Origin of the sequence: Flavobacterium sp. RSP49 (assembly GCF_003968735.1) — a bacterium.
GTDB lineage: Bacteria > Bacteroidota > Bacteroidia > Flavobacteriales > Flavobacteriaceae > Flavobacterium.
This window is the reverse complement of the sequence record NZ_RYDN01000009.1, coordinates 57,672-113,993: the sequence shown is the minus strand read 5'-3', so window position 1 is coordinate 113,993 and position 56,322 is coordinate 57,672. Positions and strand designations below refer to the sequence as shown.

The 56,322-nt window shown below is 35.6% G+C and carries 50 protein-coding genes, 1 tRNA gene and 1 pseudogene (1 of these 52 cut by a window edge); 28 read left to right on the top strand and 24 right to left on the bottom strand.

Annotated features, from left to right (window positions below):
• Positions 1 to 47: 47 nt before the first annotated feature.
• Positions 48 to 122 (bottom strand) — tRNA-Pro (locus EKM02_RS07110).
• Between the two features lie 339 nt (positions 123 to 461).
• Here EKM02_RS07110 and EKM02_RS07105 point away from each other — a divergent pair.
• From EKM02_RS07105 to EKM02_RS07080, 6 genes are all read left to right on the top strand, one after another.
• On the top strand, positions 462 to 1,229 hold the full coding sequence (locus EKM02_RS07105) for a ParA family protein (RefSeq protein WP_126453649.1): 768 nt from the start codon (positions 462 to 464) through the stop codon (positions 1,227 to 1,229).
• Between the two features lie 4 nt (positions 1,230 to 1,233).
• A complete protein-coding gene (locus EKM02_RS07100) occupies positions 1,234 to 2,133 on the top strand; it encodes a ParB/RepB/Spo0J family partition protein (RefSeq protein ID WP_126453647.1) in 900 nt (299 codons plus the stop codon).
• The gene (locus EKM02_RS07095; protein ID WP_126453645.1) at positions 2,133 to 2,693 is read left to right on the top strand and encodes a DUF5683 domain-containing protein; all 561 of its coding nucleotides are present in this window, start codon (positions 2,133 to 2,135) and stop codon (positions 2,691 to 2,693) included. Before EKM02_RS07100 ends, EKM02_RS07095 begins: the two co-directional genes overlap by 1 nt.
• Before the next feature lie 245 nt (positions 2,694 to 2,938).
• On the top strand, positions 2,939 to 3,667 hold the full coding sequence (gene dapB / locus EKM02_RS07090) for a 4-hydroxy-tetrahydrodipicolinate reductase (RefSeq protein WP_126453644.1): 729 nt from the start codon (positions 2,939 to 2,941) through the stop codon (positions 3,665 to 3,667).
• Between the two features lie 68 nt (positions 3,668 to 3,735).
• Entirely contained in the window at positions 3,736 to 5,520 is a 1,785-nt protein-coding gene (gene lepB, locus EKM02_RS07085) for a signal peptidase I (RefSeq protein WP_126453641.1), read from the top strand.
• Positions 5,521 to 5,610: 90 nt separating this feature from the next.
• Positions 5,611 to 6,237, top strand: a complete 627-nt coding sequence (locus tag EKM02_RS07080) for a WbqC family protein (RefSeq protein ID WP_126453639.1) — start codon at positions 5,611 to 5,613, stop codon at positions 6,235 to 6,237.
• Between the two features lie 16 nt (positions 6,238 to 6,253).
• On the opposite strand, the gene EKM02_RS07075 is transcribed toward EKM02_RS07080, so the two are convergent.
• The 6 genes from EKM02_RS07075 to EKM02_RS07050 form a co-directional block, all read right to left on the bottom strand.
• On the bottom strand, positions 6,254 to 7,300 hold the full coding sequence (locus EKM02_RS07075) for an endonuclease/exonuclease/phosphatase family protein (protein ID WP_126453637.1): 1,047 nt from the start codon (positions 7,298 to 7,300) through the stop codon (positions 6,254 to 6,256).
• Between the two features lie 51 nt (positions 7,301 to 7,351).
• Positions 7,352 to 8,221, bottom strand: coding sequence for a rhomboid family protein (locus EKM02_RS07070; protein WP_126453635.1), 870 nt, complete (start codon positions 8,219 to 8,221; stop codon positions 7,352 to 7,354).
• A 63-nt stretch (positions 8,222 to 8,284) separates the two neighbouring features.
• Positions 8,285 to 9,031 (bottom strand): rhomboid family intramembrane serine protease, encoded by a 747-nt coding sequence (locus tag EKM02_RS07065; RefSeq protein ID WP_126453633.1) that lies wholly within the window; start codon positions 9,029 to 9,031, stop codon positions 8,285 to 8,287.
• The gene (mutL, locus tag EKM02_RS07060) at positions 9,028 to 10,869 is read right to left on the bottom strand and encodes a DNA mismatch repair endonuclease MutL (RefSeq protein ID WP_126453631.1); all 1,842 of its coding nucleotides are present in this window, start codon (positions 10,867 to 10,869) and stop codon (positions 9,028 to 9,030) included. Before mutL ends, EKM02_RS07065 begins: the two co-directional genes overlap by 4 nt.
• A 212-nt stretch (positions 10,870 to 11,081) precedes the next feature.
• Positions 11,082 to 11,654, bottom strand: coding sequence for a 6,7-dimethyl-8-ribityllumazine synthase (gene ribH / locus EKM02_RS07055; RefSeq protein WP_126453629.1), 573 nt, complete (start codon positions 11,652 to 11,654; stop codon positions 11,082 to 11,084).
• A 73-nt stretch (positions 11,655 to 11,727) separates the two neighbouring features.
• Positions 11,728 to 12,501, bottom strand: coding sequence for a tetratricopeptide repeat protein (locus EKM02_RS07050; RefSeq protein WP_126453627.1), 774 nt, complete (start codon positions 12,499 to 12,501; stop codon positions 11,728 to 11,730).
• 232 nt (positions 12,502 to 12,733) lie between these two features.
• Between EKM02_RS07050 and recF the strand changes: the two genes are divergently transcribed.
• The 9 genes from recF to EKM02_RS07005 all read left to right on the top strand — a co-directional run bounded on the left by recF (position 12,734) and on the right by EKM02_RS07005 (position 21,416).
• Positions 12,734 to 13,813: a DNA replication/repair protein RecF gene (gene recF / locus EKM02_RS07045; protein WP_126453625.1), complete on the top strand. Its 1,080-nt coding sequence runs from the start codon at positions 12,734 to 12,736 to the stop codon at positions 13,811 to 13,813.
• A 78-nt stretch (positions 13,814 to 13,891) separates the two neighbouring features.
• Positions 13,892 to 14,590, top strand: coding sequence for a thioredoxin domain-containing protein (locus tag EKM02_RS07040; protein ID WP_126453623.1), 699 nt, complete (start codon positions 13,892 to 13,894; stop codon positions 14,588 to 14,590).
• Between the two features lie 6 nt (positions 14,591 to 14,596).
• On the top strand, positions 14,597 to 15,268 hold the full coding sequence (locus EKM02_RS07035) for a DUF2461 domain-containing protein (RefSeq protein ID WP_126453621.1): 672 nt from the start codon (positions 14,597 to 14,599) through the stop codon (positions 15,266 to 15,268).
• A 5-nt stretch (positions 15,269 to 15,273) separates the two neighbouring features.
• Entirely contained in the window at positions 15,274 to 16,350 is a 1,077-nt protein-coding gene (locus EKM02_RS07030; protein ID WP_126453619.1) for a glycosyltransferase, read from the top strand.
• Between the two features lie 2 nt (positions 16,351 to 16,352).
• Positions 16,353 to 18,200 (top strand): asparagine synthase (glutamine-hydrolyzing), encoded by a 1,848-nt coding sequence (gene asnB / locus EKM02_RS07025; RefSeq protein WP_126453617.1) that lies wholly within the window; start codon positions 16,353 to 16,355, stop codon positions 18,198 to 18,200.
• 48 nt (positions 18,201 to 18,248) lie between these two features.
• On the top strand, positions 18,249 to 19,262 hold the full coding sequence (gene murB / locus EKM02_RS07020) for a UDP-N-acetylmuramate dehydrogenase (RefSeq protein ID WP_126453615.1): 1,014 nt from the start codon (positions 18,249 to 18,251) through the stop codon (positions 19,260 to 19,262).
• A 214-nt stretch (positions 19,263 to 19,476) separates the two neighbouring features.
• Positions 19,477 to 19,761 carry a hypothetical protein gene (locus EKM02_RS07015; protein ID WP_126453613.1) on the top strand — a complete coding sequence of 95 codons (285 nt, stop codon included), beginning with the start codon at positions 19,477 to 19,479 and terminating at the stop codon, positions 19,759 to 19,761.
• 6 nt (positions 19,762 to 19,767) lie between these two features.
• Positions 19,768 to 20,874 carry a glycosyltransferase gene (locus EKM02_RS07010; RefSeq protein ID WP_126453611.1) on the top strand — a complete coding sequence of 369 codons (1,107 nt, stop codon included), beginning with the start codon at positions 19,768 to 19,770 and terminating at the stop codon, positions 20,872 to 20,874.
• On the top strand, positions 20,865 to 21,416 hold the full coding sequence (locus tag EKM02_RS07005) for an RNA polymerase sigma factor (protein ID WP_126453609.1): 552 nt from the start codon (positions 20,865 to 20,867) through the stop codon (positions 21,414 to 21,416). Before EKM02_RS07010 ends, EKM02_RS07005 begins: the two co-directional genes overlap by 10 nt.
• Positions 21,417 to 21,514: 98 nt before the next feature.
• Here the strand turns inward: EKM02_RS07005 and EKM02_RS07000 are convergent, their stop codons facing one another.
• Positions 21,515 to 22,267: a glycerophosphodiester phosphodiesterase gene (locus EKM02_RS07000; protein WP_199878468.1), complete on the bottom strand. Its 753-nt coding sequence runs from the start codon at positions 22,265 to 22,267 to the stop codon at positions 21,515 to 21,517.
• 264 nt (positions 22,268 to 22,531) lie between these two features.
• Between EKM02_RS07000 and EKM02_RS06995 the strand changes: the two genes are divergently transcribed.
• From EKM02_RS06995 to EKM02_RS06970, 6 genes are all read left to right on the top strand, one after another.
• Positions 22,532 to 25,708, top strand: coding sequence for a TonB-dependent receptor (locus EKM02_RS06995; protein ID WP_126453607.1), 3,177 nt, complete (start codon positions 22,532 to 22,534; stop codon positions 25,706 to 25,708).
• Positions 25,709 to 25,968: 260 nt separating this feature from the next.
• On the top strand, positions 25,969 to 26,451 hold the full coding sequence (locus tag EKM02_RS06990) for a hypothetical protein (protein ID WP_126453605.1): 483 nt from the start codon (positions 25,969 to 25,971) through the stop codon (positions 26,449 to 26,451).
• Positions 26,452 to 26,728: 277 nt separating this feature from the next.
• On the top strand, positions 26,729 to 27,598 hold the full coding sequence (gene lipA / locus EKM02_RS06985) for a lipoyl synthase (protein ID WP_126453603.1): 870 nt from the start codon (positions 26,729 to 26,731) through the stop codon (positions 27,596 to 27,598).
• Between the two features lie 75 nt (positions 27,599 to 27,673).
• Entirely contained in the window at positions 27,674 to 28,684 is a 1,011-nt protein-coding gene (gene gap / locus EKM02_RS06980) for a type I glyceraldehyde-3-phosphate dehydrogenase (protein ID WP_126453601.1), read from the top strand.
• Positions 28,685 to 29,150: 466 nt separating this feature from the next.
• Complete coding sequence (locus tag EKM02_RS06975; RefSeq protein ID WP_126453661.1) at positions 29,151 to 29,447, top strand: ATP-binding protein; 297 nt, start codon at positions 29,151 to 29,153, stop codon at positions 29,445 to 29,447.
• A 20-nt stretch (positions 29,448 to 29,467) separates the two neighbouring features.
• Positions 29,468 to 29,779 carry a response regulator gene (locus EKM02_RS06970; RefSeq protein WP_126453599.1) on the top strand — a complete coding sequence of 104 codons (312 nt, stop codon included), beginning with the start codon at positions 29,468 to 29,470 and terminating at the stop codon, positions 29,777 to 29,779.
• Between the two features lie 3 nt (positions 29,780 to 29,782).
• On the opposite strand, the gene EKM02_RS06965 is transcribed toward EKM02_RS06970, so the two are convergent.
• Both EKM02_RS06965 and lpxK read right to left on the bottom strand, forming a co-directional pair.
• Positions 29,783 to 30,595, bottom strand: a complete 813-nt coding sequence (locus EKM02_RS06965; RefSeq protein WP_126453597.1) for a purine-nucleoside phosphorylase — start codon at positions 30,593 to 30,595, stop codon at positions 29,783 to 29,785.
• Complete coding sequence (gene lpxK / locus EKM02_RS06960; RefSeq protein WP_126453595.1) at positions 30,567 to 31,592, bottom strand: tetraacyldisaccharide 4'-kinase; 1,026 nt, start codon at positions 31,590 to 31,592, stop codon at positions 30,567 to 30,569. The genes EKM02_RS06965 and lpxK overlap by 29 nt, the downstream gene beginning before the upstream one ends.
• 126 nt (positions 31,593 to 31,718) lie before the next feature.
• Between lpxK and EKM02_RS06955 the strand changes: the two genes are divergently transcribed.
• The 4 genes from EKM02_RS06955 to rluF all read left to right on the top strand — a co-directional run bounded on the left by EKM02_RS06955 (position 31,719) and on the right by rluF (position 35,407).
• Complete coding sequence (locus EKM02_RS06955; protein ID WP_126453593.1) at positions 31,719 to 32,813, top strand: Nif3-like dinuclear metal center hexameric protein; 1,095 nt, start codon at positions 31,719 to 31,721, stop codon at positions 32,811 to 32,813.
• A 3-nt stretch (positions 32,814 to 32,816) separates the two neighbouring features.
• Positions 32,817 to 33,596 (top strand): zinc ribbon domain-containing protein, encoded by a 780-nt coding sequence (locus tag EKM02_RS06950; RefSeq protein WP_126453591.1) that lies wholly within the window; start codon positions 32,817 to 32,819, stop codon positions 33,594 to 33,596.
• A gap of 40 nt (positions 33,597 to 33,636) precedes the next feature.
• Positions 33,637 to 34,485 (top strand): alpha/beta fold hydrolase, encoded by an 849-nt coding sequence (locus tag EKM02_RS06945; RefSeq protein WP_126453589.1) that lies wholly within the window; start codon positions 33,637 to 33,639, stop codon positions 34,483 to 34,485.
• A gap of 109 nt (positions 34,486 to 34,594) precedes the next feature.
• Positions 34,595 to 35,407 carry a 23S rRNA pseudouridine(2604) synthase RluF gene (gene rluF / locus EKM02_RS06940; protein WP_126453659.1) on the top strand — a complete coding sequence of 271 codons (813 nt, stop codon included), beginning with the start codon at positions 34,595 to 34,597 and terminating at the stop codon, positions 35,405 to 35,407.
• Between the two features lie 40 nt (positions 35,408 to 35,447).
• On the opposite strand, the gene EKM02_RS06935 is transcribed toward rluF, so the two are convergent.
• The 11 genes from EKM02_RS06935 to argS all read right to left on the bottom strand — a co-directional run bounded on the left by EKM02_RS06935 (position 35,448) and on the right by argS (position 48,140).
• Complete coding sequence (locus tag EKM02_RS06935) at positions 35,448 to 36,833, bottom strand: DUF4173 domain-containing protein (protein ID WP_126453587.1); 1,386 nt, start codon at positions 36,831 to 36,833, stop codon at positions 35,448 to 35,450.
• Positions 36,834 to 36,885: 52 nt separating this feature from the next.
• Positions 36,886 to 37,179, bottom strand: a complete 294-nt coding sequence (locus EKM02_RS06930) for a winged helix-turn-helix domain-containing protein (protein WP_126453586.1) — start codon at positions 37,177 to 37,179, stop codon at positions 36,886 to 36,888.
• Between the two features lie 2 nt (positions 37,180 to 37,181).
• Positions 37,182 to 37,796 (bottom strand): hypothetical protein, encoded by a 615-nt coding sequence (locus EKM02_RS06925; RefSeq protein ID WP_126453584.1) that lies wholly within the window; start codon positions 37,794 to 37,796, stop codon positions 37,182 to 37,184.
• A gap of 159 nt (positions 37,797 to 37,955) precedes the next feature.
• Positions 37,956 to 38,087 carry a hypothetical protein gene (locus EKM02_RS15160; RefSeq protein WP_255416280.1) on the bottom strand — a complete coding sequence of 44 codons (132 nt, stop codon included), beginning with the start codon at positions 38,085 to 38,087 and terminating at the stop codon, positions 37,956 to 37,958.
• A gap of 185 nt (positions 38,088 to 38,272) precedes the next feature.
• Entirely contained in the window at positions 38,273 to 40,027 is a 1,755-nt protein-coding gene (locus EKM02_RS06920) for a M14 family metallopeptidase (protein WP_126453582.1), read from the bottom strand.
• Between the two features lie 60 nt (positions 40,028 to 40,087).
• A complete protein-coding gene (locus EKM02_RS06915) occupies positions 40,088 to 41,731 on the bottom strand; it encodes a M14 family metallopeptidase (RefSeq protein ID WP_126453580.1) in 1,644 nt (547 codons plus the stop codon).
• Between the two features lie 273 nt (positions 41,732 to 42,004).
• The gene (locus tag EKM02_RS06910) at positions 42,005 to 42,931 is read right to left on the bottom strand and encodes a magnesium transporter CorA family protein (protein ID WP_126453578.1); all 927 of its coding nucleotides are present in this window, start codon (positions 42,929 to 42,931) and stop codon (positions 42,005 to 42,007) included.
• A 225-nt stretch (positions 42,932 to 43,156) separates the two neighbouring features.
• The gene (locus EKM02_RS06905) at positions 43,157 to 44,038 is read right to left on the bottom strand and encodes a bifunctional 5,10-methylenetetrahydrofolate dehydrogenase/5,10-methenyltetrahydrofolate cyclohydrolase (protein WP_126453576.1); all 882 of its coding nucleotides are present in this window, start codon (positions 44,036 to 44,038) and stop codon (positions 43,157 to 43,159) included.
• Positions 44,039 to 44,115: 77 nt separating this feature from the next.
• Positions 44,116 to 45,465: a signal recognition particle protein gene (gene ffh / locus EKM02_RS06900; RefSeq protein WP_126453574.1), complete on the bottom strand. Its 1,350-nt coding sequence runs from the start codon at positions 45,463 to 45,465 to the stop codon at positions 44,116 to 44,118.
• A gap of 127 nt (positions 45,466 to 45,592) precedes the next feature.
• Positions 45,593 to 46,309, bottom strand: a complete 717-nt coding sequence (locus EKM02_RS06895) for a hypothetical protein (protein WP_126453572.1) — start codon at positions 46,307 to 46,309, stop codon at positions 45,593 to 45,595.
• A 52-nt stretch (positions 46,310 to 46,361) separates the two neighbouring features.
• Positions 46,362 to 48,140 (bottom strand): arginine--tRNA ligase, encoded by a 1,779-nt coding sequence (argS, locus tag EKM02_RS06890; RefSeq protein WP_126453570.1) that lies wholly within the window; start codon positions 48,138 to 48,140, stop codon positions 46,362 to 46,364.
• A 202-nt stretch (positions 48,141 to 48,342) separates the two neighbouring features.
• On the opposite strand from argS, the gene EKM02_RS06885 reads away from it, so the two are divergent.
• Positions 48,343 to 49,431: a choice-of-anchor L domain-containing protein gene (locus tag EKM02_RS06885; RefSeq protein WP_126453568.1), complete on the top strand. Its 1,089-nt coding sequence runs from the start codon at positions 48,343 to 48,345 to the stop codon at positions 49,429 to 49,431.
• A gap of 45 nt (positions 49,432 to 49,476) precedes the next feature.
• Positions 49,477 to 52,629, top strand: a complete 3,153-nt coding sequence (locus EKM02_RS06880) for a T9SS type B sorting domain-containing protein (protein WP_126453566.1) — start codon at positions 49,477 to 49,479, stop codon at positions 52,627 to 52,629.
• A 417-nt stretch (positions 52,630 to 53,046) separates the two neighbouring features.
• Here EKM02_RS06880 and EKM02_RS06875 read toward each other — a convergent pair whose 3' ends face one another.
• The 3 genes and pseudogenes from EKM02_RS06875 to EKM02_RS06865 all read right to left on the bottom strand — a co-directional run bounded on the left by EKM02_RS06875 (position 53,047) and on the right by EKM02_RS06865 (position 55,882).
• On the bottom strand, positions 53,047 to 53,727 hold the full coding sequence (locus tag EKM02_RS06875; protein ID WP_126453564.1) for a copper homeostasis protein CutC: 681 nt from the start codon (positions 53,725 to 53,727) through the stop codon (positions 53,047 to 53,049).
• Positions 53,728 to 54,723 (bottom strand): annotated as a pseudogene (locus EKM02_RS06870) (isoaspartyl peptidase/L-asparaginase family protein).
• A 151-nt stretch (positions 54,724 to 54,874) separates the two neighbouring features.
• Positions 54,875 to 55,882, bottom strand: coding sequence for a 3-oxoacyl-ACP synthase III family protein (locus EKM02_RS06865; protein ID WP_126453562.1), 1,008 nt, complete (start codon positions 55,880 to 55,882; stop codon positions 54,875 to 54,877).
• A gap of 291 nt (positions 55,883 to 56,173) precedes the next feature.
• Between EKM02_RS06865 and EKM02_RS06860 the strand changes: the two genes are divergently transcribed.
• Positions 56,174 to 56,322 carry the start of an alpha/beta hydrolase family protein gene (locus tag EKM02_RS06860; RefSeq protein ID WP_126453559.1) on the top strand. 2,263 nt of this gene lie beyond the right edge of the window, so 149 of the gene's 2,412 nt are visible here — the first part of the coding sequence; the start codon lies at positions 56,174 to 56,176; the stop codon falls past the right edge of the window.

Below are 56,322 nucleotides of genomic sequence, written 5' to 3'. Positions count from 1 at the left end.
ACATATTTATAAAATAAAAAAAGCCGAACACACTTGTTCGGCTTTTGTCGGGGTGGCAGGATTCGAACCTGCGGCCTCCTGCTCCCAAAGCAGGCGCGATAACCGAGCTACGCTACACCCCGTAAGCGGGTGCAAAGATAGCATTATTTTTTGCTTTAGCAAAACTATTACTGAAATTAAGAACTAAAATTATTTAGTTGGAAAATCAATATAAAAATCTAAATAAAAATATTTTTTCAAAGCAGAATGAATGCACAACTTCCCCTAGCCCACATTGCAACTCAAGTCCCGAACAATCGGGATTGTAGTGCACAGCTGAAATAGCTCCCATAAAATGAAATTCGTTTTCAAAACAAGAATGGTCAAATAGCGACTAATCAAGCATTAACAAATGTTAACAAAATAGATTTTTAGAAACCATAAATAATTGTATTTTTACGGTTCAAAATTTAGAAAAATAAATGGGCAAAATCATCGCGATTGCTAATCAAAAAGGAGGAGTTGGCAAAACTACTACGTCAGTTAATCTTGCTGCTTCATTGGGTGTTTTAGAAAAAAAAGTATTGCTTATTGATGCTGATCCTCAGGCCAATGCGTCCTCAGGATTGGGTATTGACGTGGAATCCGTAGAAATAGGTACGTATCAAATTTTAGAACACAGTCACACACCAAAAGAGGCCATCATAAAATGTTCTGCTATAAACGTGGATGTGATTCCATCGCATATTGATCTTGTTGCTATTGAAATTGAATTAGTCGATAAGGAGAATAGAGAATATATGCTTAAACTAGCATTAGAAAGTATCAAAGACGATTACGACTATATCATCATAGATTGTGCGCCATCATTGGGATTACTTACCTTAAATGCGTTGACGGCTGCTGACTCCGTAATTATTCCTATTCAGTGTGAATATTTTGCATTAGAAGGACTAGGGAAATTACTGAATACCATAAAAAGTATCCAAAAAATTCACAATCCGGATTTAGATATCGAAGGATTATTATTGACCATGTTTGACTCCCGTTTGCGTTTGTCAAACCAAGTGGTTGAAGAGGTTCAGAAACATTTTAACGACATGGTTTTTGATACTATTATTCAAAGAAATGTCAAATTGAGTGAAGCGCCTAGTTTTGGCGAAAGCATTATAAACTACGATGCAACAAGCAAAGGAGCTACCAATTACCTGCATCTAGCTCAAGAAGTTATAAAGAAAAACAGCAAATAGTTTTATGGCAAAAGCACTAAAAAAACAAGCCCTGGGAAGAGGATTATCTGCGTTATTGAAAGATCCGGAAAACGATATAAAATCCGTAAATGATAAAAATGCCGATAAAGTTGTAGGAAACATTATTGAGCTTGATATTGAAGCTATTGAAATAAATCCGTTCCAGCCCAGAAGCAATTTCAATGAGGAATCATTGCGGGAATTAGCAACTTCTATCAAGGAATTAGGTGTTATTCAACCAATCACTGTTAGAAAACTAGATTTCAATAAATACCAATTGATTTCAGGAGAACGCCGTCTTCGTGCCTCTACCCTTGTGGGATTGACTACTGTTCCTGCGTACATTCGGATTGCAAATGACAACGAATCGCTGGTGATGGCCTTAGTCGAAAATATTCAGCGCCACGATTTAGATCCTATTGAGATTGCCTTATCCTACCAACGTTTGATCGATGAGATTCAACTGACTCAGGAACAAATGAGTGAGCGAGTAGGGAAAAAACGCTCTACTATTGCTAATTATTTGAGGCTTTTGAAACTGGATCCTATAATCCAAACCGGAATTCGAGATGGTTTTATCAGTATGGGTCACGGTCGTGCGATAATCAATATTGAAGACCAGGATATTCAAACTGATATTTATCAAAAAATTGTCAGTCAAAATCTATCGGTTCGTGATACGGAAGCTTTGGTAAAAAACTATCAGGAAAGTTTAAAACCTAAAGTCGCCGGAAAACCAAAAACTGCATCCTTTGAAATTGCAGATACTCAAAAGAGCGTTTTTACAAATTATTTTGGAACTAAAGTCGATGTGAAAGTAGCCGGAAATGGTAAAGGAAAAATCACAATTCCATTTCACTCTGAAGAAGACTTCAAAAGAATCATTAAACTAATAAACGAATAGTGCATAAAATCATTTTCATAAGTCTGCTCCTTTTCACTTTAGGAAATCACACTGTTTTTTCCCAAACGGGAACAGAGGCGGTTTTGGTAGCAAAAGACACTTTGAAATCAAATGATATTGATCCGTTGACCCCAGCAAAAGCTGCTTTTTTCTCTGCAATTTTACCCGGATTAGGCCAGGCTTACAATAAAAAATACTGGAAAATACCGCTGGTTTATGGCGCCATAGGAACCAGTCTGTACTTTTACATCGACAGTAATAAAAAGTACCACCAATACAGAGACGCCTATAAAAGTCGCCTAGAAGGCTACACCACTGACGATTTAGCATTCTTAGACAACAATCGATTAATTGCCGGCCAAAAATTTTACCAGCGAAATCGTGATTTGTCCGCTTTGATAACAATTGCCTTTTACGCCCTGAATATTCTTGATGCGAATGTAGATGCAGCTTTATTACAATTTAATGTTGATGAAAACTTATCCGTAAGACCCGCTCTTTATCCAGATAATGTAACATTTAAGACGAATGTAGGACTAACATTTAATTATCAGTTTTAGACACAAAACCGGAAAGCTTAAATACAAAAAAAAGAACCGCTGCTTATGTTATTAGGTACTAAAATAGGAAAGAAATATTTTTTTATCCTCACTACCGTTTTACTGCTGCTCACCTTAGTGAATTATTCAGAAATTAAAGCGTTTGATTCGATCCGAATGAATGATTTCTTTTCTGGTTTTATCGCCGGTCTTTTAATAGGATTACTACTAATAGGAATTGTACACTATTCAAAAAAAAATAAAAAATGAAAATTGCGCTTTTAGGATACGGAAAAATGGGTCAGGTAATTGAACGGATTGCACTGGAAAGAGGGCATGAAATCGTTTTGAAAAAAGAGGAAAAGAACACTTTTGATGGACTTTCAGCAGCTGATGTGGCAATTGATTTCAGTGTTCCAACTGCTGCAGTGAGCAATATTTCCAGTTGTTTCCAGGCCAATGTGCCCGTTATTTCAGGAACCACAGGATGGCTGGAACAGTATGAGGAGATGGTGGCACTTTGTAATCAAAAAAAAGGCGCTTTTATTTCCAGTTCTAACTTTAGTTTAGGAGTAAATATTTTCTTTGAACTCAATGAATATCTGGCTAAAATCATGTCGAAATTTGACACGTACAAAGTAGCGATTGAAGAAATTCATCATACCCAAAAACTGGATGCACCTAGCGGAACTGCTATTTCATTGGCCAACGGAATACTTGCAAATAGTTCCTACACCAACTGGACCTTAGAAAAACCGGAAGCAAATCACTTGAGCCCAAACGAACTGGAAAAACAAATTCCTATAAAAGCAAAAAGAATTGGTACAATACCTGGCACGCATACCGTTAATTACAATTCTGCTGTGGATGCAATCGAAATGAAGCACACCGCGCACAATCGTGAAGGATTTGCGCTTGGGGCAGTCATTGCCGCTGAATGGATTGTAGGAAAGCAAGGCGTTTTCACAATGAAAGATGTATTAGAATTAAAATAAAATTATTCACCTGTTTGAGTACATTTCTAGCGAAACAATCTTAAATCTCAAACTTTAAACAAAAAACTATGTCAGTATACCAATGGTTTGTATTTTTTCTGCTAGTCCAGATTGTTCACTTTTTAGGAACTTGGAAACTATATGTGAGCGCCGGCAGAAAACGTTGGGAAGCCGCTATTCCTGTTTACAATGCAATTGTTTTAATGAAAATAATAGGACGTCCCACTTGGTGGACTGTATTGCTATTTATTCCAATCATCAATCTCATTGTATTTCCGGTAATCTGGGTAGAAACGCTACGCAGTTTTGGAAAACGATCCGGATTAGATACTTTTCTGGGAATAATTACTTTTGGATTATATATATACTACATTAATTATACCCAAAAATTAAATTATAATGCTGACAGAAACCTTAGTCCTGAAAACAAAACGGCAGACACTATTAGCTCCTTGCTTTTTGCTGTAATTGTAGCCACAGTTGTTCATACCTATTTCATTCAACCGTATACCATCCCTACCTCCTCCTTAGAAAAATCCTTATTAGTCGGTGATTTTCTATTTGTAAGCAAAATGAATTATGGCGCAAGAGTTCCCATGACCACAGTAGCATTCCCAATGGTACACGACTCTATTCCTTTGACAAAAAACAAATCATACTTGACTTGGCCACAATTGCCTTATATGAGATTGCCTGGAATTCAGAATATTGATCGTACGGATATTGTTGTGTTCAACTGGCCAGTAGATACTGTTCATTACTTTTTTGAACCAAAAGGAATCCCGGGTGTAATTAAACCGATCGATAAAGAATCAAATTATGTCAAACGTTGTGTTGGCGTTCCTGGAGATAATCTATATATTAAAAATGGAATTGTTTATATTGATGGAAAAGAATTGAAATTGTCTGAAAGAGCCAAACCTCAATTTTCGTATACTGCTAAGATTCGTGCTTCAGAAAATATAGATTATCAATCTTTATTTTCAGAATTAAACGATTATAATAGGGATACGGGCGGCTTTACAGACAAAAACAGCTTGTCATTTCCTGCACTTACGGATGAGATGGCTTTAAAATTAAAAAGTATTTCAGGAGTTTATGATGTACAAAAAATCGTTGATTCAACAAATACTCGTTTCTCTTATGAATTTACATACAGTGAAAAAATTGAGGATGAAGAGTTTCTAAACATGATTTCCAGACTTAAAGAATCGAAACAATTTTATATAAGGGAAATAGCTGGAAATAAAATTCTTATTGCAAATCTGACAAAAGATATTGTTGAAATACTAAAAAAACAAAAATCTGTCATTAATATTAAGGAGACTTATGATATTTTCCCTCACAGTGGCGATGATCAAAAGAATTGGACAAGAGATAATTTTGGTCCAATTTATATTCCCGGAGAGGGAAAAACAGTTGCTTTAAACTTGAAATCACTTCCTTTTTACGAAAGAATTATTACAACATATGAAAAAGACGAGAATGGCAATGCTAATAAACTTACAATAACTGGAAACGAAATAAGACTAAACGGAAAAGTAGTTAAAGAGTACACCTTCAAACAAAATTATTACTGGATGATGGGAGACAACCGTCATAACTCTGAAGACAGTCGTTATTGGGGATTTGTACCCGAAAATCACATTGTAGGGAAACCTATATTTATCTGGATGAGTATTAAAGGAATCAATGATGGAATTAAAAACTGGAGTATTCGTTGGGACAGGGTTTTCACAACGGTTAGCGGTGAAGGGCAACCGCAGTCGTATTTTAAATTATTCCTGTTAGGACTCGTTATTTTCTTCGTAGGAGAATATTTTTGGAAAAAAAGAAAAGAGGCGAAAAATTAGTCCAAAGTTCAAACGTCCAAAGTCATCAAGTTAGGATCTAATCTAACTTTATGACTTTGGACATTATAACTTTAAAAACTTTAGACAAATATGAATATTCTCATACACCCAACGTACTTCCCCTCGATTAGCAATTTTGCTGCCATGGTACAATCGGAGAGCATCACCTTTGAGGTTGCCGATAATTTTCAGAAACAAACCAATCGCAACCGCACTTATATTTATAGTCCCAATGGGATTCAGCTGTTGAATATTCCCGTGAAGCATTCAAAAGAAAGTCATCAAAAAACTAAAGACATCAAAATTGAAACCGACTTTGACTGGCAAAAACAGCATTTCAAATCATTGGAAGCCGCCTACAGAAGTTCTCCTTTTTTTGAATATTTTGAAGATGACATTCGTCCCATTTTTGAAAAAAAACAACTATTTTTATTGGATTTAAATTTTGAAATTGTAGCCCTTCTATCCAAATGTTTCCGAATAAAACTGGATTATACTACAACCACGGAATACTTTCATGAGGTTGATATCGAGATAATTACCGACTTAAGAGCTTTGGTCAACGGAAAAAAAGATCTTTCAGAATTTGAAAACTACACACAGGTTTTTGATGACAAACATGGTTTTATCAACAATTTGAGTGTTCTGGACTTGCTGTTTAATGAAGGAAAATACGCGATGGATTATTTAAAAAAACAAGAATTGATTATCAAATAAAGCACTTCTCTACTTGCTACTCATAAGACAATCGTGCCATAATAGGAAAATGATCCGAGTTAATAAATCGAGGAAAGTTTTCAAATTTCTTTACTGACATTTTCTCATCGGCAAAAATATAGTCAATTCTGGCCGGGTAATACCTGAATTTATACGTCTCTCCAAAACCGGTTCCGGCTTCTTCAAAACTGTCTTTCATGTTGCCCTTTATGTTACGGTACACGTAAGAAAACGCACTATTATTCATATCTCCGCAAATAATTGTAGGGTAAGTACATTTCATTTTGTGTTCCTTAAAAATCTCTGCTTGCTGTTGCTGTTGTTTGAACGCTTTGCTGATTCTGATAAAAAGCATTTGCGATTTTTGTTGATTAATGACCTCAATATTTTCATCAATTTCATCCACATCGGGAGAAATCTTGATAGATTGTAAATGCATGTTATAGACTCTGATAATGTCCTTTCCTTTTTTTATATCAGCAAAAATCACATTATTACTGGAGTTAGGAAACGTTATTTTCCCTTGATTAAGGATTGGAAATTTTGAAAATATTGCTTGTCCTGTTTTAATTTTATCGCCATTCATAAAAATATAACGATGTGGATATACCTTTAAATCAATATTACCCGAAGATGAAAATTCCTGAATACACACTATATCTGGATTATTATCATTTATAAAGTTTAAAATATCTGAGGGCACATCATCTCTATCGATCCACTTAAAAACATTTAGCAAGCGCACATTGTAGCTCATTATAGTAAAATCTTTTTCTTCTTTAATTACTTCCGGTGCTGAAAACTTATAGAATTTATTTATAAAAGTAATGCCAATCAATAATACTAAACCCGATACAATCAACTGTTTTTTGAATTGTATGGCCCAATACATAAAAAACAAGCCGTTTAATATAAAAAAAAGAGGCATAAAAAGTGTCAAAACTGACAAAAAAGGAAACGATTTAGGGGCTAGAAAAGGCAAAACATAGGCAGTAAAAGTCACAAGGGTAAGGACTATGTTCAAAAAAAACATTCCTTTGTTAAACCATGAAAGATTTTTCATTTTTTTCTATATTTTATTATTTAAACAAAAATGTTAACCACTTGAAAAAGCTTATTTACCTACTTTAAACAAGAACTCTTTCTCTTCTTTAGTCAAACTATCGTAACCGGACTGGCTGATTTTATCTAAAATCTCATCAATCTGTTGCTGTGCTTTATCTTTTTCAATTATTTTTGAAGCCGTTTTTTCAACAGGTTTACGGTAATTTTTGTGTACTTTTTTGAACGGTGTAGTAGGTTTTTTACGAAACAAATTTGTGAAAAAATCTAAACTACGAGATACAACTGTACTTAAATCCGTTCCATTTTGAAGCAATTTAATAAAAATAAAACCAAAAAGAGCTCCGGAAAGGTGAGAAATATGTCCACCCATATTTTCGGAACGCAGCTGCATCAAATCAATAATAATAATTACAGCGGTTATATGCCATAATTTGACATTTCCAATAATCAAAAGCTGTACGCTCATCAACGGATAATAAGTTGTAACAGCTACTAAAATACCCATGATAGCAGCTGAAGCCCCTACCATTGGCGCATTGATATTTAAAACATAAAACACCAGAATATAACAAATCCCCGCAAAAATGGCACTCAGAAGATACAAGCCCAACAACTGTTTGGAGGTAAAAAACGTCAAAAACAATCTGCCTGAAAAATTCAAAACAATCATATTAAAAACAATATGCATGATGCCGCTGTGAAAAAAAGCATACGAAAGCAACGACCATGGTTTCCAGAGCAAATCCAACGGATTAGACGACAAACTCACATATTGAACATAATCAATATGGACACTCAACACGGATAAAAGTGCAAAAAACAACCACGGAAGCACAAACAAAGCGACATTCCAAAAGAGTAGCTGAGTCACTATTCCTCCCATTTTGTATTGTAATTTCAGGTCGTCGATAATAATCATAAGTTAATTGGGATTTAAGAGCTGCTGTTTAGGTTATATACTACTTTAAAAGCTGTTAGACTTTTAATTCCAACGGTTCTTATTGAACTGATTTTTCTTCCAGTACCACGTAATAATAAAACCAAATAAGGCGCCACCAACGTGGGCAAAATGGGCAATTCCGCCACCACCAAAAATTGATTTTCCTGAAATACCCAGGTACAAATCGATTAACACTAAACCCGGAACAAAATACTTTGCTTTTATGGGTACAGGAATAAACATCAAAGACAACTCAGCATTAGGAAACATAAAGGCAAAGGCTACTATCGTTCCGTAAATAGCGCCAGAGGCTCCCACTGCAGTACCTACATAGGCACTTGTGAAATTCTGAAAATCAGAAACCGCTAAGATCTCCTGCCATCTGGTATCAATCTTACCTTCGTTCAAAATTTGCAAAATTTCTTGTTTAGAAAAACCATTAGCCATTAGCGTATTCAATCCGTCTTGAAAATAGTAATAATTGACTCCGGTATGCAACAACGCTGCACCTAATCCGCAGGAAATATAGAAAAACAAGAATTTCTTACTTCCCCACATTTGCTCTAAAGCAGATCCAAAAGAATATAACGCAAACATATTGAAAAAAATATGCATAAAACCGCCATGCATAAACATGTGCGTCACCGGTTGCCACAATTGAAAACTTGGGTTTTCCGGAAAATACAATGCTAATATTTTATAGGCGGGCTCTTTTATAATCAGTGTCCCTACAAAAAACAATACATTGATAATAATTAATTGTTTTACGGTTTCAGTAACGTTTCTCATAATGCAAATTTTTTATCTAAATCTTCCACACGCATAGTGATGAAAGTGGGTTTATAGAATGGGGAAACATTTGGGTCTTTACAGGCAAAAAGTCCGTTGACCAAATTTTCCTGTTCTTTTTCTGTCAGGTGTGTTCCTGTTTTCACGGCTAAACTTTTGGCCATCGATTTGGCAATCGTATCGTTCTGGCTGAAACTACTTTCTGGTATTCCGTCCTGCAAATCACTTAATAATTGTTCTAAAACCAGTGAAACTTCACTCTCCGTTACATTTACCGGTATTCCTGAAATAACAATATGATCGGTATTATTTTCTTCAAAAACAAATCCGGTATTCATTAATGATAATTGTAATTCCCCGATAAGCTCCATTTCGCTTGACGAATAAAATAGGTTCAAAGGAAATAATAACTGCTGACTTGAGGCTTGATTAACCGTCATATTGACCAAAAACTGCTCATACAAGACACGTTGGTGTGCCCGCTGCTGATCGACAATTACCATTCCGGACTTGATGGAGGAAACAATATATTTTTTATGTATTTGATACGTTTTATGAACAGAATGCTCCACTTCTTCGTCATTAAATAAAGACGAGGTAACTTCTTCATTTTCGAAAGTCAAATGCCCTATTTCATCCGTATCCTGTTTTAAGCCTACGTATAAACTTTCCCAATTAGCGGTTGGTTCTGGTTTTCTATAACTGGAAAATTGCTTACTGGGTTTTTCTTCAGAAAACGGATTGAAGTTGCCATCTACCTGAATCGTCGGTGTCGCACCTTCTAAATCTTTGTAATGATACGGAGTGTCTAAATTTGAATCGCGATCAAAATCTAACACTGGAGCCACATTAAACTGGCCCAAACTATGCTTTATCGAAGATCGTAAAATAGCATATAAAGCATGTTCGTCATCAAACTTAATTTCCGTTTTAGTGGGATGAATATTGATATCAATAGTGTTGGGTGGCACTGACAAATATAAAAAATAACTGGGCTGCGCACCGTCTTTCAAGATTCCGTCATAGGCAGCCATAACCGCATGATGCAAATAACCGCTTTTTATAAAACGGTCATTGACAAAGAAAAATTGTTCTCCACGATTTTTCTTGGCAAATTCTGGTTTGCTTACAAATCCTTGAATTGTTACAATTTCAGTTTCTTCCTGAACCGGAACTAATTTTTCATTGGTTTTACCTGAAAAAATATTCACAATTCGTTGTCGTAAAGTTGATGGAGGCAAGTTGAACATTTCACTGCCGTTGTGATAAAATGTAAAATGTATTTTTGGATGAGCCAAAGCCACACGCTGAAACTCATCCACTACATGGCGGTATTCTACGGTGTCCGACTTTAAGAAATTCCGTCGTGCTGGAATATTAAAAAACAAGTTTTTCACGGCAAATGAAGTTCCTTTAGGCAAAACAGCTACCTCTTGAGATACGAATTTACTGCCTTCAACAATAATATGGGTTCCAAGTTCTTCCTGATCTTGTTTGGTTTTCATTTCCACATGGGCAATTGCCGCAATAGATGCTAATGCTTCGCCACGAAACCCTTTGGTATGCAGTGAAAATAAATCTTCGGCATGACGGATTTTGGAGGTAGCATGGCGCTCAAAACACAAACGCGCATCAGTAACACTCATCCCTAAACCATTGTCAATGGCTTGAACCAATGCTTTTCCGGCATCTTTAATAATTAGTTTGATATCCGTTGCTCTGGCATCTACCGCGTTTTCGAGCAATTCTTTGACTACCGAAGCAGGTCTTTGAACGACTTCGCCAGCAGCAATTTGATTGGCAACATGATCCGGAAGTAATTGAATTATACTCGACATTAAAAAAATTAGGTTTAAAGTTTATCCCTTTGACTGTACTTCGACTTCGCTCAGTATAGACTTCTCCGGGCGACAATAGTTTATTATAAAACCAAGAAGCACAAATTTAATGAATTTCTACGGGGAATGGTAGCGTATTTAATCATAAATAAAACAAAAAACCTATACTATTTATGCAATAGTATAGGTTAAATAATTATAAATTTTTATTCTTATTCTTTTAATTCCAATGGCAAATTTTCAATTTGCAAAGCACCGGAAGACAGTAACTGTTGGTTATCGAACTGATGATTCAAAGAAGCCTGCTGGCGGATATAAGCCATTTTTATAGCAGCAATAGCTGCTTCAGTCCCTTTATTTCCATGAATTCCTCCGCTTCTATCAATTGATTGTTGCATAGTATTATCTGTCAAAACACAAAAGATAACCGGAACATCCGTTTGAACATTCAAATCTTTTATTCCCTGCGTAACGCCTTCACACACAAAATCAAAATGTTTGGTTTGTCCTTGGATGACGCACCCTATAACAATAACAGCATCCACATTTTGAGTTTGCAACATTTTTTTGGCTCCATAGACAAGTTCAAAACTCCCTGGAACATTCCACCGTATGATTTGTCCGGAAGGAACTTCATTTTCTAATAATGTCTTGAACGCCCCATCAAAAAGCCCTTCGGTGATGGTGTCATTCCATTCTGCAACTACAATTCCGAAACGAAATTTTTTCGCGTCTGGAACCATATTTTTGTCATACTCGGATAAATTTTTATTTTCGGTAGCCATCTTATTTAGTTTTCAGTCACAGTCGCAGTATGCAGTTTCTGGAAACTAAAAACTGTGACTATTAACTTTTATATTATTGTGCCAATCCTATTAAAACGTCAACTGAAGCAGCTTCTGGAGCGCCCTCATAATTTTCTTTGATGTCAGTAAAATATTTCAATGCCTCTTCTTTATTTCCTAGAGCCAAAGCTGTTTTTCCGGCCTTCAATAAGAAACGTGGTGTTGTAAAATCATTTTTATTAGATCCTGCCGCTTTTACATAATTCTCTAACGCTTCTTTTGGTTGATTTTTTTGAGAATAAGCATCTCCAATTGCTCCTTTTGCCAACGCACTTAAAACAATATCATCCGATTTAAATTTACCTAAATAATCAATCGCTTCAGTATATTTTCCGGTATTCAAATAGGCAATTCCAGCATAATAATTAGCTAAATTTCCAGCATCAGTTCCAGAATATTCATCTGCAATTTTCAGGAATCCAAATTTACCTTCTGAACCATTCAAAGACAACTTATATAAGGAGTCGCTTGCAACTCCATCGGTTGCTTTTTGGAAATTTTGTTGTGCCACGAACATTTCATTAGCGGCTTCATCTTGTTGTGGTGCAGCAATAAATCTTTGGTAAGCTAAATATCCAATAGTAAATAGGGCAGCCGCGGCAACTAATCCAATAATAATTTTTTGGTTTTTAGCTACCCAATCCTCCGTTATTGTGGCGGTTTGATCTAATTTAGAAAATACTTCTGCTGTTGTACTGTCCTTATCATCAACTACTACTGCTTCAACCCCGTCTTTTGTTTCTTTTTCTTTTGGTGCTTTATATCCTCTTTTATTGTAAGTAGCCATTTAAATTTAATTTAGTGAGTCGCAAAAATAAAATTTTTATTCAAACCCACACAAAAAATATGCTTTTATATTTAAAAAAAATATCTTAGAAGATTCTTTGTTTCCAAAGACAAAATAATTCTCAGAGAAAAAACAGAAAAGAAGGTTTTATCAATATTTTTCAATAATTTGCACCCACTTTGAAAAACCCATTTAAAAACAGCAAAGTTCTCAATACCAGCAAGCCTTACCCATGTATTTAAAAAAAATTTCACTGTTCAATTATAAGAATTTCTCCGAAGCCAATTTTGATTTTGACACTAAAATAAATTGCTTTGTAGGCAAAAACGGTATTGGTAAAACAAATGTGCTCGATGCGATCTACCATTTATCGTACGGAAAAAGCTATTTTAATCCATTGGCGGTACAAAATATCAAACATGGGGCGGAATTTTTCGTTATTGATGCAGCATTTGAAAAAAACGAAAGAACGGAACAAATTGTCTGCAGTCTTAAAAAAGGACAGAAAAAAATATTGAAACGCAACGGCAAAGTCTACGACAAATTCTCAGATCATATTGGGTTTATTCCTTTGGTGATAATTTCTCCAGCCGATAGGGATTTGATTGTGGAAGGCAGCGAAACCCGAAGGAAATTCATGGACAGTGTGATTTCGCAACTGGACTCCCACTATTTACAGCAACTCATTCAATACCAGAAAGTAATGAGTCAGCGCAATGCTTTGTTGAAATATTTTGCGTTAAATCATGTTTTCGATACGGACACGCTCTCCATATATAATGAGCAACTCAACGGTTTTGGAGATTATATTTTCGAAAAAAGAAAAGCATTTATAGAACAATTCATTCCTATTTTCAATACCCATCATCAAGCTATAACGGGTTCACAGGAAACCGTGCAACTCGTTTACGAAAGCCATTTATTCGAAAAAGACTTGTTGACCCTTTTACAGGAAAATATCAATAAAGACCGAGCGTTACATTATACGAGTGTAGGAATCCATAAAGACGATTTGGCCTTTGAAATTGACCAACATCCAATAAAGAAATTTGGCTCGCAAGGCCAACAAAAATCGTATCTGATTGCTTTAAAATTAGCGCAATTTGAGTTTTTAAAAAAACAAAGCGGTGTAAAACCAATTCTGTTATTTGATGATATTTTTGACAAATTAGACGAAAGTCGTGTGGCCAAAATAATCGAAATGGTAAACAGCGATACTTTTGGGCAACTTTTCATTTCAGATACCCATTCGGAACGTACGGAAGTTATTCTAAAATCGACCCATCAGAGTTATAAAATTTTCAACTTATAACTTTTATTTAGTACTTTATAAGATCTAAAAATTCAAAAAATACCTAATTTAGCATCTTCAATTTTAAACTCGATTACAATGAAATTTCATTCGATATTCCAGGCAATCATTGGCTTTGTTGTTTTATCGTGCAACGGGCAAAATTCTAAAGAAATCAAAAATATTGATTCAAAAGCCTTTGCAGAAATAATCGCAGCAACTCCAAACCCGCAAATTTTGGATGTACGAACGCCTGCGGAATTTTCGTCAGATCATATCGACAAGTCCGTCAATGTAGATTGGCTAGGAGACAGCTTTGTTGCTGGAACCGAAAAACTGGACAAAACAAAACCTGTTTTCGTGTACTGTAAAAGCGGCGGAAGAAGTCAAAGTGCCGTTGCAAAACTAGAAGAACTTGGCTTTACAAATGTTTATCAATTACAAGGCGGAATATTAAAATGGGACGCTGCAGGACTGTCTAAACCAAGCAACAAAATCACTGGAATGACTTTGCAGGACTACAATAAATCAGTAGACTCTGATAAAAAAGTATTGGTTAGTTTTTATGCGGAATGGTGTGCGCCATGCAAAAAAATGACGCCCTACATCACAAAAATGCAAACTGAACTAGCAGATAGCGTAACCATTATACGATTGGATGCCGACAAAAATAAAACCTTAATGACCGAAATGAAAATCAGTGAACTTCCTACTCTATTATTGTATGAAAAAGCAGCAGTAAAATGGATAAAATCCGGTTTCATTAGCGAAGAAGAATTAAGAAAACAAATACAATAGTACAAGATGCTTTCAAAAGAAACACTACAATTTCTTGATGATTTAAAAGCCAATAATAATCGGGATTGGTTTCTGGAAAACAAAAAACGCTACGAAAGGTTCAAGAAAGACTACCAACAACTAGTTGGGGATTTACTGGACGCGATGAAACCTTTGGATCCATCGCTGGAAATGCTAGAAGTCAAAAATTGTACGTTCAGAATCAATCGCGACATTCGGTTTTCTAAGGACAAAACGCCTTACAAATCGCATTTGGGAATCTGGCTTTCGTCTGGTGCCAAAGGGCTGAATCGTTCCGGCTATTACATTCATCTGGAAAAAGGAGCGAGTTTTATTGCCGGCGGATTGTACTGCCCGGAATCCGATGATTTAAAAAAAATGCGCAAAGAAATAGCATTTTTTCATGAGGATCTTGAAGCTATTCTTGAGAAGAAAGATTTCAAAAAAGAATTTAACGACTTTGATCGTAATGAAAAAAATACTCTGAAAAACCCGCCACGAGGGTACGAAAAAGAACATCCGGCTATTGAATTATTAAAACTAAAGAGTTTTGAGTCTTCACAGAAAATTGATTTTTCGGCAGCTGCCAAAAAAGATTTTGTTGCCGTAATGAGTCAAAAACTGATTGTGCTAAAACCATTGAACGATTTCATCAATCGAGCCTTAACTTCCGAGTAATTCAAATGATATCGACAAAAAAGAGAAGGATACTTTTTTTGGGGGAATCCTACAGAGCCGATGCCATCACCTGGATGAATGGACTCAAGGAATTTGGTGATTTCGAAATTATCACATGGGAATTGAAAACGCCCAGCGATAGTTTTAAGAACCGAATACTACGGATTTTCGAATTTAAATTTGCTATTTTCAAAATCAAAAAACTTATTCAATTCCAAAAACCGGATATGGTAATTGCGGAACGAACCACCAGTTACGGCTTTCTAGCTGCATTATCCGGAGTAAAACCAGTTGCAATCGCACAACAAGGCAGAACAGATTTGTGGCCTGAAAACTCTATCTCACTTCCGTTAAAAAAAATAATTCAGCATTACGCTTTCAAAAAAGCCGATTTAATTCATGCTTGGGGACCGGTGATGACTATTTCGATGCTGGAAGCAAAAGTTGACATGACCAAGGTTTTAGTATTACCAAAGGGTATTGATTTGGTACAATTTGGCAATCAAAACACTGCCAATCCAGAAAAAATATGCGCCATCGTGACGCGTTCTTTGCTACCGGAATACCGACATGACATTATTTTAAAATCGTTTGCTATTTTGAACCAAAAAGGGATAGATTTCGTACTTATTATTTTAGGAGACGGAACCCAACTCTTTAAATTAAAAGAGTTAGCAAAAAAATTAAACATCGAGAATAAAGTCAATTTTACCGGAAGGGTTGCAAATACAGCATTACCAAAACTATTGCAAGAATCTAATATCTACATCAGTATGCCTATTACGGAAGGCGTTTCTGCATCCTTATTTGAAGCAATGGCAACTAATTGTTATCCAATTGTAAGTGCTATTCCTGGAAATAAAAGCTGGATCGAGCACCAAAAAAACGGTCAATTAGTCCCCGTAGATGATTACAATAAACTTGCCGAAGAATTAATTTGGGCATTTGAAAACGATAAATACCGAAACGAAGCTGTTTCTATGAACAGAAAAATTGTTGAAAAAAATGCTGATTATAGTATTAACATGAAGATTATTGCCCATAAATACCACGAATTAATCAACCAAAATCAATCCAATTAATTATGTGTGGAATTAATGGAATCTTGCATTTACAATCTCAGAAAAAAGTAAACGAACGCGTTCTTACTAATATGCGGGATTCTCTGGAACATCGCGGCCCAGATGACAAAGGATTGTTTTTAGCAAATAATATTGGTTTTGGACACCGAAGACTTTCAATCTTGGATGTTTCAGTAGCTGGACACCAGCCTTTCCTATCCGAAGACGGAAGATATGTACTCATTTATAATGGCGAAATTTATAACTACAAAGAATTTTATCCAGAGTTAAAAAGTAATGGATTTGATATCAGAACGACCTCAGACACGGAGGTTTTGATGAAATTATTTCAATTGTACGGTTTAAAAATGCTCCACCGCCTAAATGGTATGTTTGCTTTTGCTGTTTGGGATACATTAGAAAAAAAGCTGGTTCTTGCAAGAGACAGAATGGGCGTTAAACCGCTATATTATTCATTTTATAACGAAACCTTTTATTTTGCATCGGAACAAAAAGCTCTTTTCACCGCTGGAGTTCCGCTAAAAATGGCACAAGACGGACTGGAAGAATACATTTTTAACCGATTTGTAGCTGGAGAAAACACGCTGTACCAAAATATAAAAAAAGTATTACCTGGCCATAGCATGACCATTGAGGAAGGCGGAAAAACCACTACAGAAAAGTGGTGGAATCTAAAAAATGAAATTCGAAACCACCCTGAAATAAAAAATCCGGTCGAATGGTTTCGGGAAACCTTTGATGATTCTGTTAAAATGCGCATGGTAAGTGACGTGCCTGTAGGTGTTTTATTGAGTGGTGGACTGGATTCCTCCTCTATTTTAGCCTCGTTACACCACCAGAAATACAACGGCATCCAGACGTTTAATATGGGTTTCAAAGAGAAAGAACACAATGAAGCGCATCTGGCAAAAATCCTGGCCGAGAAGTTCAATTATGGATTTCACACCATGCAATTAGAGGATGAAAATCTTTATAATCAGTTACTAAGTTCCACTTATTTTCAGGATGAACCCATCATGCATTTGAGTGAACCGCACCTTTTAGCGGTATCTCAAATGGCAAAACCTTCTGTAAAAGTATTGCTTTCCGGCGAAGGTGCTGATGAGTTAATGGGTGGTTATGTACGCTACAAAACCCTCCAATATCCCTCATTATTGAATTCTATTGCAGCCATTGGAAATCTAGATTTTTTTACAAAAAAACCACGCTACGAGAAGTTAATGCGTTATGCTAAAATTAGTAAAAAATCAGATTTAGTTATCTACAATGGCTCTACTATTTATCCAAATGATATTGCGGAAACTTTTGGAATCAATACCCCTCCAGGAAACGAATACCGGAAACAAATTTACAAAGAAGCAAAATCTTTGTATCCAGATAACTTGCGGAGACAAGCCCTTTATTTTGACCAACACACCTATTTATGCTCACTTCTGGACAGGAACGATCGCTGTACAATGGGCGCATCCATTGAGTGTAGAGAACCATTTTTGGACCCAAGATTAGTTGTTGGTCTCGGATCATTGGATGACAAGTGGCTCTTCTCAGGAAAAAAATGGAAATTCATTCTAAAAAAAGCAATGGAAGAACGTTTACCAAATGAAATTCTGAAATTCAGAAAAGTAGGTTTGAGTGCGCCTTGGGGCGATTATATCACAAAGAGTCCCGCCTTTAAAGACGAACTAGAGTCTTTCGCAAAAAGTGATCTGTTTCAAATCCCTTATTTTGAACATATTCACATCCAGAAACTGATAATGAATTTACAAAAAGGCGACACCAGAATGACGCCGTACATAATGCCGTTGTTTATGATGCATATCTGGATGAAAACGTATGCAACTAAATTTTAATCCTTACTTTTGGTGCAGGATTCAACAACACAAAACGCCCTTTCTTTTATGGAAATAGTACCTAATTTCTCTTTAAAAAAATACAACACCTTTGGTATCGAAGCCAAAGCAAAACAGTTTGTCGCCATTCATTCTATACAGGATTTGACAACTGTTTTACAAGAAAATAAAACGCAGCAAAAATTTATTTTAGGAGGAGGCAGCAACATGCTTTTGACAAAAGACATTGATGCCCTTGTGATTCATATCGATTTGAAAGGCAAAAAAATCCTTGAAGAAAACGAAGACTTTGTGTGGGTCAGAAGTCAGGCGGGCGAAAACTGGCATGAATTTGTGCTTTGGACCATCGATCAAAATTTTGGAGGATTAGAAAACATGTCGCTAATTCCCGGAAATGTAGGGACTACGCCGGTCCAAAACATTGGTGCTTACGGAACTGAAATCAAAGATACTTTTGTTTCCTGTGAAGCAATGACGGTAGCAAATCAGGAAATAAAAATTTTCACAAAGGACGAATGTCATTTTGGTTACCGGGAAAGTGTTTTCAAAAACGAAATAAAAAACCAATACATCATTACATCAGTTGTTTTTAAATTGACTAAAAAGAACCATAAAATCAATACTTCTTACGGCGATATTTCGGCTGAATTAACCAAAAACAACATCACCAATCCTACTTTAAAGGACGTCAGCAATGCTGTAATTACCATTCGACAAAGCAAATTACCCGACCCGGCAGCATTGGGAAACAGTGGCAGTTTCTTTAAAAATCCGATTCTGTTAAAATCCGATTTCGAAAAAATTTACAAGAAATTTCCTGAAATGAAATATTTTGATATTTCAGAAACTGAAGTAAAAGTTCCTGCTGGATGGCTGATAGAACAGGCCGGTTTCAAAGGAAAACGTTTTGGCGATGCCGGAATTCATAAAAATCAAGCGCTAGTTTTAGTGAATTATGGCCATGCAACCGGACAGGAAATTTTGAATGTTTCTAAAGATATTCAGGACACTATTTTTAAAATTTTTGGCATCCATATTGAGGCCGAAGTAAATGTGATATAGGCGCTAGGCATTACTCCAATAAATTTTAAAATCGTTGTACTAATCCCTATTCCTAATTCTCAAAAAACCAATCCTAAAATGTAATTCTAGAAATCTACAAAAATAAAAATTCTTGAAGGCGAGGCAATCATTGAATCCTTAAAAAAAAGTGGTCGATAATACGAACAGAATTCTGAAAACCCGATTCGTATAGCAGATTTATCTAAAAAAAACCATGATGCAAACTCGCGGTATTGTCGCCTTTGAAATTGAAATAACTGAAATTCAAGTCACAGAAAAATCATCTCATAACAGAGACGAAAAAAACCATCAAAACATCATTTCTGAGTTAGAAAAAACAAAATATTTTCAGTCAATAGCAGTTGCAAATGAGATGAAGAAATGCCTACTAAAAATTCTTTTAAAAATCATAATTTATAATTTACAATTCATAATTCTATCATACCTTTGCACCCTGCCGTCCCGAAGCTTCGGGATCGGGGATTTAAACACTCATTAAACTCAGATGCTTATACTAATTCTTTACTTTTTTATTTTTATTATTGCGGTTCAAATTTTTTATTATCTAGGTATTTTTGGGAAATTTGCTTTCGCCAAAATCCAAAAAATAATACCAAAAAGAATCCCCATTTCAGTTATTGTTTGTGCCAAAAACGAAGAAGAAAATGTAGCAAATTTTATCCCTTTACTGGCGGAACAAAACTATCTGGATTTTGAAATTGTCTTGATTGACGATGCCTCAAGTGATGCTACTCTGGCTGTTTTTGAAGGTTTTGAAAAACAATATCCAAATATTCGTTTGGTAAAAGTACAAAACAACGAAGCCTTTTGGGGAAACAAAAAATATGCGTTGACATTAGGAATAAAAGCCGCAAAAAAAGAGTATTTATTATTCACTGATGCGGATTGTTATCCCACTTCAAAGGACTGGATAACAGCCATGAGTTCTCAATTTACGATGCAAAAAACTATCGTGTTGGGGTATGGGAAATATGAAAAAATTGCCAACTCTTTCCTGAATAAAATAATTCGTTTTGAAACTTTGTTAACCGCGATTCAATATTTTTCCTGGGCAAAAACAGGACATCCGTACATGGGTGTAGGAAGAAATTTAGCGTATAAAAAAGAAGAGTTTTTCAATGTAAATGGTTTTATTGATCACATGCAAATTCGTTCCGGTGACGATGATTTATTTGTAAACCAGGCGGCAAATGCTAGAAATACCACTATTGCTTTCACGCCGGAAAGCATTACGCTTTCCAGACCAAAAAAAACTTACAAAGACTGGCTGATTCAAAAAAGACGACATGTGGCTACGGCAAATTATTACAAACCTTTTGATAAATTACAATTAGGTCTGTTTTACTGTTCGCAATTGTTATTCATTTTATTGCCCATTGTATTGCTGTCTTTTCAATTCCAATGGATATTAGTGCTTAGTTTAATTGCGCTTCGGTATCTTGTAACATGGATTGTCATCGGATTTTCGGCAGGCAAATTAAAAGAAAAAGATGTTGTATATTGGTATCCAATAATTGAATTGGTATTGCTATTTACTCAAATCAATATTTTTCTAACAAATACATTCTCAAAACCAGTCCATTGGAAATAAACGAACAGATAGAAAAAGCAAAACAAGGCGATCAAGTTGCCTTCACTTTTCTGTTGAATCATTACTGGAATGAAGTATATGGTTTTATGCTGAAACGCACCGAAAACGAAACCAATGCCGAAGATATCACCATTGAGACGTTCTCGAAAGCTTTTGATAAAATAGCCACTTACAATACGGAATTCCAGTTCAACACCTGGCTTATTGCTATTGCAAAAAACGTTCATATCGATTTATTGCGGAAAAAAAAATCGAGTCTTTTTGTAGAAATTACCGATGAACACGACCAGCAAGCCTACAATATTGCTGATACTACTCCATCTGCGGAAGATGAATTGATAACGGAACAAAATCTTTCCCGATTACTGCAATTCATTAAAGAATTGAAACCCCATTATCAAGAGGTGATACAGTTGCGTTATTTTCAGGAAATGAGTTACCAGGAAATTGCAACCAAGATTGATGAACCCCTAAGTAATGTAAAAATTAAGTTGCTTCGTGCCAAGAAATTATTGGCAGAAATCATTAAGAGTAGAAGGTAAATACCACACAAACCGCAACGCATCAATACGGTACAAAATAAAAGGCGATCTAAAAACAACTTTAGATCACCTTATAAAAACCCGTGTTTATCGTATAATTATCTTATGATTCTTTCCGGATAATCCGTAATAATTCCGTTCACCTTAAGCGCTTGTAAATTATTAATATCGATAGGTTCATTCACAGTCCAAGGATAGATTTTGAAATTATTAGCTTTCATTATCGCTACATTTTCAGTCGTTAAGGTCTTATAATACGGATTTATTGCTTGTGCGCTAAGTGTTTTTGCTGTTTTAATAATATTCGCAATGGGATCTTTATACGCCAGTAAACCAATCGTTATTTCCTTGCTTAAAGACCGCATAGTCTGCAATTCATCTACTCGAAAACTAGAAATAAAGAAATTCTTATTACTCCACCCTTTTTTCTTGTATTCTTCAATTATTCTGTACGTATCCGTTGCGGTATTTGTACCTTTCAATTCGATATTAAGTACCACTTTTTTATCTATCGTCTCAATCACCTCTTGCAAGGTTGGGATTTGATGTTTTCCGGCAACCAGCACTTTTCTCAAGTCATCAAAACTGTAGTCTTCGATTTTTCCTTTAGCATTGGTAATACGATCTAAATCATTATCGTGAAAAACAACCATTTCACCCGTTTTAATTTTGAAAACATCTATTTCTAACATATCCGCTTTTAATTCCATTCCTTTTTTTATTGATGCCAATGTGTTTTCGGTTTCATGCCCCATGGCTCCTCTGTGACCACAGACAACAAATTTATTTGGAGTACAATTTAAAAATAACAAGACTACTAAGGAGGCTAGCAATAATTTCATGAATTTCATAATTTCTGTTTAAAATTTAGTGGTAAAAATAACTCCTATAAAAGTTTCAACTATTAAGAAAGTATTAAGTTAAAAACATTTTACCAGCGCAAATGGTAGCCTTTAGCGATAAATCAGGTAGCAATATCTTAAAGAAAAGGATTCTTTTAACCTTGTTTTTAAGTTTTAATTAACACAAAAGCACACAAGTGTTATTGTTAAAATAACAGCTAATTTTCAATTAGTCAATTCCTTTGTCGGCATTAAAAAACAAAAAAAATATTCATGAAAAAACTCCAATTATTTTTATTTACGATTGTGCTGACTATTTTTGTTAGCCATGAAAATTTTGCCCAAACCACGCAGGCCTCGATCTCGGGAAGTATTTCAGGAATAAATGCAGAACCTCTTAAAGATGCAATGGTCCAAATCAGAAATGAATCAACCGGATTCCAAACCAGTTCGCTATCAAATTTTAAAGGGGTTTTTACTTTCAAAGAACTCCCATTAGGTGGTCCATACACAATCAGCGTTACGGCGATAGGTTATGGCCTGCAACAACGGTCCGGCTACTCTTTAAATCAGGGTGATTTAATAAATATTGAAATACTGATGCAGGACGAAATACAAAATCTTGAAGTGGTTGAAGTAGTAGGCAGAGGTTTAAAAAACAAAACAGGAAACTTAGGCGCAGCCACCGCGGTAACTGCAACACTTATTAATGCATTACCCGTAAATGGTAGAAACTTTACAAGTTTGATGGATTTATCGCCTTTGAGCAGAGGTGGTAATATTTCCGGACAGTTAGCCTCTTCTACAAATTATACGTTGGATGGTATGAATGCTAAAAACCCAACTTCAGCAGGGGCAACAACAAGCCGAAGCGGTGCTCCCTACTCCATCTCTATTGAAGCCGTGCGAGAATTCAAGGTAGTTACCAATCAATACGATGTGAGCTATGGCCGAAGTGGCGGCGGGACGGTAAGTGCCGTAACAAAATCCGGCACAAATGATCTTACCGGAAGTATGTTTGCCTACAATCGTGCAGACTGGCTCTCTAGTCCGTATGACATTAGAGGAAACAGACGTCAGAATGATTTTTCTACCACACAATACGGTTTCACTCTTGGTGGACCAATCATTAAAGACAAATTGCACTTCTTTGTTGCTTGGGACCATCAACAAGATTTGCGCCCTCTAATTATCGCTGATATTCAATCTCCAGAGGATGAATTACGCTTTAATGTCACAAGAGCAACACTTGACAATTTTGTAGCAATAGCAAGAGATAAATATGGAGTTTCCAGTTCCCCACAATATGGTTCTTTTGAGAAAAAACGAAATTCTGATGCGGCCTTTGCTCGTATCGACTGGCAAATAAACAATAATAATTTATTGACTGTTCGCAATAATTTTACTTACGATAATAATAAATTGGGACTACAAGATAATACTGCTATTAATTTATTTGAATCATCAGGTGATGACTTAAGTATTGACAATAGTATTCTGGCGTCTTTACGAACAAAAGTAAATGCAAGAGTTACGAATGAGTTGAAAGTACAACACTTGTATACTTTTCAGGACAGCAGTCCCGGCGACCAGCTGCCTTCATACAATATACCTCGCGCCATTGTAGAAAACGTTGCTTCAACAATTAACGGAGCGGTGAGAACGACTAATATCCAAATTGGCGGGCATCGATTTGCACAAGAAAAATTCTCTAATAATGTGTTTCAAATTGTAGATAATTTATACTTTAACACGGATAAAGTTAAATATACTTTTGGATTTGATTTAATGCACACCAATTCAAAATCGTTATATGGCAGCGAGGTAAATGGACGTTTCCATTTTAATAGCATTGCTAATTTTGAAAACCAAACGCCATATCGCTATTACAGAGAAGTACCCTTAGTAAGCGACCCTACGGTAACCTCAAATATATTAAACGCAGGAATATATGGTCAGTTACAAACCAAAATAGCATTAGGATTAGACATGACTTTAGGATTAAGATTTGATTATGCTGCATATCCAACAGCCACCTTTAATCAATTGGTTTTTGATGAACTGGGCATTCGTACGGACAACAAGCTCCAGTCGGCTATTCTTCAACCCAGAGTCCAATTGTCTTGGGATGTAAATGAAAACCACAAGGACTATGTCCGCATAGGAGGCGGAATTTTCGCTTCTGATTTAAACAACTATGCAATCATCAATAATTTATATTTTGACGGAAATCATACGGCTACAGTAGATGTTCGATCGCCTAATGTTCCGATGCCAAATTTCATTGATTATCGAAATAATTATGCAAGTATTCCAACTTTAGATGCGTTCCAATTGCCTACTATCAATTTTACGGGATCAGATGCTAAAGTCCCTGTCGTCTATAAAGCTAATGTTTCGTATTCCCATTTTTTTACTGAGAAATTAAAAGCTGGCATAGCAGGTTATGCAACTTTGGGCCGCAATAACTATGTATATGTTGATAGAAATATGGTTGCAAATCCATTTTTCACTTTGGCTAATGAAGGAAATCGTGGCGTCTATGTTCCGGCCAGTTCAATACCTGCAAATGGAGCCGGAGACTGGACGAAAGGCCGTATCAGTAATACACTAGGACGTGTGTTAGAATTAAACAGCGAAGGTAAAGTCAATCAATTTGCATTGGTGGTGGATGCAACATACCGTTATTTTAAAGACGGTGAAATATCCGCCAGTTATACCTTGAATGATACAAAAGACAATACTTCTTTTAATGGAAATGTAGCCAATACGGCAACTTTAGTTTTACCGGTTGAAGATGACCCCAGAGATTTGAGTAAAATGAGTTATTCTGATAATCACTTCCGCCATAAAGTAGTATTTTACGGAACCTTGCCTACATTTTATGGCTTCAGTGTTGGTGTACGTTATTCCGGTATTGGCGGTACGCGATACAGTTTATTATCAGGAGGAAATACAAATGCTGATTTTGTGACAGCATCAAATGATTTAGCCTACATATTTGATATCAATAACTCAACTGTCCCTCAAAACATAAAAACAGGTTTGCAAACCATACTCGACAATCCTAATGCAAGTCAAAGTTTAAAAAACTACATCAACAAATACTCTGGGAAATTAGCCGAAAGAAATGGAGGAATAAATGAATTTTACGGACTAGTTGATATTCGAATCAGTAAAAAAGTTACTTTATACAAAAAACAATTTTTAGAATTTACAGCGGATATCTTTAATGTTGCCAATTTATTACATAAAGAATGGGGAGTCAATAAATCCCTTGGAAGCCAGTCCTTATATGCTTTAGGCACACCGGCATCCGGAACAACAGCAGCAGTTCCCGGGTTTGACAGCAGCAGACAGCAATTTAATTATAGAGTTAATAATGCCGGACTTCCTTCGCTTTCCGGAAATCCGTTTCAAATACAAATTGGATTCAAATATGCTTTCTAAATGCAATTTATAAAGTAACAAAACCCAATCACAAAACGCATCCATAGACTTGGATGCGTTTTTAATTATGAATAACTCTATTAAAAAAACACTATTTATGAGTACTAAGTACTATTTAAGTTGAATAAACACACATAAACTTACTGTAATAAAAAAATAAATGCTAGATTTATAAAATAGTAATCTTGTTTTATGTGTTATAAATAAAAACATCCTTCACTTATGATTTAACTGCTACTTAACCATTAAATCTATGAATTATGTCAAAATTAAGCCTTTACCAAACCAGTTGGATCAACCTTATTTTTCAAGACAAAAACAAAGAGTATGACGCGTATCAGTTGCGCCAGGAAAGTGCCAAAACTTCATTAACGGCACTATTTATGGGATTATTGTTCTCGGTGGCAGTTGTCGCCGTTCCATTGATTATTAGTTATTTCAATCCTCAAAACGGCCTTGTAATTACCATTTCTGAATTTACAAATACCACAGTTCAATTAACTGATATTCTACAAAGCCAGCTTGTAGAAACACCTACACAAGTGTTGTCTGAAATACAAAAACAAACCACAGCAATACCAATTCTAAACGACCAGTTAGCACATCCTGTTATTGTACAGGCTCCACTGGCAAGTCCGAATATTCTAAAAACCACTAATTATACAACCACACCAATTACACCAACTCAAGGCATGGCAAGCACCACCATAAGTACATCCTTTTCTTCGGTACAGATGAATTAAATAAAAAAATATTCCATTCATTTTGAAGCTTTTTTATACCTGATTTTTTTTACGAGTGTACCTTTATCTAATTGAGCTCTGATGGCAGTGGCATCCCTTGCCACCATTTCGAGAAACATAGCAAAAAGCATGGATATTCCGAAAATCAGAACGACTACTTCCTAAGAAAAGCGACTATAGTACTGCCAAAGTATCCGTATCTCTTTATTCAAATAAACAACGAAACGAATCTACAAATAAACTCTATTCCTTATCTTTGTACTTTGAAAATTTAAATATGGAAATAGTTTTAGAAAATACTTTACCAACTGCAAAGCCAAAATGGTTGAAGGTAAAACTCCCAATAGGAAAAAAATACACTGAGCTTCGTGGCTTAGTGGACAAATATAGCTTAAATACAATTTGTGCCTCCGGAAGTTGCCCTAATATGGGTGAATGCTGGGGTGAAGGAACAGCAACTTTTATGATTCTGGGAAACACTTGTACGCGCTCTTGTGGTTTTTGCGGGGTAAAAACAGGAAGACCCGAAACCGTAGATTGGGATGAGCCCGAGAAGGTAGCGCGTTCTATCAAAATCATGAATATCAAACACGCCGTGATTACCAGCGTTGACAGAGATGACTTGAAAGATGGCGGCTCAATCATTTGGATAGAAACCGTAAAAGCCATTCGAAGAATGAACCCCAATATAACACTGGAAACGCTGATTCCTGATTTTCAAGGTATCGAAAGAAATATTGACCGTATCGTAGAAGCCAATCCTGAAGTAGTTTCGCATAACGTGGAAACAGTACGCCGATTAACCCGTGAAGTCCGCATTCAGGCAAAATACGACCGAAGTTTAGCCGTATTACGCTATTTGAAAGAAAAAGGAATTAAGAGAACAAAATCAGGTATTATGCTAGGTCTGGGCGAGCAAGAAGCCGAAGTTTTTCAAACCATGCGGGACTTACGGGAAGCCAATGTGGATATTGTTACAATAGGCCAGTACTTGCAACCCAGCAAAAAACATTTGCCGGTAAAAGAATTCATAACACCCGATCAATTTGCAGTATACGAGAAATTTGGTTTAGAACTAGGGTTCCGTCATGTAGAAAGTGGACCATTAGTTCGGTCCTCTTACAAAGCACAAAAACATATATTATAAATAGTTTCTTCGTTTATTTGTTTAATCGGTTAACCAAATAAACGAATAAACGAATAAACGAATAAATGAATCCATTTGAAAACTAGAATAGCCATAAATGGTTTTGGAAGAATCGGCCGGAATTTATTCCGATTACTTTTAAACCATCCCTCAATAGAAGTTGTTGCCATAAATGATATTGCCGACAAGAAAACGATGGCCCATTTAGTGAAATATGATAGTATTCACGGAGTGTTACCCTTTACGGTCAGCGATGATGAAAAAGGAATTCTGATAGACGGAAATCATTTTTTGTTTTTCCATGAAAAAACCATTTCCAATCTAGACTGGAAAAGTATAGACATTGATTACGTAATCGAATCCACAGGTAAATACAAGACTTTTGAAGCGCTGAATGCCCATATCTTGGCTGGGGCTAAAAAAGTAATCCTTTCCGCACCATCAGAAGTAGACACTATCAAAACAGTCGTTTTAGGTGTCAATGACTGTATACTTGACGGAACGGAAACCATTATATCAAATGCCAGCTGTACTACCAATAATGCCGCTCCAATGATCAAAGTAATCAATGACCTTTGCGGTATAGAACAAGCCTACATTACTACGATTCACTCGTACACCACAGACCAGAGTCTGCACGACCAACCACATAAAGACTTACGTCGCGCCAGAGGAGCAAGTCAATCTATTGTACCCACGACAACAGGTGCTGCAAAAGCGTTGACAAAAATATTTCCCGAGTTTGAAGGCAAAATTGGCGGTTGCGGCATCCGGGTACCTGTCCCTGACGGCTCCTTGACTGACATCACATTCAATGTAAAGCGCACAGTGACAATACAAGAAATAAATGCCGCCTTCAAAAATGCTGCACAAACTACTCTAAAAGGTATTTTAGATTATACCGAGGACCCAATTGTTTCAGTTGATGTCATTGGCAATAAAAATTCTTGTATATTCGATGCTCAACTCACTTCGGTTATTGATAAAATGGTAAAAGTAGTTGGATGGTATGATAATGAAATTGGTTATTCATCCAGAATAATTGACCTAATACTATTAACAGAAAATAACCACAAAAAAATTTAATTACAAATCAATTATTTTTTTGTTTTTATTATTTTTTTTTACTCCTCACTGCTTCCTCAATCTATAGAGAAAACGGGCAGTATTTTATATTACACTAGTTTAAGGAACTCCAGCATTCAAACTAATAATTACAAAGAAGCACTGCTACACACTCAAAAAGCAATCCTTTATGCGACTCGAAATAAAAAAATAGAAGATCAAGCACTTCAGAATTATAATCTGGGTAAAATTTATTTTGGTTTAAAAGAGGTTGATAACGCCATAGAAACGTTCTCTAAGAGCGCGACTTTATTTTCAAGTTTTAAACCCCTCTGAATACCATCAATGGAATTACCCATTTGTTATTGGTAGAAAACCCAAATGAAATTTAATCAACAATGCGCTAAAATTTACACAAAACGGAGCCGTACACGTAATTACCAAACTACACTCTTTGTAGAATGAAAATGCAACTTTATATTATGAAATTACTGATACCGGAATTGGAATCCCCGAAGATAAACTGGCAAGTGTTTTTGACAATTTTTCCCAAAGTTCCATAGAAGTAAATCGAAAATATGGCGTCACGGGGCTAGGATTAATTATTATAAAAAAATTAATTAAAATACTGGGTGGCCAAATTAAACTAAAAAGTACTGTAGGAGAAGGATCTACATTTTCATTCCTGCCGGACTTTAAAATAAGTGAGCAACCGTTACAAGAGGAAACCAAACCAAAAGCAAACTATGATTCTAAATTATTATATAAAAAATACTTTTGGTAGAGGACAATAAAATTGACCAAATGATCACTAAAAAGATGCTGATCAATAAAGGAATCATTTGTGAATTAGTTGACAATAGGGAAGATGCCATTGATTTAGTTCGGAAAAACAAATTTGACTTGGTTCTTATGGACGTTCATTTACCTGGAATCAACGGCACGATCGCTACAGAATTAATTAGAATATTTGATAAAACTACACCCATCATTGCCCTTACGGCGATCTCATTGCATGAAAACCGCGAAATGCTCTTGTCTTTTGGAATGAATGAAGTCATTACAAAACCGTTCGCCCCAGAGGAATTTTACATAACAATCGCTGAATACATCTAATCATTAATAGTTTAAAATCAATTCTTTAATAAGACTCCTCACTTGCGGTTCAGCTTTTTTTGCTGCTTCCAATACTTCATCGTGTGAAATAGTGCCAATACTTTCTTCATTACCCATATCCGTAATTACAGAAATTCCAAAGGTCTCCAGATCCATGTGACGGGCCACAATTACTTCAGGAACGGTTGACATCCCAACACAATCTGCACCAAGAGTCTTGACCATTCTATATTCAGCCAAAGTTTCAAAAGTAGGCCCTTGAAGCCCCAGATAAATTCCTTCATGAACCTCGATATGAAGTTGCCTAGCTAATTCAGTCGCTTTTGCAATCATTTTTCTCGAATACGGCTCACTCATATTTACAAAACGAGGTCCAAAACGTTCGTCATTTTTCCCACGTAAAGGGTGCTCCGGCGTCATATTGATGTGATCCGTAAGCATCACAATAGAGCCTACTTTATAGGCCGGATTCACACCGCCTGATGCATTTGAAACCACTAATTTCTCAATCCCTAAAAACTTCATCACTCGCACCGGAAAAGTCACTTCAGTCATCGAATAGCCTTCATAAAAATGAAACCGTCCCTGCATGGCCACTACTTTCTTACCGCCTATTGTTCCAAAAACCAAGGCCCCTTTATGACCTTGTACCGTCGATACAGGGAAATTTAAAATTTCATTGTAGGGCAGTGTATATTCTACCTTCATTTCATCGGTAAAACTCCCTAATCCTGATCCTAAAATCACACCATATTCTGGCGTAAAATCAATTCTTTGCTTAATGTAATTAACGGTTTGCTGTACTTGTTCCCACATAATCTGTAATTGTTTTATCAAAATTTTCACTCCCGGAAATAAAAGTACTTTTTATAGGCAGATAAAAGAGTTGTCCGCTTGGTAAACTTCCTTTCAATCGCATATAATCTTTTTCGGTAGTGATAATCATGTTGTTTTGAGCTAACTTTTTAATTTCTAAAATGTCTTTATCGGTAAAATTATGATGATCCGGAAAAGACAAACAGACCTCATTAGTATCCTTAAAATAGGCGAAAAATGGTTCCGGTTTTGCAATTCCTGCCACTAGTACCTTAGCAGCATCTTGAATTTCATTCCCTTTAATCTTTAAATTTTCCCCATAAATATAACCATCGTATGCTATAAAAGTAAAGTATAATTCTTGATTTGTCGTAAGATTCAATCTCTTTTTAATATCTTCCTGTTCCTCTGATGAAAGATTAAAAGGGCATTTGGTTACAATAATCACGTTTGCTCTTGCATCTCCGCTTTGGCTTTCGCGTAAATTCCCGGTTGGCAACATACAATCATCCGAATATAAATCACCATAAGAAGTCAATAAAATATAAAAACCCGCTTTTACTTTTCGATGTTGAAAAGCGTCATCAAGCAAAATCACTTCTGGTTTTATGGATTGCGAAAGCAATTGCTCTATTCCATTTTTTCTGTCGGCATCAACCGCAACTTGAATCGATGGGAATTTTTGATAAAACTGAAAAGGTTCATCTCCCAAGGTTTCTGCATTCGAAGTGGCTTCTGCCAAAATAAAACCTTTAGATTGCCTTTTATAGCCTCTACTTAGTGTAGCAATTTTATATTTATCCGAAAGAAAGCGAATCAAATATTCAATTTGGGGCGTTTTTCCGGTTCCTCCAACACTAAGATTCCCAACAGCAATAATAGGCAATTCAAACGAGTATGATTTTAAAACCCCTTTATCGAAAAGAAAGTTCCGAATACACGTTACTAGACCATACAAAACGGCAAAAGGGAATAGTAATTTTCGAAGTAAATTCATTTTACGAAAGTAGAATAAATTATCTTTGATTTAAAAATCTAACACAGATTTCACAAATTTTCGCAAATTAAAAATAACTTTGAATCTGTGTATAAAAATATATCTGTGTAAATCAGAGTCAAAAATATGAAAATCAAAGAAATAATAGACGTACTCGAAGAAATGGCGCCACTCGCCTATGCTGAAGATTTTGACAATGTAGGACTATTGGTTGGCGATCAGGAAACGGAGGCTACAGGTATTTTAGTTTGCCATGATGCTTTAGAAAATATAATTGACGAAGCGATTGCAAAAAAATGCAATCTGGTGGTTTGTTTTCATCCCATCTTATTTTCTGGATTGAAAAAAATAACGGGTAAAAACTACGTGGAACGCGCTGTTATCAAAGCCATAAAAAATGACATAGCTATATATGCCGTTCACACTGCGCTGGACAATCATCAGGAAGGTGTAAATAAAATGTTTAGTGATGCATTAGGATTAATACATACAAAAATCCTGATTCCAAAGCAAAACTTCATTCGGAAATTAGTAACCTACACGATTCCTGAAAATGCGGAAGAAGTACGAAATGCCCTCTTTGAGGCAGGAGCGGGAACTATTGGAAACTATGAAAACTGCAGTTTTAATTCGGAAGGAATTGGAACCTACATGGGAAACCAGCACAGCAATCCGCAAATTGGAGAACGATTTGAATTTGTACAAGGAAACGAAATCAAAATCGAAGTCACTTTCGAAAAACATTTGGAAAACAAAATCCTGAAAGCCTTATTCAATAGCCACGCCTATGAGGAAGTGGCCTATGAAATTTATGAATTGCAAAACCAACACCAAAATATTGGCTTAGGCATAATAGGCGAATTAAAAAATCCCATGAATGAAAAAGAGTTTCTGCTTTTTGCAAAAGAAAAAATGGAGTGCGGCGGAATTCGACATTCCGGTTTTACAGGTGCAACAATTAAAAAAGTAGCTGTGCTTGGCGGAGCGGGAAGTTTTGCCATAAAAAATGCAATTCAGGCCGGAGCAGACGCATATTTGACGGCCGATTTGAAGTACCATCAATTTTATGAGGCCGAAAACAAGTTGCTTTTGGCCGATATAGGACATTTTGAAAGCGAACGCTATACAAAAAATTATATTGTTGAGTATCTTCGGAAAAAAATCCTTAATTTTGCAATTATTTTATCAGAAGAAAATTCAAATCCAGTTAAGTACTTATAGAATATGGCGAATACGAAAGAATTAAGTGTTGAGGACAAGTTAAGAGCAATTTATGATTTACAACTTATTGACTCTAGAATTGACGAAATCAGAAACGTAAGAGGAGAACTTCCTTTAGAAGTAGACGATTTAGAGGATGAAGTTGCAGGTTTAAGCACCCGTTCAGAAAAACTGAAAGGAGAACTCGAAGTTGTTGAGGATCTAATCAAAGTAAAAAAGAATGCAATTGATGAGCACAAAGAGTCCATCAAAAAATATACTAAGCAACAAGAAACGGTTCGTAACAACCGAGAATTTAATTCGTTGACTAAAGAAATTGAATTTCAAGAATTAGAAATTCAATTGTCTGAAAAACAAATTAAAGAAATGAAAGCTTCAATCGAACACAAGAAAGAAGTAATTTCTAGTTCTAAAGAAAGATTAGAAGCTAAATCAAATCATTTAAAGCATAAAAAATCAGAGCTAGACGCCATCATGGCTGAAACAGCTAAAGAAGAAGCATTCTTAACTGAGAAATCACAAGAATACCAAGCTTTAATAGAAGAAAGATTGCTAAAAGCATACACTAGAATCCGAACAAGTGTTCGCAATGGTTTAGCTGTTGTTTCTATCGAAAGAGGAGCCTCTGCAGGATCTTTCTTCACGATACCCCCACAAACACAGGTAGAAATTGCTTCCAGAAAAAAAATCATTACTGATGAACACTCCGGAAGAATATTAGTCGACAGTGTATTGGCTGACGAAGAAAAAGAGAAAATGGAACAATTGTTTTCTAAATTCTAATTATAGTTAAGTCCCGATACCAATCGGGACTTTTTTTTTTATGAAAAAAACACTTTATTATCTGTTTACTAAAACTATTGGATTATACGTAAATTTATTAAGCTACGTATTTCTTGACAAGGCAACCCAACTTGCTTATTCTCTTTTTAGCGAACCCCGCGAAGGCAGGCTTACTGCTGCAAAACTTCCAAAAATACTACAAGAAACAGATGCGGAAACTTTTCAGCATAACGGACACGACATTCAAACCTATACTTGGAAAGGAAATAATACTGTAATACTCCTCGTGCATGGATGGGAAAGCAATGCCTCCCGCTGGAAAAAAATGGTGCCTTATTTAAAAAAATCCGGTAGTACAATCATAGCAATCGACGCTCCTGCTCATGGCTTATCAAGTGGAAAGGAATTTAATATTCCCCAGTATGCTAAATCTATTGATTTTATAGTTCAAAGATTTAAACCGCAATACCTAATTGGTCATTCCTTAGGAGGAAAAACCTGCTTGTATTATCAATCTGTTTATCAAAACAATACTATTGAGAAAATGGTGATTTTAGGATCTCCGAGTGATTTCAAAATTATTCTCGATAATTATACTGCCATGTTAAGTTTAAATTCTAAAATTTCAAAAGGACTTGAAGCACATTATCTAAATCATTTTAAACTAAAACTAGAAAAATTCTCAGCCAAGCATTTTGCAACTAAAATAAAAACAAAAGGATTAATCGCTCATGACACAGATGACACTGTTGTTTTATTTGAAGAAGGAAAAAAAATAGCCAACACCTGGAAAAATTCTATTTTTATTGAAACGAATGGGTTAGGGCATAGTATGCATGACGATGAATTATATAAAAAAGTCTCTCACTTTTTATTTGAAACGGAGTAGCACAAACCTCAACAGAATATTAGGATCGTTATGCCATTTCTGCTTCGTCCAAATGACAAAGATTATACAAAACTGGTATAACTATTTCCAAATTCATTACTTTTGCATCATGGAAGAAAATCTAAAACGCCTCAATAAATTCATAGGAGAAACCGGGTATTGCTCTCGTCGCGAAGCTGACAAAATCATTGCAGAAGGTCGTGTAACACTCAATGGAGTCGTACCGGAATTAGGAACCAAAGTTTCTCCCCATGATGAAGTGCGTATTGACGGTAAACTAATCCGTGAGCAAAATGAAAAACCTGTTTATCTTGCTTTCAACAAACCGGTAGGAATTGAATGCACTACAAATCTGGAGGTTCGCAATAATATTGTAGATTACATCAATTACCCCAAACGTATATTTCCTATAGGACGATTGGACAAAGCCAGTGAAGGATTGATTTTCATGACCAATGACGGCGATATCGTCAATAAAATATTACGTGCAAGAAACAATCACGAAAAAGAATATACCGTAACAGTCAACAAACTCATCACCGATCGTTTTATCGAGAAAATGGGAAATGGCGTGCCTATTTTAGACACCGTCACCCGAAAATGTAAGGTAGAAAAAATTAGTTCTACCATTTTTAAAATCGTGTTGACACAAGGTTTAAACCGTCAAATTCGTAGAATGTGTGAATACCTGGGGTATGAAGTTACGGCATTAAAACGCATCCGAATTATCAATATTTCGCTGGACATTCCTGTGGGTCGTTTCCGTGATTTGACTGATGCCGAAATCAAAGAATTAAACGAACTCATCGAACCTTCAATCAAAACCGAAGAAGCCAGTTTACCAAAAGTAGAAGTACCAAAAAGAAGAACGGAATTTATCAAAAGAGATGATCCTAGATTTAAAGGACGAGGCGATTATTAAACAAAAAAAATCCCATTCACATCTGAATGGGATTTTACTTTTACTTACTAGTTACAAATTCATAATACAACGCTTTAGACAAAAAAGAATTGGATTGCATGCGACTAATTTCCTTCTCTCTTGTAAGTTCAATGTATTGACCATTTAAATTATTTCGTAAAAAATAGGCTCTACGTATTTCATCATTAAAATTTAATCCGGATAAAAACATAGGCTCTACCCCTTTGTTTACTGAAATGTTATAATTTGTAATTAGATTCCCCCAATTCACAAAACTGCATAAAAGAATCGTTCCGTAAAAATACCAAATCATTTGACTGAAAAGATAGGCATTCGTTTTTTGATTTATAATTTTTAAAAAGGTAAAAATTAATCCAATAATTGCCAAAATCAGAAAAGCAAATACACCCACTCTTTTATAGGTAAAACCAAAATTAGAAATATATTCGGAGTTTTTGATGAGCGTACTAATAATTAAAATTCCATTTAGAAGAATCCAAATTTTAGCTAATCGTTTCAAATTATTTGCTTTTACATCAAAATTAAATCCTCCTTTAAAATAAAACAAGACCACACCTACCGCCATAACGATAGAAAAAATGACAGCATTTACTCTTTCGTGAGTAGCTGCGCTTAATGTGGATGTTTGAATTGTTTCAAAAAACTGCTCGTAGTTATAGGTCGCTATAAACACCAAAAGCATAACATTCAAAAGCACTAAGGTAATCTCGCCACTCTTTCTTTCGAAATCCAAATCAAGAAATGAAAATGAATTTAGATTTTGCATTTTGGCTTCATCCTTAAAATCATTGTCCAGTAAATCATTCTTTTTATAACAAACCTCCGGAATCCAATAATTCCATAAAGTGAATGAAATAAAAAAACCTAAAACGGTCAGTACAAATACTTGCCAAGGATCTATATCTAAATAATAATCAGTAAAGAAAGAGGAAAAATGATCGCTTCCAAAAGAATATACAATTAAGAATAACCCAAGAAATAGGAATGGAATAACAAAATAAGCAATCAGTTTTTTAACAAAACCGTTGTTTATTTTTGGCTTAGGAAGATATTGGCTGAACATAAATATGCGCCCTAACGAAGCGATTCCGTTGATAAACACCAAAGGAAGAGCCTGTAACAATTTAAGTTTTGGCTCCTGAGTTTTGAATTGTAAAAAAATAATCGACAAAGCCATGGCAAAAAATGATGAAAGGTCTCCATACCAGGCAAATGCAAAGCAAGACATAACCGATGTCACTACTAAAAGCAAATGCATCCTGCTGGTGAATTTCTCTTGAAAAAAATAACATATTAAGGCGGTTTGCAACATCCCGAAAATGGCCCAATTGAGACCCAAATCCTCGTTGTAAAAAAGCAGTGTAAAAACCAAACTACTGGTTAAAATAAAATGTAATTTTTTCATAATAAAAATTTAAAGTACTTTTTAATTCAAAGTAATAAGTTAAAAAAACGAGTTATTTGGATTTGATTAATTTTTCAAGACTATTCAAGTGCGAAACAAAAGCAACTCTACCCCTATTGGTAACACGATATGAAGTTTTTGGTTTTTTACCGACAAATTCTTTTTTTATTTCTATGTATCCTGATTTTTCTAATGCTGAAGAATGACTGGCTAAATTTCCATCTGTACTATTCAATAACGATTTCATTTCGGTAAAATCAATCCAGTCGTTTACCATCAGAACAGACATAATGCCTAATCTGACTCGACTTTCGAAGCTTTTATTTAATGTGTCAATGATTCCCATTTCTATTTATATTTTTTGAACATAACTAATCCGTATAGAACATGCAAAATTCCAAATCCTATTGCCCAAAAAACAAGTCCAAATCCAAGATAAAAAAGGGAAATACATCCTAAAATAATCTCACATATACCCAAGTATCTTATATCCGAAAAAGTATATTTTCCAGCATTAACAAGTGCTAAACCATAAAATAATAAAGTAACAGGAGCAATTAAAGCAAATAATTGATGATATAAAAGTGCTGTACAAAATACGCCTCCAACTAATAAAGGAATCGCTAGATTTAGTACCATCTTCTTTGTAGTAGTAGTCCAAACCGGCAAATCAAACTTTTTACTTTTTCTCAAAGTAAAAAACATACCGGATCCCAATGCTAAGATCAAAATCACCAAAGCAATGAAAACTAATTCGGTTATTAAATCATAGCTATACATCTTTTGACTACCATCAAAATATTCAATACCATTATTTTTAAACAATTGATACACATAAAATGATCCCGCTAATGCAAATAACCCGGCAAATACTCCTGACAGGCCACTTAATGAAATAAATCTGGAAGAACGCTCCATCATGGAACGAATATGCGATAAATCTTCTTGATGTTTTTGGCTCATAAATAAAGTACTTTGGAATACAAAGTTAGTTATTATTTTAGATTTTAAAATATAAACCGATTTAATTTTAATATAATTTACAGAATAAATGTTTATTAAATGGAAATGTCTTCTATTTAAAGGAAAAGATTAGTGTCAAAAATTTCGTTTTCTACAAATCTATTTTGAGCCCGCATCCCAACCTCTTTTAATCGAACCAATAGTAGAATCCCAGTCGTAGATTGTTTCGGTAATAAAAAAGGTAGCAAATCCTAAGAAAAATATTTTTATATCTCTATTTGTAATTTTCATTTTTATTGTATTTAATAATTTTTCTCAACATATAAACTATTCTATCAAAGACATAGAAGAAATAAGATTATAAATATTAATGACGTTATTTTTTTATAATTTCCATTCAACATCAACTCTTCAAAATAAAAAAGGAGGTTATCAAAATTAACTTTTAATAATCTCCTTTTGTATAAGTACATTTTCTATTTTACTTTTTCAGAGACTGTTCCGCCTTTGGCACTGGAAACGTTTACCGTTGCTCCTGAAGGATTTCCTTTAACGATCCATCTTACTTTTACATTACCCATCCCTTCAATAATAGGTACTGCAATGGTCTCTGGACTGAATTTTTGTTCTGTAAATAAATTCAAATCTTCGTTTTGAACTGTCATACCCGCTACAATGGTACTACCCGCTAAACTGATATAATTAGGACGCTCTATCTTGTTTTTTACATCATGTCGCGAATGGGTTGGAATGATCCTTGTATTCATAATTGTGGCAGTCACTGCAACTAAATCCCCTGAAAGCTTTTCAGTTTCAATACCTACAATTTCTAATTTTGGAGTCTGATACGCATGGTACAATGAAAACGCCATGTTTCTGTGTGCATCTTCCTGAATCATGAACCCCGGATGATTCCGAATGTAATTCTTTTTAGGACCGCCTATTTCAATATCGCCAAACTGCGGATGATTAAACTCCTTCCATTCTACATAGCCATCACCAAACAACAGGTATTTATCAAATTCATTGAATTCATCATTATCCCATCGTCCAGCGGTATTTTTTTGGTTAAATAACTTATAGGAAGTCATCAATTCATTACTAAAAGTAAATATCCCTCGAGTCAAAGACAAAAAATCAATTTCTCCACCATAAACAGTGTACAAGTCTTTGTGAATTACAAAATAATTATAACCCGGAATCATTTTTTCTCCTAACTTTCCAATATTATCGTACACTTCAATATCTTGTGGAGCAAATAACGCATCGTCTTCTGCAGCGCCAGGACCTCTTAAAAACATTCCGCCGTAATTATGGTAGCTTTGTGCTCCGGCAATATTGGGATGATTGATAATAAAGGCTTTTATAGCACGGGTTTCAGGAAGTGTACCTGGATAAAACAATGCCCCATTTTGAACATAATTAGGTTGCCAATTCCATCCCCAATCTCGGTTTGGATCATACATCCCAATCAAATCCTCATTTACTAAACCATCTTTATCGTTATCTAAACCTTCATACCCTAACATTTCATAGTCTCCTATTTCATCTCCTTTGACCTGATACATGCGAGTAGGATATTTAGGATCTGTTTTCCATCGTCCTGTTTTTGATTTTCTGCGCATCATCACGATATTCCCGTCGTTATCTAAATCATCAAGCGTATCTTCATTCACCAGACCGTCACCATCATTATCAAAAGGACGCATTCCTGAACGAGAGGTATTAGAGTTGTTCGGTTTGTAAATAAAATTTTCCCGCCCGTCAGGACTGATAGTCATTACAATATAAAACACCTTTTCTTTTAATAAAGTATTTATGAATTTAATAGTTTGAAAACTCTCCGCTAAATACCATGCCGTATACATGGCAACCTCAACACCTTGCATTTCATTTGCGTGAATTCCGCCATCGATATAAAAACCAGGCTTGTTTTCAACTTTATCGGAATCGAAATCAGAGATCGTTAATACCCAAAGATCTCTTCCTTCATAGGATTTCCCTACGGATTCCATTTTAACTAAATTTGGATAGGCCTTCACCAAATCTCTTCCTAGCTGAGTCACCTGTGCATAATCATGGTACTGATCCCAAGTCATTTTTACTTTGGGATTAGCAGGGGAACCAATGGCACGGATGCCATTTAAATCTTGTGGAGCAATACCATTTTTTTGAGCATTAGTAACCCAAAAAACAAAACTGAACAAGCTGAATAGTATGTATTTTTTCATTTTTTTACTTTTTATCGATGAGGATTCAATATCCTTTTTTATTTTTTTGAAGTCAACTTATTATTTCAAATCAGCAATTACCTCTTTAAATCCTGCAGTGGCACAACCTGTAGTGATCGTCACTTTTCCTGTACCTGAAATCAGCCATGAATATTCCTCTGATTCATCCGCTTGCATACTATTACGGATAAAATATTTCCTGCCAGAAACCATGATTTGATTTTTTTGGAGTAGAATTTCTGTTTTCATTTTAGAAACAAATCGGATTTTGTCTCCTATTTCAGTATAAGTAGGCAGCAACCCTTTATTGGCCACTTTTATAGTGACGCGGTATAAGTTCTCCTTTATCTTTTCTACTTCGGGAACATTTGTTTCAATTTTTGGCATGGCTGCCAAAAGTTCTTCCACAAAAAGCACATGTTTATTCGCTGTTTCTTCTAAAAATTTCACAGGTGGATTGTTCAGAGCATGAGGGATAAAACCTCCTACTTCTACTTTTTGATTTGGAAAATCAGGATGTTTAATAACTGACCAGTCAACAAAAACATTTTTTATATTTTGGCTATCAGCCCATTTTAAAAAAGAGACTTCTGAATTCAATTCCTCTTTATCTTTTTCTGCTGGCTTTTCTAATTTAGAATACAGCGAATCTTTTTTAGCCTCTACTTTAGGAACCCACCAGCCTGGTGTTGAAAAACTGAATCTCCCTGCATGGAAATAAGCGGCTTGCGCAAAATTTCCTTTGGTCATCGGCATTTTAGGGCCGCCTTTGATTGCCGCTTTTTGGGTATATAATTTAGAAACCTGCTCTGCTGCTTTACTATCTTTTTCTAACCATCCTTTAATAATTCTAGAACTAGCTAACTTACTATCATACTTTGGAGTCTCAGATAAATTATTGTGCATCCCAAAAGTAAGTACACCATAAATATTCTGATTCAAATATAAAAAATCAAGAAGTGCCCTAGTTTCTGGCTCAGAAGCTACATAAACTCCTGCCCCTTTTTCGAAAGCAGGATAGTCAAAAGTAAAATTTTTGTCGATATTGACTCCTCCTGAAAAATCTTCATTAAACATTCCGTCTTTATCGGTATCAATTCCCTCTGAAATTAAAACATACTTGCCAACCTGATTTTTTGTTGGATCTGCTTTTATTAAAACACGGGAATCCTCTGGGCTTTCAATGAAACTTCCTGTTACATCTTCAATCCGAAGTTGCGTAATTAAACCATCTTTATTTAAATCTTCAAAAGGGTCTTCGCCTATTTTACCGTCTCTGTCATCATCTGTTTTGGTATCGTTACCGCGCTTTTCCATTTTTACAGCACCAAAAGCAGCATCTATGGCATCCGGATTTACAGCAGGAACAAAATAAATCGTTTTTTCTTTTAAAATTGCAGCTAACTTCTCGTTTTTCAATACGTTATCAATCATTTTTAAGGTGATCTGTGTACCAGCACGGTATTTTCCGTCAAGCCCGGCTGTGATAAGCAAAGCTGGTTTTGGAGTGGTTGATTCGGAAATTGTTACTACCCATATTTCTCTGCCTCCACTACTTTTACCAATTGATTTTACAGTGCAATATTTACTTTTGGCGTCAAGCTCTTTTAGACTTTTAGTAAGGTTTTCATAGCTCAGGTAGTCCTTTTGAGCGTGAGTGATACCAAAACAAAGTACGAATAAAAACAGTAATTTTTTTCTCATTAGATAGTAATTTATTTGAGAAATAAATGTAGTTTATAAATTTGGCCTATCCTAAATTATGCGAAAAATATTTCATAAAGCCATCATTAACAAGGCGCTTTAACTCTAAAAAAGACCATTATTTGGTGTATACAGCTATTATTTAACCCTAAACATAGTATTATACTTTTATTTCAAAATCATTATTTTGGAAAATTAAAACTTTTTGATACACTATTAAAGTAAATCCATAGTCTCAGGAATAGTGAAATTTAAAGTTGAAATCTATTTCTATCAAAACCATCTTTTTCTTTTGAACAAAAACACACCAAAAGCAGATAATAAAACCGATACAGAAATGACAATCCATATTCCATACCGATTGTCTTGTAAATCATTAGGCACATTCATTCCGTACAAACTGGCAATCAATGTTGGAATCATCAGAATAATCGAAATCGAAGTCATCTGCTTCATAATCGCATTCATGTTATTAGAAATCACAGAAGCGTACGCATCCATAGTTCCCGTTAAGATATCGCTATAAATATTAGTGGTTTCCTGTGCCTGACGCAATTCAATTTCAACATCCTCCAGTAAATCTAAATCAAAATATTCTTTTTGGGACTTTATATTCTTGATTCGATGTAATAGGATATCATTCCCTTTCAAGGAAGTCATAAAGAATACCAAACATTTTTCTATTTGAAGCAACGCTTGTAATTCTTCATTTTTAATTGACTTTTCTAAATTGTCCTCGGCTAATCTTATTTTTTGATTGACTTGCTTTAAATATTTCAAAAACCAAACACTGGAGGAAAGTAATAATTTGAGCACTAAATCGAAGTTGTCTTTAATATTGATGTTCTTGCGTTTGGTATAGGTTACAAAATCAGTAAGCATTTCCGTTTTATGAAAACTGATGGTAATACAAACTTCTCCTTTAAAAACAACTCCAACAGGAATCGTATGAAAAGGCAACTTCACATCATTACTCTTCACAGGAATTCGCATGATGATCAAAGTCCAACCATTTTCAATTTCTATCCTTGGTCTTTCGTCAATATCTTCAATGTCGTTATAAAATGCTTCGGGAATTTGTAATTCGTCGAGTAAATATTTTTTTTCGGCTTTGGTAGGACATTCAATATTTATCCAGCAGTTTGGAGTCCATTCAGCGGTGGCAATTAATCCGTTATTGTTTTTGTAAAAAGCTTTCATTTCAAAAATTCTATAGGTTTATGTACAGCCTCTTGAAAATCGTTCAAGCGCTATATTAGTTCAACATTTCCGAATAATAATCGTCCATTTTAAAGGGTTTTTTAAGTGGTACAAAAGTATTCTTTAAATTCTATTTCTGCTTCAATTATCAGAATTTTATACATTTTTAAACTAAAAAAAGCCTTAAACTGGTGTCTAAGGCTTTCAATCAAAACTATTTTCTCTTTATTTATTTCTTTTCATTTCCCGTGCCAAAAGCGTATTTTTCAATAACATTGCAATGGTCATAGGTCCTACTCCACCCGGAACAGGAGTAATAAACGATGCTTTTTTACTTACATTTTCAAAATCAACATCACCGGTAATCACATATCCTTTTGGATGTGAACTATCTTCCACTCTGGTAATACCCACATCAATAACCACAACACCTTCTTTCACCATATCTGCTTTTAGGTAATTAGGAACTCCTAAAGCCGTAATAATGATATCGGCATTTTTAGTGTATTCTTCTATATTTTTGGTTCTGCTGTGCGTAAGAGTTACAGTTGAATCCCCTGGATAACCTTTGCGACTCATCAAAATACTCATTGGTCGACCCACAATATGGCTTCGTCCAATAACAACAGTATGTTTGCCCGCTGTTTCTACTTTGTAACGTTCTAACAATTCCATTATTCCATAAGGCGTTGCGGGCAAAAACGTTTCCATTTCTAAAGCCATTTTTCCAAAATTGGTTGGATGAAATCCATCCACATCTTTATCAGGATCAATAGCCATCAGGATTTTCTGCTCGTCGATGTGTTTGGGCAAAGGCAATTGAACAATGAAACCGTCTAATTCATCATCTTCATTGAGGTCTTTGATTTTCGCCAATAATTCAACTTCCGAGATGTCTTCCGCTAAAGAAACCAATGTAGATTCGAATCCTATTTGTTGACATGATCTTACTTTGCTGCCAACATAAGTCAAACTTGCGCCGTTTGATCCAACAAGAACCGCTGCTAAATGGGGCACTTTCTGCCCGTCAGCTTTCATTTTCTGCACTTGAATAGCAATCTCGCTTTTTATATCTTCCGCAGTTTTTTTTCCGTCTAGTAATTGCATTTTTATTTAGTTTAATGTATTAAAGCCGAAAGTCTTAAAGTCATTACAACTTTAAGACTTTCGGCTTTTGACTCATTTTATCTCATTCCTGGCATTCCACCTTTCATACCACCCATCATTTTCATAAGGTTTTTACCTCCTGGCCCTTGCATCATTTTCATCATCTTGCTCATTTGTTCGAACTGTTTCATCAATTGATTCACCTGTTCGATTTTGGTACCGGAGCCTTTAGCAATTCGGGCTTTTCTTTTCACGTCAATAAGAGCCGGCTTGCTCCTTTCAACTGGAGTCATCGAGTGAATAATGGCTTCAATATGTTTGAAAGCATCGTCTTCTATTTCCACATCTTTCATGGCTTTTGAAGCACCTGGTATCATTCCAACCAAATCTTTCATATTACCCATTTTCTTTACTTGTTGAATTTGAGAAAGGAAATCATCAAAACCGAATTCATTTTTGGCAATTTTCTTTTGTATTTTTCGTGCTTCTTCTTCGTCAAATTGTTCTTGAGCTCTTTCTACCAAAGACACAACATCTCCCATCCCCAAGATTCTTTCGGCCATACGAATTGGATAGAACACATCAATGGCATCCATCTTTTCCCCTGTACCTACGAATTTGATTGGTTTATTAACAACTGATTTGATCGAAATTGCTGCTCCACCACGTGTATCTCCATCCAATTTAGTCAAAATAACTCCATCAAAATTTAATCTTTCGTTGAAGGTTTTTGCTGTATTCACAGCATCTTGTCCGGTCATTGCATCCACTACAAACAAGGTTTCTTGCGGCTCGATGGCTTTATGAACACGTTCTATTTCGTTCATCATTTCCTCATCGACAGCTAAACGACCAGCAGTATCGACAATCACGACATTGAATCCATTTGCTTTTGCATGTTTGATTGCGTTTTGCGCAATTTCAACCGGATTTTTATTTTCTGGCTCAGAATATACCTCCACCCCTATCGAATCTCCAACTACATATAATTGTTGAATTGCCGCTGGACGGTAAATATCACAGGCCACCAAAAGTGGTTTTTTGTTCTTTTTTGTTTGAAGATAATTCGCTAATTTTCCCGAGAAAGTAGTTTTCCCGGAACCTTGCAAACCAGCCATCAAAATAACCGTTGGATTCCCGGAAAGATTGATTCCGGCAACATCACCACCCATTAATTCTGTCAATTCATCTTTTACTAACTTTACTAGTAATTGTCCAGGTTGAAGTGTTGTCAATACATCCTGTCCAATTGCTTTTTCTTTTACTTTGGTGGTAAAATCTTTAGCGATTTTAAAGTTGACATCCGCATCAAGCAAGGCTCTTCGAACTTCTTTCAACGTTTCGGCTACATTTACTTCGGTGATTTTTCCGTGACCTTTAAGTATATGAAAGGCTTTATCTAGTTTATCGCTTAAATTATCGAACATACTTTTTTTCTCTTTAATTAAAGCGCAAATTTAAGCATTTGATTTTGAAGTTTAAATAGTATTATAAATAAAAAGAGGCTATCTTCTTCAGATAGCCTCTTTTATTGTATGATCAATTAACTTTAGATTAATCGTTGTCGTCTAAATCTATTTCATTTTCTAGTAAATTTTTTATGAAGTCACCAATATCGTTGTGACTATCATCATTACCAGTACTAATTTCGATAACTCCGTCTCCATCGGTATCTAATAATAGGCCTTGGTCTGCCAAAGTTGTTAATTTATTCATTAAAGCATCAAGATGTATTTTAATGTTTAAAGATAAATCATTACTGTTGATAGTGAAATCTTTGTTTTGGTCTTCAAAATCCAATTCAAGTTCGGCATCCTCATCACTCCAGATAATAAATGGTTTCCCATTTATGGTTCCTTTAATCAAATAAGTCTTTCCATTCATTTCATCAAGTAAAGTAGATTTTTCGAATTTAAATTCGATTTCCTCATATCTCGCATTCGGAACATTTACAGAAGTAATAAATGGACTTAACGTTAGGTTTGGATCAAGCAAGTCTAATAAAAATGGCCCATTAAGCTTAACGTCATCATATTTGGGATCCATACTGTACATCGCATCTTCCATGTCGGTTTCAAATTCGATATTCCCAATATTAATTTTAAAATCAGTAAAAACTACTGTAGAGGCAGCAGTACGAGCATTTAGAGAAGTCTTAGCTGTTGTAGACACCGCGGAGGCTTTCAAGGTTACATTCCCTCCTGAAGCGGGATCATTTGTACAAGAACTTATTACAAGTGTAAGTAAAGCTAAGATTGAAAATTTTTTCATAATCGTATTTTTAAATTATTAAGTAATTATTAACGCAAAAAATATACCAATATTACATTCTTGCCGGCACACTAATACCTAATAGTTTAAAGGAAGCCGCTATAGTATCTGCTACTTTTTTAGATAATTGAACTCGGAAAATTTTCTTTTCAAAATCTTCTTCGCCAAGAATAGGAACCGCCTGATAGAATGAGTTGTATTCCCGAACTATATCATAGGTGAAATTTGCAAGCAAAGCCGGACTGTGATGCTGCGCTGCATTTTGTATCACTTCAGGAAACAACGCTAACTGTTTCACCAATTCTTTCTCTTTTTCATGAAGTATTGCAACTTTTGATTTATTCGAAAAGTCAAAATTCGCTTTACGAATAATAGATTGAATTCTGGCATACGTATATTGAATAAACGGACCGGTATTTCCAGCAAAATCTACCGATTCTTCCGGATTAAATAGGATTCGCTTTTTAGGATCTACTTTCAAAATATAATATTTTAAAGCACCCAAACCTATAGTTTTATATAGCTTACTTTTCTCTTCCGCAGAATAGTTGTCTAATTTCCCTAAATCTTCTGCGATTTTTTGCGCCGTATCTATCATTTCCTGCATTAAATCATCGGCATCAACAACCGTTCCTTCACGGCTTTTCATCTTTCCAGAAGGCAAATCTACCATTCCGTATGATAAATGAAATTGGTTTTTAGACCAATCAAAACCTAATTTTTTCAAGATAAGAAACAACACTTTAAAGTGATAATCTTGCTCATTCCCAACGGTATAAACCATTCCGCCTACATCTGGATAATCTTTCACACGCTGGATTGCCGTACCAATATCTTGCGTCATATAAACTGCAGTACCGTCAGAACGCAATACAATTTTACGATCTAAACCTTCGTCCGTTAAATCAATCCACACGCTACCATCCGGATCTTTTTCGAAAACGCCTCTGTCTAAACCAATCTGAACAACATCTTTTCCTAATAAATAGGTATTACTTTCGTAATAATATTTATCGAAATCGACTCCAAGGTTTTTATACGAAATAGCAAAACCATCATAAACCCATTGGTTCATAGTTTTCCAAAGCGAGATTACTTTGGCATCCCCAGCTTCCCATTTCAATAACATTTCTTGCGCTTCCAAAATAATTGGTGCTTGTTTCTTTGCCTCTTCTTCTGTTTTACCTGCGCTTATTAATTGCGCTATTTCTTCTTTGTACTTTTTATCAAAAGCAACATAATAATTACCTACTAATTTATCTCCTTTTAATCCTGTTGATTCTGGAGTTTCTCCATTTCCGAATTTTTGCCAAGCCAACATCGATTTACAAATATGGATTCCTCTATCATTAATGATTTGAGTTTTGTACACTTTTTTACCAGATGCTTTGATAATCTCCGCCACCGAATATCCTAAAAGATTGTTGCGTACGTGACCTAAATGCAATGGTTTATTTGTGTTTGGTGAAGAATATTCTACCATAACCGCTTTGTCATTAGGAGAAGGCATTACAAAACCAAATTTAACATCGTCTTTTATTTCGCCGAAGAAATCCAAATAATAATCATCTGAAATGACAATATTCAAAAAACCGGAGACCACATTGAACCGACTTACCTCAGCTAGATTTTCGACTAAATAGTTTCCTATTTTATTCCCTAGTTCTACAGGATTACTTTTGACTACTTTCAACAATGGGAAAATAACCATGGTGATATCCCCTTCAAAGTCTTTGCGTGTAGTTTGAAATTCAACCTTATCAATGGTAACTTCAAATAAGGCTTTTACAGCTTTTTCGATGGAGGGCGTAAGAATCTGTGATAATGTCATGATGTAAATTTAAAAATGCAAAGATAATTCTAATTCCTTAATATGTTTATAAAAGTTGTTCAATTACATCTTATAATCACTATTGGATCAAAAAAACCGTTTTGTAACTATTTTTAAGATTCAGTTACTATAATTTTAGTGTTTTTCAAAGATGATAATTCAATTTTCATTATTTTTACTATGCAAATTAACGACCTACAACATGAAAAATATACTTATTTTTATATTGCTGATTGTTATACATACTTCTTACTCCCAATCAGTTACAATAAGTACAACAAAATATACGGTTAACCAACTGGTAAATCAGGTCTTAGTGAACTCCCCTTGTGTTTTAAGTACTAATGTAATTTCGAGAACAGGAACTGCTTTTGGATCTTCAAACGGAATTGGTTATTTTGAAAATACCAATACTGCCTTTCCATTTTCAAGCGGAGTAGTATTAAGCACGGGAGATGTGACTAAAATTCCGGCCCCAAATACTACTATTCTCAGCGATGGTTTTCCAGCATGGTCTGGCGATTCAGATTTAGAAGCTAATTTACTTTCTCAGTCTGGAATAACTATGAATTCAGTAAATGCCAGTTATATTGAATTTGATTTTCAACCCAAAACACCCAGTTTTGATTTTTATTTTCTTTTTGCTTCCGAAGAATATGGGACTTCGCAGTGTAATTTTTCTGATGCTTTTGCATTTCTTCTGAAGGATGTAACTGCTGGAGGGAGTACTGTAAATTTAGCAGTAATTCCCGGTACAATGATACCGGTTTCTGTCGAAACAATACGAAATAACACCAATAATTCTAATTGTCCTTCTGCCTACCCGAGCTATTTTGGTGCTTTTAACGGCCCTGGATTTGGACCTGCGATAAATTTTAATGGGCAAACGATTTCCATGATAGCCTCTGCAGCCAGTTTGGATGTAACTCATGTGTACCGCATTAAATTAGTAATTGCTGATGGTGGAAATAATACAGGTTATGATTCTGCAATATTTCTGGAAGCCAATAGTTTTAATATTGGTCAAGATGTATTGGGGTTGGATTACACAACGGCAAACAAGGCTGCAATTTGCCCAGGAAACACGTTGCCAACATTATCAGCGTCAGGTTTAGATCCGGCAACTACTTTTGTTTGGAAAAAAAATGGAATAGTATTCTCTCCCACACAAACAGGAAAAACACTGAACCTCAACACAATTACTCCACTGGTTAGCTCCGGAATTCATACCTACAGTGTCACGTATAAAGAACCTGAATGCATCGCGGTTACCGATGAAATCATTATATAAATTTACCCTAAGATTGGTGTATTAAATACCGTTCCTAACATTTACGTGTGTGATTCCGGAGCTTCATCCTCTGATTTTGATTTAAATAAAAACAGCATAATCATTCTAGCCGGCGTTAACCAATCGTCCGGAACAGCTGGTGCTTTAGATGATTTGCCTGCTGACACTATTATTTCCTATCACCTAACTAATGGAGGTGCCATTGGGAATACTGGAGCAGTACCAATCCTTCAGACGATTGCGAGTACGGAAAGTGGCACGCAAATTTTTGTCAGAATTGAAAACCCAAATACATTATGCTACGAGATCAGGTCTTTCCAATTGCTTATTGTTCCGCCACCACAAATTGCAAATACCCCGGCAGATGCAACATTATGCTCCAGAAATTTATCTGAAAGCCCTTTAAAAGCTAATTTCAATTTGACGTCACAAATTGCATCGATCATAGGTTCTCAAAATACCTCGGACAAGATACTTACTTTTCACTCCTCATTAGTAGGAGCTAATAACAATGTAAACATCATAACTCTAAATTCGAGCAACCAATTGTTATCGCCAAGCGCAACCTTGTGGGTTCGATTACAAAACATTTCAAATCCTAATTGTTATGTTGTTACTAGTTTTCAATTATTAGTATCTCCATTACCTCAAGTCGATATGTTAAACGATGTGTTTGTTTGTACGTCCTATACCTTACCTGTATTGCTAAATGCCGGAGCACAATATTGGACTGGAACTAATGGAACTGGAACGCAACTTTTTGCCGGAAACGTGATAACTACAACGACAACTAATTTATATGTTTTCAATCAATCCGGAGTGTGTACCAATCAAGATTCTTTTAATGTTACTATTGCTAATTTAAGTGCAATCACACCTGCTTCCGAAACCTATTGTACAAAATATACGCTTCCGACTTTACCCTATTCAAAATATTTCACTCAAAGCGGAGGTAGTAGCACTCCCGGAAACACACAATTAGCTGCTGGATCCACAATAAATACTCCGGGAATAAACAGGATATATGTATGGTTTGAGGATACTACGGTTACCCCGTCTTGTAGACTAGAAAACCCTTTTGAAATCACAATAATACCCTTTACTGCATTGCCGAATTATGTAAATCAATTTGCATGTACATCCTATATTCTGCCGGCGGATCTCAGTGGCGGCGTCTACTATACAGGCAGTAACAAGAGCGGATCTCTTTTGTCTGCTGGAACAGTAATAAATACAACTACTCAAATCTACGTTTATAAAGAAACAGCTACGTCTCCAAAAAATTGTGCTGATGAAAAAATCTTTAAAGTTTTTATTAATCTATCAAGCATCACGCCTCCAACAGATGTAAACTCCTGTTCTGCCTATAAACTGCCTGCATTAACAGTAGGAGAATATCGAACTGCTCCTGCGGGTGGCGGAACAGTTATTCCTACCGGAACATTCATTAATGCCACTACAACACTTTGGTTTTATGTCACAGGTCAAACGTGTACCGATAATTTACGTTTTACCATTACGGTAAATATTGCACCTTTACCAGTATTAGCCGATACAGATCCGCAATGCGACGTCTATTATTTACCTGCAGTAGCACATTCAGGAAATTATTTCACGGGAACTTTAGGAACAGGTACGCTTCGGCCAGTGGGCCATCCTGTAACGACAACGCAAATCATGTATTTTTATGACAAAGCTACTTCCGGACCCTGTTATGTGCAAGAAGAATTCTTAATTACCATCAATAAATCGCCTGCAATTGATGCAAAACCAGTTGAAGTTATTCGATGTGCCCAAAATTATATTTTAGATAATTTGATAAACGGGGAATATTACGAATTTACAGGCGGACCCTCACCCACAAATCCTGTCTTACCGCCCGGTACTGTTTTGACAACCTCAAAAACAATCTATGTTTATGCTCCTGCTATCGCCACGAACAGCTGCGTATCAGAATACAGTATAGATGTTTTAGTCACTTTTGTAAATGACATAGCAGATCAATATGCCTGCAATAGTTTTAATTTACCAACCATAGTAGGGATTGGAAGTTATTACACTGCTTCCAATGGTCCCTATGGAACTGGAGTGCAATTACTGCCTCCTTATTCCCCAATAACTGCCACAGCAACGCTTTTTGTATATGTAGAAAACAACAATAGAGTTACCTGCATTGATGAAGATCCTTTTATTGTCACCATTTATAATACTCCAATTATTACACCTATTACTCCTGTCACCAGATGTGAATCTTTTGAACTTCCTTTGTATACAGCTCCTGTAACACGATACTTCACCAATCCAGGTGGTCGGGGAGGCAACAACACTGAAAAATTCCCTGGGGATTTCATCACTGTTTCAACCACTATTTATGGCTATGCCCAATCAGGAACATCAGCAACAGTGATTTGTCCTGCCGAAAAACCGATGGTAATTACTATCACCAAAAAACCAAAACCAGTCCTTATCGTTCCTACCATTTGTATCGATATTGATACCGGAATCACTACCAATACCTTGATTGAAAGTGGATTTACTGCACCACAATATTCCTTTAAATGGAAAAGTGAAGATGGAACTTTAATAAGTACTGCTGAGAATTTGTCAACAAATGAACCTGGAAACTATACGCTCACTGTTACGAACTTATCCATTTTTGGCTGTACTGCTGACAGCGTCTCTTTTACGGTTATTGAATCTTCAAAACCAGCCTCTGTAACTTTTACAACCAGCGGATGGTTTACGGACAACCAAACTATAATTGTTACTGCCGTCCCATTTGTAGGTGATGGAAGTAATTTCTTATATTCATTAGATGCAGGTTCCCCTCAAAAGAGTAATGTGTTCACCAATGTGAGTTCCGGAATTCATGAAGTAACAGTCAGCGATGCCAATTGCGGAACTTTCACCATTCCAGTAACAGTGAAACTTATCAACAGCCCTAAATTCTTTACTCCAAACGGAGATGGATTTAACGATACCTGGAACATTACTGGAATATCAAATCAAGAAAATTTAAAATTATATATTTTCGATCGTTATGGAAAACTATTGAAAGAATTTTTGCCAAACGATTCCAGTTGGGATGGAACTTTCAATGGATATGGACTCCCAGCGGATGATTACTGGTTTTCAATTTTCTATACTGAGGACTCTGTTTTAAAAGAATATAAATCCCATTTTTCTTTGAAACGATAAAAACTTCTCTGTTATTTTATAAGGTTTTTATTAATATAACCCGTTGGGTGCAATTATTCAAAACGTCAGTTCGAGTGTTTTTTGTGTACTAAAACGGAACAAACTTCTCGATACGCTTCGCACTCGAAGTGACGTGTATCGAGAACCGTTTTTAATACTAATTTTCTAGTTCTCGATATAATCCCGCCCAAAAGCGGGATCACTCGAACTGACGAAAATTATCATCAAAAATTGATTGCACCAAACAGATCAATATAAAACTTTTTTTTTGTCATTTAAATAAAAAAAGCAAAATGCTTGTAACAAACTAGCCTTTCCTTAGTCTACTCTAAATCAAAAGAAACCTCATTTTAATAGTTTGTTACAAAAAGAAAAACCCGGAGTATGCCAACTCCGGGTTTTTTGATTTATAAAGTTTTACAGGGATTCTAAATTTGCTTTTAGGGCTTGGATCTCCAACTGATTTGCTAGTTCCCCTGCATCAATAATTGCAGAAGAATGATAGAAAATAGCTTTTGTTTTTTGTTTTAATGCGGAAATATTAACAGAACGCAAACCGCCGCCCGGCATAATTACAATTCGGTCAGTTGCTTTTCTAACTAAGGCTGCCAAAACATCGATACCGTCAATTACATTCGTTTCTTGTCCAGAGGTCAAAATGGTTTTAAAACCACATCCGATTAGCGATTCAAGTGCTTGAAATTTATTTTCTACTCCATCAAAAGCACGATGAAACGTACAAGGCAATGGGTTTGCCAAAGCAACTAAATCCTTATTTTGTTGTTCACTGATACTACCGTCTTCGTTTAAAATTCCAAAAACAAAACCATCAACCTGAAGTTTTTTGAATGCCAAGATTTCTGACTTCATTTGTGCCAATTCAGAATCAGAATAAACGAAATCCCCACCACGAGGCCGAATCATAACATTCAAGTCGATGGTGATTTTATCGCGAACAATTTTAGTAAGTTCTAAATCTGGCGTTGTTCCGCCCGCTGTTCTATTGGCACACAATTCAACCCTGTCAGCACCACTATTTTCAGCAATTATAGCCGATTCTAAATTAAAACAGGCAATTTCCAGTTGTGCTTTTTTCATTTATTTCAAAAAATAATCGGCATCAATTAATCGGTTTCCAGATGTATCATGGACAGCATAGTTGAAACCGCCCTGAATGCAATACGAGCCATATTCTCCTTTTTTATTTAAGGCAATGAAACCAACTTGGATATCTTTTACATTTTTATTTCTTTTACGGGTCAAATTTACGATTCGGGCCACCGCTTCCTCACACGCTTTTTGTGGTGATTTTCCTTGGCGCATCAGCTCAACCACTAAGTGACAACCAGAAATCCGAATCACTTCTTCTCCATGTCCTGTGGCTGTGGCCGCACCAATTTCATTGTCTACATACAATCCAGCGCCAATAATCGGGGAATCACCCAAGCGTCCGTGCATTTTAAAAGCCATTCCGCTAGTGGTGCATGCGCCAGAAAGATTACCGTCAGCATCCAAAGCAATCATCCCAATGGTATCATGATTTTCAATATTGGCAATGGGTTTGTATTGGCTGGTTTTCAACCACTCTTTCCATTCTTTTTCAGATTCTTCCAACAATAAATTTTCTTTTACAAAACCTTGCGACAACGCAAACTGCAAAGCACCATCACCTACCAACATGACATGCGGTGTTTTTTCCATCACAGCGCGAGCCACCGCAATGGGATGTTTTATAAACTCCAAACATCCTACTGAGCCTATATTGGCGTTTTCATCCATGATACATGCATCAAGTGTGACGCGACCGTCTCGATCTGGTCTTCCGCCATATCCTACGCTCCGTTCCTTAGGATCGGCTTCTGGAATTTTTACTCCGGCTTCGACAGCATCTAAAGCTCGTCCGTTATTTTTTAAAATTTCCCAAGCGGCTGCATTCGCTTGGATTCCAAAATTCCATGTCGAAAGCACAATAGGTTTACTTCCTTTTTTAGATGAAAAATCATTTTATTCCTCTGGTTTCCCTTTGAATGAATGTAAAGCCATAGCTGCGGAAGCGAAAGCAGCTGTTTTCAAAAAATTTCTACGATTAGTCATTTTGATTGTATTACTATTGGTTGCATCAATTTTGAACTATAAATATAACGGTTCCTCTTTAAATAAAAAAAACCTGCACAATAATTTGCGCAGGCTTAGACTATTTATCAAAGAACAATTGGAATCGACATACGATTTATTGTACTACTATTTACCATTTAATAATGGCGCTTCCCCAAGTAAATCCACTTCCAAAAGCGGCTAATACAACCGTATCTCCTGATTTTATTTTGCCTTTTTCCCATGCTTCAGTCAAAGCGATTGGAATAGAAGCGGCGGTAGTATTACCGTATTTCTGAATATTATTATAGACCTGATCATCGGTCAAGTTGAATTTCTTTTGGATAAACTGTGAAATTCTCAAATTTGCCTGATGCGGAATCAACATATTAATATCCGAAACCTGCAAATTATTCGCTTGTAATCCTTCATTAATTACTTCGCTAAAACGAACCACTGCATTTTTAAATACAAATTGTCCGTTCATGTACGGGAAATAACTCTCATCATCCGGATCATTATCTGCCAAGATATCTGTTATCCAACGGCCTCCCATTCCGGGCGCTTTTACAATTAATTCTTCGGCGTGCTGCCCTTCAGAATGCAAGTGTGTGGATAAAATTCCTTTGGTCAAATCCTCTTCTCTGCTCAAAACAGCCGCTCCTGCACCATCTCCAAAAATTACTGAAACCCCTCTTCCGCGCGAGGTCATATCCAATCCGGTAGAATGAACTTCTGATCCAATTACCAATACATTTTTATACATGCCCGTCTTGATATATTGATCTGCCACGGATAAAGCATAAACAAATCCAGAACATTGATTTCTTACATCTAATGCGCCTACGGTTCTTAACCCTAAATCCCGTTGCACTAAAACGCCTGGACCAGGGAAATAATAATCAGGGCTTAATGTGGCAAAAACCACAAAATCGATGTCTTCCTTAGCAACACCAGAACGCTCAATAGCAATTTTGGCAGCTTTCACTCCCATAGAAGTCGTCGTGTCTTCTCCTTTTATAATATGTCTTCGCTCCTGAATTCCAGTTCTTTCCTGAATCCATTCATCATTAGTGTCTATAATTTTGGACAAATCGTCATTAGTCACTACGTTTTCGGGAACATAATAACCCAATCCTGCTATTTTTGAATGATACATATATTGTTGTTATTTTATTAAAATACGAGTACAAATTTAAAACATACTTGAAAATATGAGCACACAAATTACTACTTTTTTATCAATTTACAACTTTTATGCTTTTTTGCGCAATTTCTTGTTATACTTACAAATACAATCTGTTGAAGTGCTTAAAAATAATACTATTGTGACCTCATCCGGATCTGACTCAAACGTTAAAAAAAAGTTTTTGTTTCCAAATGTAACAAGATTCATTTATTTTAGACCAATTATTGACACTGCCAATGCTAATTTAAAATCATTCAAATTATGAAGTTAAAAATTCCATTTTTTTTATTTCTTGGATTGAGCTTAACCACTTTTGCACAAGAAAACTTAACCTATCAAAAACCATCTCAGTCCATATTGGATTTAGCGGATTATGAAAGAGCACCTTCAGTATCGATGGATACTAAAAA

Excerpts from the sequence above, each read along its gene's own strand:
- EKM02_RS07105 (WP_126453649.1), top strand. The coding sequence starts at position 462 with ATGGGCAAAATCATCGCGATTGCTAATCAAAAAGGAGGAGTTGGCAAA.
- EKM02_RS07100 (WP_126453647.1), top strand. The coding sequence starts at position 1,234 with ATGGCAAAAGCACTAAAAAAACAAGCCCTGGGAAGAGGATTATCTGCG.
- dapB (WP_126453644.1), top strand. The coding sequence starts at position 2,939 with ATGAAAATTGCGCTTTTAGGATACGGAAAAATGGGTCAGGTAATTGAA.
- lepB (WP_126453641.1), top strand. The coding sequence starts at position 3,736 with ATGTCAGTATACCAATGGTTTGTATTTTTTCTGCTAGTCCAGATTGTT.
- EKM02_RS07080 (WP_126453639.1), top strand. The coding sequence starts at position 5,611 with ATGAATATTCTCATACACCCAACGTACTTCCCCTCGATTAGCAATTTT.
- EKM02_RS07075 (WP_126453637.1), bottom strand. The coding sequence starts at position 7,300 with ATGAAAAATCTTTCATGGTTTAACAAAGGAATGTTTTTTTTGAACATA.
- EKM02_RS07070 (WP_126453635.1), bottom strand. The coding sequence starts at position 8,221 with ATGATTATTATCGACGACCTGAAATTACAATACAAAATGGGAGGAATA.
- EKM02_RS07065 (WP_126453633.1), bottom strand. The coding sequence starts at position 9,031 with ATGAGAAACGTTACTGAAACCGTAAAACAATTAATTATTATCAATGTA.
- mutL (WP_126453631.1), bottom strand. The coding sequence starts at position 10,869 with ATGTCGAGTATAATTCAATTACTTCCGGATCATGTTGCCAATCAAATT.
- ribH (WP_126453629.1), bottom strand. The coding sequence starts at position 11,654 with ATGGCTACCGAAAATAAAAATTTATCCGAGTATGACAAAAATATGGTT.
- EKM02_RS07050 (WP_126453627.1), bottom strand. The coding sequence starts at position 12,501 with ATGGCTACTTACAATAAAAGAGGATATAAAGCACCAAAAGAAAAAGAA.
- recF (WP_126453625.1), top strand. The coding sequence starts at position 12,734 with ATGTATTTAAAAAAAATTTCACTGTTCAATTATAAGAATTTCTCCGAA.
- EKM02_RS07040 (WP_126453623.1), top strand. The coding sequence starts at position 13,892 with ATGAAATTTCATTCGATATTCCAGGCAATCATTGGCTTTGTTGTTTTA.
- EKM02_RS07035 (WP_126453621.1), top strand. The coding sequence starts at position 14,597 with ATGCTTTCAAAAGAAACACTACAATTTCTTGATGATTTAAAAGCCAAT.
- EKM02_RS07030 (WP_126453619.1), top strand. The coding sequence starts at position 15,274 with ATGATATCGACAAAAAAGAGAAGGATACTTTTTTTGGGGGAATCCTAC.
- asnB (WP_126453617.1), top strand. The coding sequence starts at position 16,353 with ATGTGTGGAATTAATGGAATCTTGCATTTACAATCTCAGAAAAAAGTA.
- murB (WP_126453615.1), top strand. The coding sequence starts at position 18,249 with ATGGAAATAGTACCTAATTTCTCTTTAAAAAAATACAACACCTTTGGT.
- EKM02_RS07015 (WP_126453613.1), top strand. The coding sequence starts at position 19,477 with ATGATGCAAACTCGCGGTATTGTCGCCTTTGAAATTGAAATAACTGAA.
- EKM02_RS07010 (WP_126453611.1), top strand. The coding sequence starts at position 19,768 with ATGCTTATACTAATTCTTTACTTTTTTATTTTTATTATTGCGGTTCAA.
- EKM02_RS07000 (WP_199878468.1), bottom strand. The coding sequence starts at position 22,267 with ATGAAATTCATGAAATTATTGCTAGCCTCCTTAGTAGTCTTGTTATTT.
- EKM02_RS06995 (WP_126453607.1), top strand. The coding sequence starts at position 22,532 with ATGAAAAAACTCCAATTATTTTTATTTACGATTGTGCTGACTATTTTT.
- EKM02_RS06990 (WP_126453605.1), top strand. The coding sequence starts at position 25,969 with ATGTCAAAATTAAGCCTTTACCAAACCAGTTGGATCAACCTTATTTTT.
- lipA (WP_126453603.1), top strand. The coding sequence starts at position 26,729 with ATGGAAATAGTTTTAGAAAATACTTTACCAACTGCAAAGCCAAAATGG.
- EKM02_RS06970 (WP_126453599.1), top strand. The coding sequence starts at position 29,468 with ATGATCACTAAAAAGATGCTGATCAATAAAGGAATCATTTGTGAATTA.
- EKM02_RS06965 (WP_126453597.1), bottom strand. The coding sequence starts at position 30,595 with ATGTGGGAACAAGTACAGCAAACCGTTAATTACATTAAGCAAAGAATT.
- lpxK (WP_126453595.1), bottom strand. The coding sequence starts at position 31,592 with ATGAATTTACTTCGAAAATTACTATTCCCTTTTGCCGTTTTGTATGGT.
- EKM02_RS06955 (WP_126453593.1), top strand. The coding sequence starts at position 31,719 with ATGAAAATCAAAGAAATAATAGACGTACTCGAAGAAATGGCGCCACTC.
- EKM02_RS06950 (WP_126453591.1), top strand. The coding sequence starts at position 32,817 with ATGGCGAATACGAAAGAATTAAGTGTTGAGGACAAGTTAAGAGCAATT.
- EKM02_RS06945 (WP_126453589.1), top strand. The coding sequence starts at position 33,637 with ATGAAAAAAACACTTTATTATCTGTTTACTAAAACTATTGGATTATAC.
- rluF (WP_126453659.1), top strand. The coding sequence starts at position 34,595 with ATGGAAGAAAATCTAAAACGCCTCAATAAATTCATAGGAGAAACCGGG.
- EKM02_RS06935 (WP_126453587.1), bottom strand. The coding sequence starts at position 36,833 with ATGAAAAAATTACATTTTATTTTAACCAGTAGTTTGGTTTTTACACTG.
- EKM02_RS06930 (WP_126453586.1), bottom strand. The coding sequence starts at position 37,179 with ATGGGAATCATTGACACATTAAATAAAAGCTTCGAAAGTCGAGTCAGA.
- EKM02_RS06925 (WP_126453584.1), bottom strand. The coding sequence starts at position 37,796 with ATGAGCCAAAAACATCAAGAAGATTTATCGCATATTCGTTCCATGATG.
- EKM02_RS15160 (WP_255416280.1), bottom strand. The coding sequence starts at position 38,087 with ATGAAAATTACAAATAGAGATATAAAAATATTTTTCTTAGGATTTGCT.
- EKM02_RS06920 (WP_126453582.1), bottom strand. The coding sequence starts at position 40,027 with ATGAAAAAATACATACTATTCAGCTTGTTCAGTTTTGTTTTTTGGGTT.
- EKM02_RS06915 (WP_126453580.1), bottom strand. The coding sequence starts at position 41,731 with ATGAGAAAAAAATTACTGTTTTTATTCGTACTTTGTTTTGGTATCACT.
- EKM02_RS06910 (WP_126453578.1), bottom strand. The coding sequence starts at position 42,931 with ATGAAAGCTTTTTACAAAAACAATAACGGATTAATTGCCACCGCTGAA.
- EKM02_RS06905 (WP_126453576.1), bottom strand. The coding sequence starts at position 44,038 with ATGCAATTACTAGACGGAAAAAAAACTGCGGAAGATATAAAAAGCGAG.
- ffh (WP_126453574.1), bottom strand. The coding sequence starts at position 45,465 with ATGTTCGATAATTTAAGCGATAAACTAGATAAAGCCTTTCATATACTT.
- EKM02_RS06895 (WP_126453572.1), bottom strand. The coding sequence starts at position 46,309 with ATGAAAAAATTTTCAATCTTAGCTTTACTTACACTTGTAATAAGTTCT.
- argS (WP_126453570.1), bottom strand. The coding sequence starts at position 48,140 with ATGACATTATCACAGATTCTTACGCCCTCCATCGAAAAAGCTGTAAAA.
- EKM02_RS06885 (WP_126453568.1), top strand. The coding sequence starts at position 48,343 with ATGAAAAATATACTTATTTTTATATTGCTGATTGTTATACATACTTCT.
- EKM02_RS06875 (WP_126453564.1), bottom strand. The coding sequence starts at position 53,727 with ATGAAAAAAGCACAACTGGAAATTGCCTGTTTTAATTTAGAATCGGCT.
- EKM02_RS06865 (WP_126453562.1), bottom strand. The coding sequence starts at position 55,882 with ATGTATCATTCAAAAATAGCAGGATTGGGTTATTATGTTCCCGAAAAC.